The organism is Variovorax sp. GW460-12-1-14-LB1, assembly GCF_059423605.1.
The window spans coordinates 1-54628 of record NZ_JBWKYF010000040.1 but is presented as its reverse complement, the minus strand read 5'-3'; the positions used below and the strand labels follow the sequence as shown (position 1 = coordinate 54628).

At 68.2% G+C, this 54628-nt stretch carries 53 protein-coding genes (1 of these 53 cut by a window edge); 27 read left to right on the top strand and 26 right to left on the bottom strand.

Going from position 1 to position 54628, the window contains the following annotated elements; genetic code table 11:
- Both AC07Y4_RS20100 and AC07Y4_RS20095 read right to left on the bottom strand, forming a co-directional pair.
- Positions 1-546 carry the beginning of a porin gene (locus AC07Y4_RS20100; protein WP_095949392.1) on the bottom strand. It extends 615 nt beyond the left edge of the window, so 546 of the gene's 1161 nt are visible here — the first part of the coding sequence; its start codon is at positions 544-546; its stop codon lies beyond the left edge, outside the window.
- Positions 547-704: 158 nt separating this feature from the next.
- On the bottom strand, positions 705-1712 hold the full coding sequence (locus tag AC07Y4_RS20095) for a bile acid:sodium symporter family protein (RefSeq protein WP_495274953.1): 1008 nt from the start codon (positions 1710-1712) through the stop codon (positions 705-707).
- Between the two features lie 70 nt (positions 1713-1782).
- On the opposite strand from AC07Y4_RS20095, the gene AC07Y4_RS20090 reads away from it, so the two are divergent.
- Entirely contained in the window at positions 1783-2709 is a 927-nt protein-coding gene (locus AC07Y4_RS20090) for a LysR family transcriptional regulator (protein WP_495274952.1), read from the top strand.
- Here the strand turns inward: AC07Y4_RS20090 and AC07Y4_RS20085 are convergent.
- Both AC07Y4_RS20085 and AC07Y4_RS20080 read right to left on the bottom strand, forming a co-directional pair.
- Positions 2669-3091, bottom strand: a complete 423-nt coding sequence (locus AC07Y4_RS20085) for a response regulator (RefSeq protein ID WP_495274951.1) — start codon at positions 3089-3091, stop codon at positions 2669-2671. The genes AC07Y4_RS20090 and AC07Y4_RS20085 overlap by 41 nt on opposite strands.
- Before the next feature lie 102 nt (positions 3092-3193).
- Complete coding sequence (locus AC07Y4_RS20080) at positions 3194-4180, bottom strand: quinone oxidoreductase family protein (protein ID WP_495260851.1); 987 nt, start codon at positions 4178-4180, stop codon at positions 3194-3196.
- A 110-nt stretch (positions 4181-4290) separates the two neighbouring features.
- Here AC07Y4_RS20080 and AC07Y4_RS20075 point away from each other — a divergent pair, with 110 nt between their 5' ends.
- Positions 4291-5202 (top strand): DMT family transporter, encoded by a 912-nt coding sequence (locus tag AC07Y4_RS20075; RefSeq protein WP_495274950.1) that lies wholly within the window; start codon positions 4291-4293, stop codon positions 5200-5202.
- Positions 5203-5221: 19 nt separating this feature from the next.
- On the opposite strand, the gene AC07Y4_RS20070 is transcribed toward AC07Y4_RS20075, so the two are convergent.
- The 11 genes from AC07Y4_RS20070 to AC07Y4_RS20020 form a co-directional block, all read right to left on the bottom strand.
- The gene (locus AC07Y4_RS20070) at positions 5222-6013 is read right to left on the bottom strand and encodes an SDR family oxidoreductase (RefSeq protein ID WP_062479426.1); all 792 of its coding nucleotides are present in this window, start codon (positions 6011-6013) and stop codon (positions 5222-5224) included.
- A 43-nt stretch (positions 6014-6056) separates the two neighbouring features.
- Entirely contained in the window at positions 6057-7010 is a 954-nt protein-coding gene (locus AC07Y4_RS20065; RefSeq protein WP_070063637.1) for a DMT family transporter, read from the bottom strand.
- Between the two features lie 21 nt (positions 7011-7031).
- The gene (locus tag AC07Y4_RS20060; protein WP_495274949.1) at positions 7032-8645 is read right to left on the bottom strand and encodes a gamma-glutamyltransferase family protein; all 1614 of its coding nucleotides are present in this window, start codon (positions 8643-8645) and stop codon (positions 7032-7034) included.
- A gap of 15 nt (positions 8646-8660) precedes the next feature.
- On the bottom strand, positions 8661-9632 hold the full coding sequence (locus tag AC07Y4_RS20055; RefSeq protein WP_495274948.1) for a tripartite tricarboxylate transporter substrate binding protein: 972 nt from the start codon (positions 9630-9632) through the stop codon (positions 8661-8663).
- A gap of 202 nt (positions 9633-9834) precedes the next feature.
- The gene (locus AC07Y4_RS20050; protein WP_095743889.1) at positions 9835-11346 is read right to left on the bottom strand and encodes a tripartite tricarboxylate transporter permease; all 1512 of its coding nucleotides are present in this window, start codon (positions 11344-11346) and stop codon (positions 9835-9837) included.
- Positions 11347-11365: 19 nt separating this feature from the next.
- On the bottom strand, positions 11366-11854 hold the full coding sequence (locus AC07Y4_RS20045; protein WP_095949399.1) for a tripartite tricarboxylate transporter TctB family protein: 489 nt from the start codon (positions 11852-11854) through the stop codon (positions 11366-11368).
- A 135-nt stretch (positions 11855-11989) separates the two neighbouring features.
- On the bottom strand, positions 11990-13780 hold the full coding sequence (gene tfpB, locus AC07Y4_RS20040) for a type IV pilus assembly ATPase TfpB (RefSeq protein WP_495274947.1): 1791 nt from the start codon (positions 13778-13780) through the stop codon (positions 11990-11992).
- Between the two features lie 18 nt (positions 13781-13798).
- The gene (locus AC07Y4_RS20035) at positions 13799-14581 is read right to left on the bottom strand and encodes a class I SAM-dependent methyltransferase (protein ID WP_495274946.1); all 783 of its coding nucleotides are present in this window, start codon (positions 14579-14581) and stop codon (positions 13799-13801) included.
- On the bottom strand, positions 14581-15123 hold the full coding sequence (locus AC07Y4_RS20030; RefSeq protein ID WP_495274945.1) for a DNA-deoxyinosine glycosylase: 543 nt from the start codon (positions 15121-15123) through the stop codon (positions 14581-14583). The genes AC07Y4_RS20035 and AC07Y4_RS20030 overlap by 1 nt, the downstream gene beginning before the upstream one ends.
- A gap of 105 nt (positions 15124-15228) precedes the next feature.
- Entirely contained in the window at positions 15229-15714 is a 486-nt protein-coding gene (locus AC07Y4_RS20025; protein WP_062479399.1) for a hypothetical protein, read from the bottom strand.
- A gap of 130 nt (positions 15715-15844) precedes the next feature.
- A complete protein-coding gene (locus AC07Y4_RS20020) occupies positions 15845-16705 on the bottom strand; it encodes a TatD family hydrolase (RefSeq protein ID WP_495274944.1) in 861 nt (286 codons plus the stop codon).
- Between the two features lie 89 nt (positions 16706-16794).
- Here AC07Y4_RS20020 and AC07Y4_RS20015 point away from each other — a divergent pair, with 89 nt between their 5' ends.
- From AC07Y4_RS20015 to AC07Y4_RS20000, 4 genes are read left to right on the top strand one after another with little or no spacing between them, the layout of a single operon-like run.
- Positions 16795-17793, top strand: coding sequence for a S1C family serine protease (locus tag AC07Y4_RS20015; protein WP_495274943.1), 999 nt, complete (start codon positions 16795-16797; stop codon positions 17791-17793).
- Between the two features lie 20 nt (positions 17794-17813).
- Positions 17814-18839: an AAA family ATPase gene (locus tag AC07Y4_RS20010; protein ID WP_095949404.1), complete on the top strand. Its 1026-nt coding sequence runs from the start codon at positions 17814-17816 to the stop codon at positions 18837-18839.
- Positions 18820-19815 (top strand): DUF58 domain-containing protein, encoded by a 996-nt coding sequence (locus AC07Y4_RS20005; protein WP_159278217.1) that lies wholly within the window; start codon positions 18820-18822, stop codon positions 19813-19815. The genes AC07Y4_RS20010 and AC07Y4_RS20005 overlap by 20 nt, the downstream gene beginning before the upstream one ends.
- Positions 19812-20849: a VWA domain-containing protein gene (locus AC07Y4_RS20000; protein WP_062478619.1), complete on the top strand. Its 1038-nt coding sequence runs from the start codon at positions 19812-19814 to the stop codon at positions 20847-20849. The genes AC07Y4_RS20005 and AC07Y4_RS20000 overlap by 4 nt, the downstream gene beginning before the upstream one ends.
- On the opposite strand, the gene AC07Y4_RS19995 is transcribed toward AC07Y4_RS20000, so the two are convergent.
- Together AC07Y4_RS19995 and AC07Y4_RS19990 are read right to left on the bottom strand one after the other, a co-directional pair.
- The gene (locus AC07Y4_RS19995) at positions 20833-21468 is read right to left on the bottom strand and encodes a TetR/AcrR family transcriptional regulator (protein WP_095743882.1); all 636 of its coding nucleotides are present in this window, start codon (positions 21466-21468) and stop codon (positions 20833-20835) included. The genes AC07Y4_RS20000 and AC07Y4_RS19995 overlap by 17 nt on opposite strands.
- Positions 21469-21539: 71 nt before the next feature.
- Complete coding sequence (locus AC07Y4_RS19990) at positions 21540-22142, bottom strand: phenylacetic acid degradation protein PaaY (RefSeq protein ID WP_159278218.1); 603 nt, start codon at positions 22140-22142, stop codon at positions 21540-21542.
- 149 nt (positions 22143-22291) lie between these two features.
- Here AC07Y4_RS19990 and AC07Y4_RS19985 point away from each other — a divergent pair, with 149 nt between their 5' ends.
- The 15 genes from AC07Y4_RS19985 to AC07Y4_RS19915 all read left to right on the top strand — a co-directional run bounded on the left by AC07Y4_RS19985 (position 22292) and on the right by AC07Y4_RS19915 (position 37141).
- On the top strand, positions 22292-23095 hold the full coding sequence (locus tag AC07Y4_RS19985) for an enoyl-CoA hydratase-related protein (RefSeq protein ID WP_495274942.1): 804 nt from the start codon (positions 22292-22294) through the stop codon (positions 23093-23095).
- A 1-nt stretch (position 23096) separates the two neighbouring features.
- Complete coding sequence (paaI, locus tag AC07Y4_RS19980; RefSeq protein ID WP_062478628.1) at positions 23097-23543, top strand: hydroxyphenylacetyl-CoA thioesterase PaaI; 447 nt, start codon at positions 23097-23099, stop codon at positions 23541-23543.
- Between the two features lie 14 nt (positions 23544-23557).
- The gene (gene paaK / locus AC07Y4_RS19975) at positions 23558-24868 is read left to right on the top strand and encodes a phenylacetate--CoA ligase PaaK (protein ID WP_495274941.1); all 1311 of its coding nucleotides are present in this window, start codon (positions 23558-23560) and stop codon (positions 24866-24868) included.
- A 41-nt stretch (positions 24869-24909) separates the two neighbouring features.
- Entirely contained in the window at positions 24910-25920 is a 1011-nt protein-coding gene (gene paaA, locus AC07Y4_RS19970) for a 1,2-phenylacetyl-CoA epoxidase subunit PaaA (RefSeq protein ID WP_487847867.1), read from the top strand.
- Positions 25917-26213, top strand: a complete 297-nt coding sequence (gene paaB / locus AC07Y4_RS19965; protein WP_159275003.1) for a 1,2-phenylacetyl-CoA epoxidase subunit PaaB — start codon at positions 25917-25919, stop codon at positions 26211-26213. The genes paaA and paaB overlap by 4 nt, the downstream gene beginning before the upstream one ends.
- A gap of 17 nt (positions 26214-26230) precedes the next feature.
- The gene (paaC, locus tag AC07Y4_RS19960; RefSeq protein ID WP_095949436.1) at positions 26231-27010 is read left to right on the top strand and encodes a 1,2-phenylacetyl-CoA epoxidase subunit PaaC; all 780 of its coding nucleotides are present in this window, start codon (positions 26231-26233) and stop codon (positions 27008-27010) included.
- Positions 27004-27534 carry a 1,2-phenylacetyl-CoA epoxidase subunit PaaD gene (gene paaD, locus AC07Y4_RS19955; protein ID WP_487847868.1) on the top strand — a complete coding sequence of 177 codons (531 nt, stop codon included), beginning with the start codon at positions 27004-27006 and terminating at the stop codon, positions 27532-27534. Before paaC ends, paaD begins: the two co-directional genes overlap by 7 nt.
- 12 nt (positions 27535-27546) lie before the next feature.
- Complete coding sequence (gene paaE / locus AC07Y4_RS19950) at positions 27547-28632, top strand: 1,2-phenylacetyl-CoA epoxidase subunit PaaE (RefSeq protein WP_062478643.1); 1086 nt, start codon at positions 27547-27549, stop codon at positions 28630-28632.
- Between the two features lie 53 nt (positions 28633-28685).
- Entirely contained in the window at positions 28686-29831 is a 1146-nt protein-coding gene (locus AC07Y4_RS19945; protein WP_487847869.1) for an ABC transporter substrate-binding protein, read from the top strand.
- Between the two features lie 188 nt (positions 29832-30019).
- Positions 30020-31048, top strand: a complete 1029-nt coding sequence (locus AC07Y4_RS19940) for a branched-chain amino acid ABC transporter permease (protein WP_062478648.1) — start codon at positions 30020-30022, stop codon at positions 31046-31048.
- Entirely contained in the window at positions 31045-32946 is a 1902-nt protein-coding gene (locus AC07Y4_RS19935; protein WP_495274940.1) for a branched-chain amino acid ABC transporter ATP-binding protein/permease, read from the top strand. Before AC07Y4_RS19940 ends, AC07Y4_RS19935 begins: the two co-directional genes overlap by 4 nt.
- Positions 32943-33674: an ABC transporter ATP-binding protein gene (locus tag AC07Y4_RS19930; RefSeq protein WP_487847872.1), complete on the top strand. Its 732-nt coding sequence runs from the start codon at positions 32943-32945 to the stop codon at positions 33672-33674. Before AC07Y4_RS19935 ends, AC07Y4_RS19930 begins: the two co-directional genes overlap by 4 nt.
- 58 nt (positions 33675-33732) lie before the next feature.
- Complete coding sequence (gene paaZ, locus AC07Y4_RS19925) at positions 33733-35793, top strand: phenylacetic acid degradation bifunctional protein PaaZ (RefSeq protein ID WP_495274939.1); 2061 nt, start codon at positions 33733-33735, stop codon at positions 35791-35793.
- Complete coding sequence (locus tag AC07Y4_RS19920) at positions 35793-36551, top strand: SDR family NAD(P)-dependent oxidoreductase (protein ID WP_307584170.1); 759 nt, start codon at positions 35793-35795, stop codon at positions 36549-36551. Before paaZ ends, AC07Y4_RS19920 begins: the two co-directional genes overlap by 1 nt.
- 29 nt (positions 36552-36580) lie before the next feature.
- Positions 36581-37141 carry a methyltransferase family protein gene (locus tag AC07Y4_RS19915; protein WP_307584171.1) on the top strand — a complete coding sequence of 187 codons (561 nt, stop codon included), beginning with the start codon at positions 36581-36583 and terminating at the stop codon, positions 37139-37141.
- Here the strand turns inward: AC07Y4_RS19915 and AC07Y4_RS19910 are convergent.
- The 5 genes from AC07Y4_RS19910 to AC07Y4_RS19890 all read right to left on the bottom strand — a co-directional run bounded on the left by AC07Y4_RS19910 (position 37122) and on the right by AC07Y4_RS19890 (position 40716).
- Positions 37122-37541 (bottom strand): hypothetical protein, encoded by a 420-nt coding sequence (locus AC07Y4_RS19910; RefSeq protein WP_495274938.1) that lies wholly within the window; start codon positions 37539-37541, stop codon positions 37122-37124. The two genes, AC07Y4_RS19915 and AC07Y4_RS19910, sit on opposite strands and share 20 nt — an antisense overlap.
- Positions 37542-37546: 5 nt before the next feature.
- Positions 37547-38155 carry a flavin reductase family protein gene (locus AC07Y4_RS19905; protein ID WP_307584173.1) on the bottom strand — a complete coding sequence of 203 codons (609 nt, stop codon included), beginning with the start codon at positions 38153-38155 and terminating at the stop codon, positions 37547-37549.
- A 92-nt stretch (positions 38156-38247) separates the two neighbouring features.
- Complete coding sequence (locus AC07Y4_RS19900) at positions 38248-38724, bottom strand: hypothetical protein (protein WP_062478668.1); 477 nt, start codon at positions 38722-38724, stop codon at positions 38248-38250.
- A 49-nt stretch (positions 38725-38773) separates the two neighbouring features.
- Positions 38774-39499: a hypothetical protein gene (locus AC07Y4_RS19895; protein ID WP_159275013.1), complete on the bottom strand. Its 726-nt coding sequence runs from the start codon at positions 39497-39499 to the stop codon at positions 38774-38776.
- A 257-nt stretch (positions 39500-39756) separates the two neighbouring features.
- Entirely contained in the window at positions 39757-40716 is a 960-nt protein-coding gene (locus AC07Y4_RS19890; RefSeq protein WP_139700034.1) for an AraC-like ligand-binding domain-containing protein, read from the bottom strand.
- A 212-nt stretch (positions 40717-40928) separates the two neighbouring features.
- On the opposite strand from AC07Y4_RS19890, the gene AC07Y4_RS19885 reads away from it, so the two are divergent.
- The 6 genes from AC07Y4_RS19885 to AC07Y4_RS19860 are packed head-to-tail and all read left to right on the top strand — an operon-like array spanning position 40929 to position 46874.
- Entirely contained in the window at positions 40929-42119 is a 1191-nt protein-coding gene (locus AC07Y4_RS19885; protein ID WP_159275014.1) for an amino acid ABC transporter substrate-binding protein, read from the top strand.
- Positions 42120-42123: 4 nt separating this feature from the next.
- A complete protein-coding gene (locus tag AC07Y4_RS19880) occupies positions 42124-43002 on the top strand; it encodes a branched-chain amino acid ABC transporter permease (protein ID WP_495274937.1) in 879 nt (292 codons plus the stop codon).
- On the top strand, positions 42999-43931 hold the full coding sequence (locus tag AC07Y4_RS19875) for a branched-chain amino acid ABC transporter permease (RefSeq protein ID WP_495274936.1): 933 nt from the start codon (positions 42999-43001) through the stop codon (positions 43929-43931). The genes AC07Y4_RS19880 and AC07Y4_RS19875 overlap by 4 nt, the downstream gene beginning before the upstream one ends.
- Positions 43928-44677: an ABC transporter ATP-binding protein gene (locus AC07Y4_RS19870; protein ID WP_495274935.1), complete on the top strand. Its 750-nt coding sequence runs from the start codon at positions 43928-43930 to the stop codon at positions 44675-44677. The genes AC07Y4_RS19875 and AC07Y4_RS19870 overlap by 4 nt, the downstream gene beginning before the upstream one ends.
- Positions 44674-45384, top strand: coding sequence for an ABC transporter ATP-binding protein (locus AC07Y4_RS19865; protein WP_492693961.1), 711 nt, complete (start codon positions 44674-44676; stop codon positions 45382-45384). Before AC07Y4_RS19870 ends, AC07Y4_RS19865 begins: the two co-directional genes overlap by 4 nt.
- Positions 45385-45422: 38 nt before the next feature.
- Positions 45423-46874 (top strand): aldehyde dehydrogenase, encoded by a 1452-nt coding sequence (locus tag AC07Y4_RS19860; protein WP_495274934.1) that lies wholly within the window; start codon positions 45423-45425, stop codon positions 46872-46874.
- Between the two features lie 49 nt (positions 46875-46923).
- Here AC07Y4_RS19860 and AC07Y4_RS19855 read toward each other — a convergent pair whose 3' ends face one another.
- The 4 genes from AC07Y4_RS19855 to AC07Y4_RS19840 all read right to left on the bottom strand — a co-directional run bounded on the left by AC07Y4_RS19855 (position 46924) and on the right by AC07Y4_RS19840 (position 54506).
- A complete protein-coding gene (locus AC07Y4_RS19855) occupies positions 46924-48171 on the bottom strand; it encodes a hypothetical protein (protein ID WP_495274933.1) in 1248 nt (415 codons plus the stop codon).
- Positions 48172-48180: 9 nt separating this feature from the next.
- Positions 48181-50319, bottom strand: a complete 2139-nt coding sequence (locus tag AC07Y4_RS19850) for a T6SS effector phospholipase Tle3 domain-containing protein (RefSeq protein WP_495274932.1) — start codon at positions 50317-50319, stop codon at positions 48181-48183.
- The gene (locus AC07Y4_RS19845; protein WP_495274931.1) at positions 50316-53495 is read right to left on the bottom strand and encodes a type VI secretion system Vgr family protein; all 3180 of its coding nucleotides are present in this window, start codon (positions 53493-53495) and stop codon (positions 50316-50318) included. The genes AC07Y4_RS19850 and AC07Y4_RS19845 overlap by 4 nt, the downstream gene beginning before the upstream one ends.
- A gap of 123 nt (positions 53496-53618) precedes the next feature.
- Positions 53619-54506 carry a LysR family transcriptional regulator gene (locus tag AC07Y4_RS19840; protein ID WP_495274930.1) on the bottom strand — a complete coding sequence of 296 codons (888 nt, stop codon included), beginning with the start codon at positions 54504-54506 and terminating at the stop codon, positions 53619-53621.
- Positions 54507-54628: the final 122 nt, after the last annotated feature.

Below are 54628 nucleotides of genomic sequence, written 5' to 3'. Positions count from 1 at the left end.
GTACTGCAGCTGGCCGTAGAAGCCGCCGAGGTTGGGCGGCAGGAAGTAGCCGACCATGTTGCTGGCGCGCACGTAGTTCGTGTTGCCCAGCGCGGTGCTGCCGCTCACCGTGTTGATCACGCTCGAGCCCGAGCCGTTGGTGCCGAACGGGTCGAACACCGTGTCGTTCCAGAACGTGGCCGTGTAGTCGCGGCCCAGCCGCACTTCGCCGAAGCCGCCCGACAGGCTGACGGTGGAACGGCGGTTGAAGTTGGCGATGCCGGTGGCGCCGTCGTCGTTGCTGATCGGCGCTTCGAGCCAGAAGCTGGCGGCGAGCCCGCCGCCCAGGTCTTCCGTGCCGCGAAAGCCGATGCGGCTGGAGTTGTAGCCCGAGTTGGCCAGGCTCCATTGGCTCTGCTTGCTGGTGGTGCCCGTGACGGGGTTGCGCGAGGTGGCGCTCTGGTAGCTCACGCCGGCATCGACGACGCCGAACAGGGTGACCGACGATTGGGCAGAGGCCAGGCCGGTGACGGCCAGCGCGGCGAGTGCCGTGAGGGATTTCTTCATTCAGGTTTCTCCGGGGTTTTCAGCTGCTCTTCATCGAGCCGCTGACCGGATGGTCCTGTTCAAAATTGGAGGAATCTGGTGGACGCCAGCCCTCCCCTCGCGGGTGTTGTTTTGCGTTCACGCGCCGGCCGGTGCGCGAACGCTCGGCGCCGGGCAGGCTACTCGGCCGTACGCAGCGCAGGCGCCGGGGACGTCGCCGCGCGCCGCGCATAACGCTGCGCCAGCACCGCACACACCATGAGCTGCATCTGGTGGAACAGCATCAGCGGCAGCACGATCGCGCCGACGGCGTGCGAGGCGAACAGCACCTTGGCCATCGGAATCCCGCTCGCCAGGCTCTTCTTCGAGCCGCAGAAGACGATGGTGATCTCGTCCTCGATGTTGAAGCCGAAGCGCCGCGCCATGAAGGTCGTCAGGCCCAGCGCCAGCGCCAGCAGCACGCCGCACACCAGCAGCAGGCCCAGCAGCGCGCTCACGGGAATCTGCTTCCAGAGCCCTTCGATCACTGCCGCGCTGAAGGCCGTGTAGACCACCAGCAGGATCGAGCCCTGGTCCACGAACTTCAGCACCGCGGCGCGCTTCTGGATCCACTTGCCGATCAACGGACGCGACAGGTGACCGATGACGAACGGCACCAGCAGCTGCAGCAGGATGCGCCCGATCGCGTCGAGCGACGACGACGACGCCACCGCGCCGCCTTCAGGCAGCACCACCAGGCTCACCAGCACCGGCGTGATGAACACGCCCAGCAGCGTCGAGGCCGAGGCGCTGCAGATGGCGGCCGGCATGTTCCCCCGCGCCATCGCAGTGAAAGCAATCGCCGACTGCACCGTGGCCGGTAGCACGCACAGGAACAGCACGCCCGTGTACAGCTGCGGCGTCACCAGCGGCCCCAGCACAGGCCGCAGCGCGAGCCCGAGCACCGGGAACAGGATGAAGGTGCAGGCGAACACCAGCAGGTGCAGCCGCCAATGCATGATGCCCGCGAGGATCGCCTCGCGCGACAGCTTGGCGCCGTGCAGGAAGAACAGCAGCCCGATCGCGACCGTGGTCAGGCCTTCGAAGAAATGCGCCACGCGGCCGCTGGCGGGCAGCAGGCTGGCCAGGGTGACGACCGCGACGAGCGTGAGCGTGAAGTTGTCGGGGAGAAAGCGTGAACGTGCCATGCCCTGCATTGGACCTTCCGGCCATTCAAAAGAGAAATGGATTTATCGGATGGATATATGATTTGAGCGCATGAACGTCACGCTGCGCCAACTCCGCGTCTTCCGCTCGGTGGCCGAGGGCCGCAACTTCAGCCGTGCCGGCGACCAGGTGGGCCTGAGCCAGCCGGCGGTGAGCCGGTCGATCTCGGAGCTCGAAGCCCAGCTCGGCCTCAAGCTGCTGGACCGCACCACGCGCGAGGTGGTGCTGACCGAAGCCGGCCACTCGTTCGCGGCCCGGCTCGACCGCGTGCTCGACGAACTCGACCAGACCCTGCAGGACGTGGCCGGCCTGGCCAGCGCGCGCGGCGGCAAGGTGCGCGTGGCCAGCAGCCCCACGCTCTCGGCCAACCTCATGCCCGACTGCATCGCGGCCTGCGCGGTGCAGGCGCCGGGCATCCAGTTCCTGCTGCTCGACCGCATCCAGCAGGACGTGCTGGACAGCGTGCGCAGCGGCGAAGTCGATTTCGGCGTGGTGATCGAGCCCTCCGAGGCCGACGACCTGCACTGCGAGTCGATCCTCAACGACCCCTTCATGGTGGTCACGCTGCCCGGCCACCGGCTGACGGAAAAAAAGGCCTCGGTGAACTGGTCGGCGCTCGACGGCCAGCCGCTGGTGCTGCTCGACCACGCCTCGGGCAGCCGTCGCCTCATCGACCAGGCGCTGGAGCGGCACGGCGCGCGCTGCGACGTGAAGCAGCAGCTGGGCCATGCGACCACCGTGTTCCGCATGGTCGAGGCCGGCATCGGCATCAGCGTGATGCCGGGCCTGTCGTTGCCGCCCGAGGGGCTGGCGCGGCTGGTGGTGCGCCCGCTGGTGCCCAACGTGCAGCGCGCGATCATGCTGATCCGGCGCCGCAACCGCGAGCTGTCGCCGCTGGCGCAGCGGGTCTGGCGCATGGTGCGCGAGACGGCGGCGCTCAGTGAGGCGACAGCGGCCCCGCCGACGAAGGCGCGCTGAAGAAGCGCTCCTGCCGCTGGCGCACACAGAAGTCGATCAGCTCCTCGACCTCGGTGGCCTTGTCGAACACGGCGTCGGCGCCGAGCTGCGCGCACTTGCGGCGCGTCTCGGGCGTGGCGTGGTTGCTCAGCACCACCATCTTCTGCCTCGGGTCGCGGTTGCGGCAGGCCTCGAGCACGCTGAAGCCCGTGCCGTCGCCCAAAAACAGATCGACGATGGCCAGGTCCCACAGCGCCGGGTTGCGCGTGAGCCAGCGCGTGCCCTCCGCCTCCGATTCGGCCTGGCCGACCGGATCGATGCGCGCCATTTCGCGCAGCGTGCCCGCCAGGCTGGCGCGCTGCGCGGGGTTGTCTTCGACGATGAAGGCGCGGACGGTGGTCATGGCGGGCTCTGCGGAAGGGACAAATGCAGGCTACAAATTGCGCCCGCCACAAGTCGAAGGTGTGACACCCCACCACGCGTAGGACATCACCCGCCGCCAGCCTCAGAGCGTGAGGATGGTGCAGCCCGTGGTCTTGCGCGCCTCGAGGTCGCGGTGCGCCTGCTGCACGTCGGCCAGGGCGTAGCGCTGGTCGATCGGGATCTTCACCGCGCCGCTTTGCACCACGGCGAACAGGTCGTCGGCCATGGCCTGCGTGCGCTCGCGCGTGGCGATGTGCGTGAACAGCGTCGGGCGCGTCACGTAGAGCGAGCCCTTCGAGGCCAGCAGGCCGAGGTTGACCGGCGGCACCGGGCCCGAGCCGTTGCCGAAGATCGCCAGCAGGCCGAAGGGGCGCAGGCTGTCGACGGAGCCTTCGAAGGTGTCCTTGCCCACCGAGTCGTACACCACCTTCACGCCCTGGCCGCCGGTGATCTCCTTCACGCGCGCCGCGAAGTTCTCGGTGCTGTAGTTGATGGCGTGCGCCGCGCCGTGCGCCAGCGCGAGCTTGCACTTGGCATCGCTGCCGGCCGTGCCGATGAGCTGCAGGCCGAGCGCCTTGGCCCACTGGCAGGCGATGAGGCCGACACCGCCGGCCGCCGCATGGAACAGCACGAAGTCGCCGGGCTGCAGGCCTTCGGCGGGCAGCGTCTTCTTCAGCAGGTACTGCGCGGTGAGGCCCTTGAGCATCATGGCCGCGCCGGTCTCGAAGGAGATGTCGTCGGGCAGCTTGCACACGCACTTGGCAGGCATCACGCGCAGCTCGCAATAGGCGCCGGGCGGTTGGCTCGCGTAGGCGGCGCGGTCGCCGGCCTTCAGGTGCGTCACGCCCTCGCCCACCGCCTCGACGATGCCCGAGGCTTCCATGCCCAGCTGCAGCGGCATCTGGAACGGGTACAGGCCCGTGCGCTGGTAGGTGTCGATGAAGTTCAGGCCCACGGCCTTGTGGCGGATGCGGATCTCGCCGGGGCCGGGCTCGCCCACCTCGACCTCGACGACCTTCAGTTCCTCGGGACCGCCATGGCGGTCGATACGGACGGCTTTGCTCAACATCGTTGCTGTCTCCACGCAGGGGGAAAAAAGAATGGGACGGGCATCGTGCCACGTTTGCCTTTTTCTCGACGCGGCACGGTCTCCGTGCGGGCCCGGTAGAGTCGGCGGCCATGTCGTCCGCATCGCACCACCGCCTCACGCCCCTCACCGCCCTGCTCCTCACCGTGCCGCCGCTGCTGTGGGCCGGCAACGCGGTGGTCGGCCGGCTGGTGCGTGCACTGGTGTCGCCGCTGACGCTGAACTTCGTGCGCTGGGTGATCGCGTTCGTGCTGCTGCTGCCGCTGGCGGCCTGGGTGCTGCGCCGCGACAGCCCGCTGTGGGCGCACTGGCAGCGCTACGCACTGCTGGGCCTGCTGGGCATCGGCCTGTACAACGCCTTCCAGTACCTGGCGCTGCAGACCTCCACGCCGATCAACGTCACGCTGGTGGGCTCCAGCCTGCCGCTGTGGATGCTGGCCGTGGGCACGCTGTGCTTCGGCGCGCGCGTCAGCCGGCGCGCGCTGGGCGGCGCGCTGCTGTCGATGCTGGGCGTGCTGCTGGTCTTGAGCCGCGGCGAGTGGCAGCAGCTGCTCGCGCTGCGGCTGGTGCCGGGCGACCTGTACATGATCGCGGGCACCATCGCCTGGGCCTTCTACAGCTGGCTGCTGGCGCGCACGCACGAGCCCACCAACGTGCGCAGCGACTGGGCTGCCTTCCTGATGGCACAGCTGGTGTTCGGTGTCGCGTGGTCGGGCGCGCTGGCCACCGGCGAATGGACACTGACCGACGCCCACATCGACCTGGGCTGGCCGCTCATTGCGGCGATGCTGTTCATCGGCATCGGCCCCGCCGTGCTGGCCTACCGCTGCTGGGGCACCGGCGTGCAACGCGCGGGCCCGCAGGCGGCGAGCATCTTCATGAACCTCACGCCGCTGTTCGCGGCCGTGCTGTCAGCGGCCTTCCTCGGCGAGGCGCCGTACTGGTACCACGGCGCCGCCTTCGTGCTGATCGTGGGCGGAATCGTGGTGTCGTCGCGGCGCTGAGCGCGCGCCGCTGCGTCGATCAGTAAGTGCCCGGGTAGGCGCCGCCGTCTGCCAGCACGTTCTGGCCGGTCATGTAGCCGGCCTGCATGCTGCACAGGAACGCGCAGATCGCGCCAAATTCCGCCGGGTTGCCGAAGCGCTTGGCCGGAATGTTCTTCTTGCGCGCTTCCCACACGGTGTCGAAGTCCTGGCCCGACTTCTGCGCCGCGCCGGCCATCGTGCCCTTGAGGCGGTCGGTCTCGAAGGAGCCCGGCAGCAGGTTGTTGATGGTCACGCCCTGCGCCGCCACCGACGTGCGCGCCACGCCGGCCACGAAGCCCGTGAGGCCGCTGCGCGCGCCGTTCGACAGGCCCAGGATGTCGATCGGCGACTTCACCGAGCTCGACGTGATGTTCACGATGCGACCGAAGCCGCGCTTGGCCATGCCGTCCACCGTGGCCTTGATGAGCTCGATGGGCGTGAGCATGTTGGCATCGACCGCCTTGATCCACGCCTCGCGGTCCCAGTTGCGGAAGTCGCCGGGCGGCGGGCCGCCGGCGTTGGTGACGACGATGTCGAAGTCGTGGCCCAGCGCGAACACGGCCGCGCGGCCGGCTTCGGTGGTGATGTCGGCCGCCACGTGCTTGACGAAGGGGCCCGAGGGTCCGGCCACCGCCACCAGCTGCTTCGCAGCCGCGTCGAGCGCCTCGGCACCGCGCGCCACGATCACCACGTTGACGCCCTCGCGCACCAGCGCCTCGGCGCAGCCGTAGCCCAACCCCTTGCTCGCGCCGCACACCAGTGCGGTCCTGCCTGCAATGCCCAGATCCATGTGTTTGCTCCAGTCGATCGATCGATCGATGTTGCAAGGACGGCTAACGCCCCTTGCGTGTGAAAACGAAGATGCCCGCGATGACGAGCACCGTGCCGGCCGCGATCCACGCGGTGAACGGCTCACCCAGTATGACCACCCCCATGAGGATGGTCGACAGGGGCCCGATCATGCCGGTTTGCGCCGCAATGGCGGGGCCGATGCGTTCGATGGCCATCATCACCATGAGGACAGGCACCGCGGTGCAGAGCGTGGCGTTGAGCACCGACAGCCAGATCACCTCGGGCGCCACCGCCATCGCCGCGCTCATCGGCCGCGTGAGCACGAACTGCAGGATGCACAGCACACAGGCGACGGTGGTCGCCAGCCCCACGAGCCGCAGCGACCCCAGCCGCTTGACGAACTCGCCGCTGTACACGAGGTAGCCCGCATAGCTCACCGCGCTCAGGAACACGAGGAACGCGCCCCACGCGGCCGCGCCGCCGCCCTTGCCGTCGCCGCCGGTCCACAGCTCGTGGCCGAACACCAGCAGCACGCCGGCATAACTCACGACCATGCCGAACACCTGCGGGCGCGTCGGGCGGCGCCGGTACAGCAGCCAGCCGAAGAACAGCACCAGCGTGGGGTTGAGGTACAGGATCAGCCGCTCGAAGCTGGCCGAGATGTAAGCCAGCCCGGCAAAGTCGAGAAAGCTCGCGAGGTAGTAGCCCGAGAAGCCGAGCCCCAAGATGCCGAGCCAGTCGCGCGTCGTGAGCGCGGGCTTGCCGCGCCCGGCCCACCACGCCATCAGCGCGAACAACGGCAGCGCGAAGAGCATGCGCAGCATGATGAGCGTGATGGCGTCGACGCCGTAGCGGTACGCCAGCTTGACGATGATGGCCTTGCCGCTGAACGCGATGGCGCCCAGCGTGGCAAGGACGAGGCCGGTGGCGTAGCCCTTGCGGGCGGCCTCGTGTCCGTGCGGGGGAATGCCGACCGATGCGGCTGTCTTGTTCATCCCCCGATCATCCCTTGATCCTCAGTAGCCTGCAGCGAGGCCGTCGCGGCGCGGGTCGCTCGCGGCCACGTAGCCTTCGACCGAAGGCTCGCCCGCGCGCCAGATGAACTGGCCGGCGCCGAAGTCCTGGTAGGAGTCGTTGATCACCTCGAGGTGGTGACCCAGGTCGCGCAGCCCTTGCAACGTATTGGCATTCATCGCGGCCTCGACGTTGATCTCGAGCCCCGCGTTGAAGCGCCAGCGCGGCGCATCGCACGCGGCCTGCGGGTTCTGGCCGTAGTCGAGCATGCGCACCAGCGTCTGCATGTGGCCCTGCGGCTGCATGTTGCCGCCCATCACGCCGAAGCTCATCACCGGCTGGCCGTCCTTGGTGAGGAAGGCCGGGATGATGGTGTGGAACGGGCGCTTGCCCGGTGCCACCACGTTCGGGCTCTCGGCCTTGAGACTGAAGCCGTGGCCGCGGTTCTGCAGGCTGATGCCGAACTCGGGTTCCACGCAGCCCGAGCCGAAGCCCATGTAGTTGCTCTGGATGAAGCTCACCATCATGCCGCGCTCGTCCGCGGCCGTGAGGTAGATGGTGCCGCCCTTGACGGGGTTGCCGGCCTTGAAGTCCTGCGCCTTGTTCACGTCGATGAGTCTCGCACGCGAAGCCAGGTAGGCGTCATCGAGCATTTGCGCGGGGGTCACCGTCATCGACGATGGCTCCGACACGTAGCGGTACACGTCGGCGAAGGCCAGCTTCATGGCTTCGATCTGCAGGTGCTGCGACTGCACCGAGTCGACCGGCAGCGAAGCGATGTCGAACTTCTCGAGGATGCCCAGCGCGATCAGCGCCGCGATGCCCTGGCCGTTCGGCGGGATCTCGTGCAGCGTGTGGCCGCGGTAGTCGCGCGAGATGGGCTTGACCCACTCGGGCTGGTAGGCCGCCATGTCGGCCACGGTGAGCGCGCCGCCCTGTTCTTGCGAGAACTTGGCGATGGCCTCGGCGATCTCGCCGTTGTAGTAGGCCTCGCCCTTGGTGCGGGCGATGGCCTTGAGCGCGCGGGCCGCCGCGGTGAAGCGGAACAACTCGCCGACCTCGGGCGCGCGGCCCCAGGGCAGGAAGGCCTGCGCGAAGCCGGGCTGCGACTGCAGGATCGGCGTGGCCGCCGCCCACTTGCCCTGCACCACCGGCGGCACGAGGTAGCCGCGCTCGGCGATGTCGATGGCGGGTGCCATCAGGTCGGCGAAAGGCAGCTTGCCGAAACGGTCGCTCATCGCGACCCAGCCGCGCACCGCGCCCGGCACCGTGACCGAGTCGATGCCGCGCATCGGCGGCGTGGCAGCGTCGGCGCCGTACTTGGCCTTGAAGTACTCGGGCGTCCATGCCTTCGGCGCGGGGCCCGAGGCGTTCAGGCCGTGCAGCTCCTTGCCGTCCCACAGGATGCAGAAGGCGTCGCTGCCCAGGCCGTTGCTCACGGGCTCGACCAGCGTCATCACGGCGGCCGTGGCAATGGCCGCATCGACCGCGTTGCCGCCCTGCTGCAGGATGCGCAGGCCGGCCTGCGCGGCCAGCGGGTGCGAGGTCGCGACCACGTTGCGTGCGAAGACCGGGAGGCGGGTCGAGAGGTAGGGATTGTTGAAGTCGAAGTTCATGTCGGCGTGCTCTCGTTAGTCATTCGTGATCTTGCGATCGACGACGATCTTTTTCCACTTGGCGGCGTCAACGGCCACCATCTTTGCGAACTGCTCGGGCGTGCCCGCGTTCGCCGGCTCGATGCCCAGGCGGGCGAGCTTGTCCTTCAGTTCCGGATCGGCCAGCGCCTCGTTGGCGGCCTTGTTCACGCGCGCCACGATGTCGGCCGGCAGCCCCTTCGGGCCGTAGAAGCCGAACCAGGTGGTCGACTCGAAGCCGGGCAGCGTGTCGGCGATGGGCGGCAACTCGGGCGCGAGCGGGCTGCGCTTGAGCGAGGTCACGCCCAGCGCGCGCAGCCGGCCGTCGCGCACGTGCGGCATGCCGGTGGGCAGCGAGTCGAACAGCACGTCGACCTTGCCGCTGATGAGGTCGGGCACCGCCAGCGCCGTGCCGCGGTAGGGAATGTGCGTGACGAACACGCCGGCCTGCGCCTTGAACAGCTCCGCCGTGAGCTGCACGATGGTGCCGTTGCCGCTCGATGCGTAGTTGAGCTTGCCGGGGTTCTTCCTGGCGTTGTCGATCCATTCGCGCACCGTCTTGGCGGGCGTGTTGACCGGCACCAGCATGATGCTCGGCGCGTCGCCCACGTGGGCGATGGGCGTGAAGTCGCGCACCGTGTCGTAGGGCAGCTTGGGCGTGATGGCCGGGCCGATGGCGTGCGTGCTCGTGGTCGCGAGCAGCAGCGTGTAGCCGTCGGGCGGCGCCTTGGCCGCGAGATCGGAACCGATCGCACCGCCCGCGCCGGGCTTGTTGTCGACCACCAGCGTGGCGCCGAGTTTCTCGCCCATCTTCTGGCCCAGCGTGCGGGCGAAGAGGTCGGTGGCGCCGGCCGCCGGGAACGGCACGATCAGGCGGATGGGCCGGTTCGGGTAGTTCTGGGCCAGTGCGGGCACCGCGGCCAGCACCAGCGCAGCCGCGGCAAGCGCGGCGCGGGTGGTTCGTTTCATGGAATTCATTGTGTCCGAGGTGGTGTGTCGGGAGCGCGCCTTGTCCGACGTGGCCGCAGGATTGGACACGCGGGGCATTGAAAAGGGAAATGGATTTATCGGATAGATATATGAATCCGGCGCATCAATCGTGCCACTGCGAAGCCCCAACGAAAAACGGCGCCCGAGGGCGCCGTTTGTGCGTTCAGAGAAAGCCCGTCGATCAGTCTTCGACGAAAGCCTCTTCGCGCTTCGATTTCACCGCGGGCAGCAGCACGATGATCAGCAGCAGCGCCGCGGCGATCAGCAGCCCGGCCGAGATCGGGCGCGTGACGAACACGCTCCAGTCGCCGCGCGACAGCAGCAGCGAACGGCGCAGGTTCTCTTCCATCATCGGGCCCAGGATAAAGCCCAGCAGCAAGGGTGCGGGTTCGCAGCCGAGCTTGAAGAAGGCGTAGCCGATGAAGCCGAACACGCCCACCATCCAGATATCCCAGGTGTTGTTGTTGGTCGAGTACACGCCGATGGCGCAGAACAGCACGATCGCCGGGAACAGGAACTTGTAGGGCACCGACAGCAGCTTGATCCACATGCCGATCAGCGGCAGGTTCAGGATCACCAGCATCGCATTGCCGAGCCACATCGAGGCGATCAGGCCCCAGAACAGCTCGGGGTTGCTGGTCATGACCTGCGGACCCGGCTGGATGTTGTGGATCGTCATCGCACCGACCATCAGCGCCATCACGGCGTTGGGCGGAATGCCCAGCGTCAGCAGCGGAATGAAGGAGGTCTGCGCGCCGGCGTTGTTGGCGGCTTCAGGCGCGGCCACGCCGCGGATGTTGCCCTTGCCGAAGGGCACTTCGCCCGGATGCAGCTTGGTCTTCTTCTCGATGGTGTAGGCCGCGAAAGCCGACAGCAGCGCACCGCCACCGGGCAGGATGCCCAGCGACGAACCCAGCGCGGTGCCGCGCAGCACGGCGGGCAGCATGCGCTTGAAGTCTTCCTTGGTCGGGAACAGGCCCGAGACCTTGGCGGTGAACACTTCGCGCTCTTCGTCCGGACGCGACAGGTTGGCGATGATTTCGCCGTAACCGAACACGCCCATGGCGATGGCCACGAAGCCGATGCCGTCGGTGAGTTCAGGCACGTCGAAGCTGAAGCGCGCGACACCCGAGTTCACGTCGGTACCGACCAGGCCCAGCAGCAGGCCCAGCACGATCATCGCGATCGCCTTGAGCAGCGAACCCGATGCCAGCACCACGGCACCGATCAGGCCCAGGATCATCAGCGAGAAGTATTCGGCTGGGCCGAACTTGAAGGCCAGCTCGGTCAGCGGCGGTGCGAAGGCGGCAAGAATGAGCGTGCCGACGCAACCTGCGAAGAACGAGCCCAGGCCGGCCGCGGCGAGCGCCGGACCTGCACGGCCCTTGCGTGCCATCTGGTAGCCGTCGATCACGGTCACCACCGACGACGATTCGCCCGGCAGGTTCACCAGAATCGCGGTGGTCGAGCCACCGTATTGCGCGCCGTAGTAGATACCAGCCAGCATGATCAGCGCCGACACGGGCGGCAGCGCGTACGTGGCGGGCAGCAGCATCGCGATGGTCGCGACCGGGCCGATGCCCGGCAGCACGCCGATCAGCGTGCCCAGAATACAGCCGACGAGGCAGTACAGCAGATTCGTGAAGGTGAAGGCAACGCCAAAACCCAGCGAGAGGTGTTCAAACAGTTCCATGTGAGCAGCTTTCTTCGTCTCAACCGGTGATGAAGGTCGGCCAGACCTGGATCTGCAGCTTGAGCGCCCAGATGAAGGCCACATAGCTGCCAACGGCCAGGATGGTGGCCAGGATCAGCACGGTCGGCAGCTTGAACTCGTGGCCGGCGAGGCTGGCGATGATCACGAGCGCGTAGATCGCGATGATCATGCCCATGGCCGGCACGCCGATGCTCGGCAGGCCGCCGAGCAGCACGCCGAAGGCGAGGTTGGCGCCCAGGATGAACACCACTTGCTTCCAGGCCCACTTGCCGATTTTTTCGCCATCGGTCGTTTCAACGGTGAGCCCGCTGAACATGATGCCCAGGCCGATCAGCGCCATCAGGATGCCCAGCATGAGCGGGAAGTAACCCGGACCCATGCGGGCGCCGCTGCCCACGCTGTAGGTGGTGGCGCCCCATGCGAACGCCACGCCCACGACGGTGAACATCAGTCCCGAGAAAAAGTCTTTCTGACTTTTGATTTTCACGAACAGTCTCCTCGAACAATTTCGATGCGGGATTGTCGAGTCAGCCTCCGGTCAGGCCGATGTGGATTCCACTAACCGAAGGGGTAGGGATAACCCGAAATGACTCATGCCTCGTCAGACCCGAGGCACCTGTTTCTACTCGAGAGGAGGCGTTGCGCTGAGCACTTCCTCGATGGTCGTCACGCCTTCGGCCACGCGCAGCGCACCGGCCAGGCGCAGCGGCCGCATGCCGTCGATCACGGCCTGGCGCCGCAGGCCCGTGAGGTTGGGTTCCTTGGTGACCTGGTCCTTGAACGGCTCGGTCACGCTCAGCAGTTCGTACAGGCCCATGCGGCCCATGTAGCCGGTCATGCGGCAATCGACGCAGCCCACGGGCTTGTAGGCACGCACCGGACCGGTGATCTGCCACGGCTTGACGATGGCCTCGAGGCTCTCGCGCGTGACTGCGTCGTCGGGCTGCTTGCAATGCGGGCACAGCGTGCGCACGAGGCGCTGCGCGAGCACGCCCAGCATCACGGCGGTGATGAGGTACGAGGGCACGCCCAGTTCCATCATCCGCGTGATGGCGCTGGGCGCATCGTTGGTGTGCAGCGTGCTGAACACGAGGTGGCCGGTGAGCGCGGCCTGCACCGCCATCTCGGCGGTGGCGAGGTCGCGGATTTCGCCGACCATGATGATGTCCGGGTCCTGCCGCATGAGCGCGCGCAGGCCCTCGGTGAAACCGAAGTCGAGCTGCGGCTGCACCTGCGTCTGGTTGAACGAGGGCTCGATCATTTCGATCGGGTCTTCGACCGTGCTCACGTTGACCTCTTCGGTCGCCACGCGCTTGAGCGTGGAGTACAGCGTGGTGGTCTTGCCCGAGCCCGTGGGCCCGGTCACCAGGATGATGCCGTTGGGCCGCGTGACCAGCTGCTCCCAGCGCTGCGCGTCGTGCTGCGCGAAGCCCAGCGCGTCGAGGTCCTTCACCGCGGTGTCAGGGTCGAAGATGCGCATCACCATCTTCTCGCCGAAGGCGGTCGGCAAGGTCGACAGGCGCATTTCGATTTCGTCGCCGCGCATGTTGCGGGTCTTGATGCGGCCGTCGAGCGGGCGGCGCTTTTCGACCACGTCCATGCGGCCCAGCAGCTTGATGCGCGCGACCATCGCGTTCATCACGCCCATGGGCATCTGGTAGGCGGGGTGCAGGATGCCGTCGATGCGAAAACGGATCACGCCCTGCTCGCGGCGCGGCTCCAGGTGGATGTCGCTGGCGCGCTGGTCGAAGGCGTACTGCCACAGCCAGTCGACCACCTGCACCACGCTCTGGTCGTTGGCGTCGAGCTGCTTGTTGCTCTTGCCCAGCTCGACCAGCTGCTCGAAGCTCGCGCCGCCGGTGTTGCCGCCGGCCTTCTGCGCGGCGCGCACCGACTTGGCGAGCGCGAAGAACTCGGCCGTGTAGCGCTGGATGTCCGACGGGTTGGCCACCACGCGGCGCACGGTGCGCTTGGACTGGCGCTCGACCTCGGCGATCCAGTCGGTGAGAAAGGGCTCGGCCGTGGCCACCACCACCTCGTTCGGCAGCACCTGCACGGGCAGCACCTTGTGGCGCTCGGCGTAGCCGGCGCTCATGGTGTCGGCCACCTTGCCCACGTCGACCTTGAGCGGATCGATGCGCAGGTAGGCCAGGCCGGCGCGGCCGGCGAGCCACTGCGTGAGCGCCTCGAGGTCGAGCGGCTTGCCGTCGGCCTCGCGCGTCATGGCCACGTTGGCCAGACGCACCAGCGGCGCCTGCCGGCTCTCGGCCTGGGCGCAGCGCGCGATGGTTCGCTTGGCCTCCATCGGCGAGATCACGCCGTCGGTGGCGAGCCATTCGATCAGGCGACGCAGGTCGAGCGGACCTTCGTGGCGGGCAGCGGAGGCGGAAGCGGCGGCGGGTACAGCGCTCATGAACCGGAGGTCAGGTGATCAGGTGGTGAGGGAAAGCGTCATCGGCTTGAACACCCGCAGCCATTTCGGCGCGGGCAGGCCCCAGCGAGTCTGGATGGTTTGGGCGCGCTCGGCAAGCACCTCGCGCTTCGGGCGCGACGCCGTGCGCTGGGCCAGCACCACCGTGTTGCCTTCGCGCGTCGGCTTGAAGGCCCAGACCGCGTCGGCGCCGAAAGCGGCGGCGATTTTCTCGAGGCTGCGCTCGTAGCTCGACGAGCGGCCGAAGAGGTTGACCGTCATGCAGCCGTCTTCGGTGAGCAGCGCGCGGCAGTCGGCATAGAAGTCCTCGCTGTCGAGCACCGGCGCGGCGGCCTCGTGGTCGTACAGGTCGACCTGCAGCGCGTCGACCGTGCCCTGCCATTCGGGCTTGCGGATTTCCTCGGCCGCATCGGCGATCACCACGCGCAGCTTCAGGTCGTCGGCCGGCAGCTTGAACCAGCCGCGGCAGGCCGACACCACCTGCGGGTTCAGCTCGATCGCGGTGGTGCGCATGCGCAGCGTCTTGCGGCTGAACTTGGTGAGCGTGGCCGCGCCCAGGCCCAGCTGCATCGCGTGGCGGTTGCCCACGCCCTTGCTGTCGACGAACAGCAGCCAGGCCATCATGCGCTGCACGTACTCGAGCTCGATCTCGAAGGGGGCGTCGAGCTTCATCGAGCCCTGGACCCATTCGGTGCCCAGGTGCAGGTAGCGGATGTCGCCCCAGTCGGAAAAATTGACTTCGGGCAGGACGAGGGTTTTCTTGGAAGAAGCGGAAGAAGCCATCAGAGAAGGTTGTGGGCAACGAAGACCTCGCGCCAGGCCGCGAGCTTGCGCTCGAAGGACCACGACGCGTTGGCGGGGCTGGTGGAGGGCAGCGAATACACCGGCACCCCGAGGGTGCGCGTGTGGCGTGCGTGCTTGAAGCTCTCGCCGCCGTTGTGGGCGATGGCGGCGAGCTTCGGCAGTTGCAGGCCGGCGATGTCGTTCACGACCGGCGAGCGGATCGCGGTGTCGAGGCTGCCCTCGCGCTCGCAGGCGCCGTACACGTCCCACACGCCGAGGCCGCGATCGAGCAGCCAGTCGCAGCGCGCGCGGTAGCTGTCTGCGCCCGTCGGAAGCAGGGGGTCGGGCCAGAGGGCTTGCAAGATCTTCCAGAACTGATTTTGGGGATGCGCATAGTACTGCTGCCGCTCGAGCGACTTGACGCCCGGAAAGCTGCCGAGGATGAGCACACGTGTGTTCGGCGAGACGATGGGCGCAAGGCCGGTCAGCACCGCGGCGGCGCTGGCGGCGACGGTCGGGGACGGGACGGCGGTCGGTTTCATGGGCGGTATCTTGGCATTGCCACGCGGCGTGCCTGAACGCCCATGAAAAAACCCGCCGAAGCGGGTTCTTTCGTCAAGCACGGGCCGAAGCCCGGTGCATGGAAGTTATGGCTTCTTGGCCGCTTCGTTCTCGGCCGTGCCCGGCACCTTCTCGCCGATCGCCTTGCCGGCGCTGCGCATGCCGTCGGCCGTCTTGTGGCCGGCCGTTTCCACTGCGTCGCCGGTCTTCACGGCTGCCTTCTTGGTGGCGGTGGTGGCCTTCTTGGTGGTGTTCTTGGTCGCGTTCCAGGCCTTCTTGGTGCCGCGCTCGGTGGCGTTGGCTGCCTTCTTGGTGCCGCTCTTGGTGGCATCCCAGGCCTTCTCGGCGCCGCTTTCGGTGGCGTTCACGGCCTTCTTGGTCGTGCTCTTGGTGGCGTCCCAGGCCTTTTCGGTGCCGCGTGCGGTCGCATCGACGGCGTCCTTGCCGGCTTCCTTCACCTTCTCGGTGGTCGTGGGCTCGGCCGCGGTGGTCTGCGCGATGGCCGACACACCGATGGAGGCCAGCGCCAGTGCGAGCGCGACGGGCAGGGTACGAACAAAAGATGTGGTCATGAAAGACTCCTTTTTTGAGTGAAGTGCGGAGTGACGACAGTGCCACTGGACAACCAACGTCACTTCGAACTTCAAGGATGACAGCAAAAAGGGCCCGATGACCTGCGCTGGCGCAACTCGGGAACTTGGCCTACGCGGCGGGCGGACACCCCTCCGACACAGCCAGCAGACTTTGGAGCTTCGGCAGGGCTGCCACCGCATTGCGCGTGGTGTTTTCGGCCAGCGACGCGATGTCGATGCCCCGCAGCTGCGCGACCACTTCGGCGATGCGCGGCAGCTCGCCGGGCTCGTTGCGGCCCTGCGCCTGGCCCGCGTCGCGTTGCGCCTGCGTGCGGTACAGCCAGTGCGGCTGGATGTCGGGCGCGTCGGTTTCCATCACCAATGCGTCCATCGGCAGGGTGGCCGCGAGGCGGCGCAGCTGCAGCGCGCGCTCGAAGGTCACGGCGCCGCCGAAGCCCAGCTTCAGGCCGATCTCGATGCAGGCCTGCGCCTGCTGCTCGCTGCCGTTGAACGCGTGGGCGATGCCGTGCCACGGCCGCCCTCCCGCGGTCTGGCGCAGATGCTTGAGCACCTTGTCGACCGAGCGCCGCACATGGATGAGCACCGGCAGCCCGTGCTTGCGCGCCAGTTGCAACTGAGTGTGAAAGAAGCGTTCCTGTCTATCGGCGTCCAGGCCTTCGACGAAGTAGTCGAGCCCGATCTCGCCGACCGCCACCAGGCGCGGGTCGTCGCGGCGCGCATGCAGTTCGGCATCGAGCGTCTGCAGGTCGGCATCGCTCGCCTGCCCCGTGCACAGCGGGTGGATGCCCAGCGCGTAGGCGTCGCCCTGCGCGTGCGCCAGCTCGCGCACGGTGGCGAAGTTGAAGGCCGCCACCGCCGGAATGACGCACAGCACCACGCCCTGCGCCGCCGCGCGGGCGCGGATGACGGGCATCTCGGCACCGAATTCGGGCGCATCGAGGTGACAGTGGGTATCGACAAACGCAGCCATCGCGCGATGATGCCCGAAGGGATGCACAGGCGCGGAAAGCGTGCTACTGTGAACTCCTTCACGCGTCCTTTTTTGCCGGAGGTGCTCCGATGCGCAGGCCCGCTTTCTACAGCCGCTCGCCCCGCACGCTGCCGCCGGCCGCAGCACCGGCGGCCGGGTCGCCGGCGGATGCCGCGGCTGTGGCCGAGGCCGACGCCGTGCAAGCCCCACCCCCTCGCGCACGCTGGCAGCCCGGGCGCCGCGCCTTCGCACTGCTCACCGTCGGCTGCATCGCCATCGCCGCCGGCGGCGCCTTCTGGGCACCGCGCCCGGGCGCCAAGGCGCTCACGCAGAAAGACATCGACGCCGCCGTGCTGCGCACGCTGCAGACGGCCACCCTGCCCTCGCCCGCGGCCAAGGCCGCCGACATCGTGCGGCCCTCGGTGGTGCGCGTGGTCGGCTACGGCCCCGAGAAGGCCACGCCCGAAGCCAAGACCCAGAAGCGCGGCCGCAACATGGCCAAGGGCAAGCCGCCCGAGGCGCCCGCCGACGGCGGCACGCCGGGCGAGGTCGAGCGCGGCGTGGGCACGGGCGTGGTGATCGTCGACAAGGGCGTGATCCTCACCAACCTGCACGTGGTCGCCGGCGCCGAGAAGATCAAGGTCACCTTCGCCGACGGCCTGGAGGCCATCGCCGTCATCACCGGCGTGCAGCCCGAGAACGACCTGGCCGTGCTGCAGGCGCAGAAGATCCCCGACGACCTGATCCCCGCCGTGATGCGCTCCACCGCCGACCTGCGCTCCGGCGACCAGGTGGCGGCCGTTGGCTTTCCGTTCGGCATCGGGCCGTCGGTGTCGGCCGGCGTGGTGTCGGGCCTGAAGCGCTCCTTCCGTTCGCCCGAGGGCAAGCAGGAGCTGGGTAACCTGATCCAGTTCGACGCCGCCGCCAACCCCGGCAATTCGGGCGGCCCGCTCATCAACATGGACGGCGAGGTGCTGGGCATCGTCACCGCCATCCTCAACCCGACGCAGCAGCGCACCTTCATCGGCATCGGCTTCGCGGTGCCGATCGAGAACGCCGCCTCGGCGGCCGGCTCGCCGCCTTTCTGATTTCTTCGAAAGCCCTTCGCATGAGCACAGAAAACCCGACCTCGTCGACCTTTGCAACAGCCCCCGCCACCGCCGAGCTGATGGAGCAGATCCTCTACGAGGTGAAGCGCGTGGTCGTGGGGCAGGACCGCTTTCTCGAGCGCGTGATGGTCGCGATGCTCGCGGGCGGCCACCTGCTGGTCGAAGGCGTGCCGGGGCTGGCCAAGACGCTCACCATCAAGACGCTGGCCGACACCGTGCGCGGCCAGTTCAAGCGCATCCAGTTCACGCCCGACCTGGTGCCGGCCGACCTGGTGGGCACGCGCATCTACAACCAGAAGACGGGCGAGTTCAGCACCTCGCTGGGGCCGGTGTTCGCCAACCTGCTCCTAGCCGACGAAATCAACCGCGCGCCGGCCAAGGTGCAAAGCGCGCTGCTCGAGGTGATGCAGGAGCGCCAGGTCACCATCGCCGGCGAGACGCACAAGGTGCCGCGCCCCTTTCTCGTGATGGCCACGCAGAACCCCATCGAGACCGAGGGCACCTACCCGCTGCCCGAAGCGCAGGTCGACCGCTTCATGATGAAGGTGATGGTCGACTACCCGAGCGACGAGGAAGAGTTCGTGATCGTGCAGCGCGTGATCGGCCCGGTGGTCACGGCCACGCCGGTCGCCACCACCGAACAGCTGGCCGAGCTGCAGGCCGAGGCGCGGCGCGTGTACGTCGACCCCTCGCTGATCCAGTACGCCGTCAAACTCGTGTCGGCCACGCGCACGCCCGAGAAGCATGGCCTGAAGGACCTGCGCCGCTTCATCACCTTCGGCGCCAGCCCGCGTGCCAGCATCAGCCTCACCGAAGGCGCGCGCGCCCTGGCGCTGCTGCGCGGTCGCAGCTACGCGCTGCCCGAAGACATGAGCGCGCTGGTGCCCGACGTGCTGCGCCACCGCGTGACGCTGTCCTACGAAGGCCTGTCCGAAGGGCTCACGCCCGACGGGCTGATCGAGAAGATCATGAAGGCCGTCCCCGCTCCTCCCAAGCCCCTCGAACATGAAAAGCTGGTGGCGTAAGGCCCCCGAGGCCGCGAACGACGACCGGCTCGCGATCGAAGCCGGCGGGGCCGAACGCGCGCTGCGCCGGCTCGAATGGACCGTGATCCGCCGCCTCGACGGCCTGCTGCAGGGCGACTACCGCACGCTGATGCGCGGCACCGGCCTGGACCTGGCCGACCTGCGCGAGTACCAGCACCATGACGACGTGCGCCACATCGACTGGAACGTCACCGCGCGGCTGCAGACGCCGCACGTGCGCGTGTTCACCGAAGACCGAGAGATGGCCGCATGGTTCGTGCTCGACCTGAGCCGCTCGGTCGATTTCGGCTCCGGCCTGAAGGCCAAGCGCGAGATCTCGGCCGGCTTCGTCGGCGTGCTCGCGCGGCTGCTCACGCGGCACGGCAACCGGGTCGGCGCGCTGGTCTACGGCCGCGACCTCGAGGCCGTGATCCCGCCGCGCACCGGCCGCCGCCATGTGCTGCACCTGCTGCACGCGATGGAAAAGCGCGCGAACCAGGCCGAGGCCGCGCCCGCGCAGAAGGGCATGACGCGCCTGGCCGACCTGCTGACCTCCGCCGCCGCGCTCATGCCGCGCCGCTCCACCGTGTTCGTGGTGTCCGACTTTCTCAGCGAGCCCGGCTGGGAGCGCCCGCTGGGCCAGCTGGTGCAGCGGCATGAAGTGATTGCCGTGCGCCTGTTCGATCCGCTCGAGCTCGAGCTGCCCGACCTCGGCCTGGTGCCGCTGCGCGACGCCGAGACCGGCGAGCAGCTGTGGGTCGACACCCATGACGCGGGGTTCCGCAAACGCTTCGCGCGGCTGGCCGCCGAACGCGAGACCACCCTGCGCGAGTCGCTGGCCCGGGCCGGCGTCGACGCCCTCGAACTCTCGACCAACGACGATCTGGTCGAAGCCATCGTGCGATTCGCGGACCTGCGCAAGCGCCGGGTCCGCGGCGTCGCAGCGGGTGGCGGGAAGGCGGTGGTGGCGGCATGACATTCCTCTGGCCTCAATTCCTCTGGCTGCTGGCGGCCTTGCCGCTGCTGGTGCTCCTGTATGTCTGGCTGATCCGCCGCAAGAAGAAGATGGCGGTGCGCTACGCCAGCCTGTCGATCGTGCGCGAGGCCATGGGCCCGGGCCAGAGCCTGCGGCGGCACATCCCGCCGCTGCTGTTCCTGGTGGCCATCACCGCGATGCTCGTGGCGGCGGCGCGGCCGATGGCGGTGGTGGTGCTGCCGTCGAACCAGCAGACCATCATCCTGGCGATGGACGTGTCGGGCAGCATGCGTGCGGCCGACGTGCAGCCCAACCGGCTGGTGGCCGCGCAGGAGGCGGCCAAGAGCTTCATCAAGGACCTGCCGCGCCACGTGAAGGTGGGCATCGTCGCCTTCGCGGGCAGCGCGCAGGTGGCGCAGCTTCCCACCACCAACCACGACGACCTCGTGACGGCCATCGACAGCTTCCAGTTGCAGCGCGCCACGGCCACGGGCAACGCCATCGTGGTGTCGCTGGCCACGCTGTTCCCCGACGCGGGCATCGACATCTCGCAGTTCAGCGCGCCCAGCCGCCAGCGCGGCATCCCGATCGACCAGAACGAGAAGCAGCTCAAGGAGTTCACGCCCGTGGCGCCCGGCTCGTTCACCTCGGCCGCGATCATCATGCTGACCGATGGCCAGCGCACCACCGGCGTCGACCCGCTGGACGCCGCCAAGGCCGCGGCCGACCGCGGCGTGCGCATCTACACGGTGGGCGTGGGCACGGTCGACGGCGAGACCATCGGCTTCGAAGGCTGGTCGATGCGCGTGCGCTTGGACGAAGAAACGCTCAAGGCCATCGCCAACAAGACCAGCGCCGAGTACTTCTACGCCGGCACCGCGAGCGACCTGAAGAAGGTCTACGAGACGCTGAGCTCCAAGCTCACCGTCGAGAAGAAGGAAACCGAGATCTCCGCGCTGTTCGCGCTGGGCGCGGCGGTGCTCACGCTGCTGTCGGCGGGGCTGTCGCTGCTCTGGTTCAACCGGATTCTTTAGCGCTGTTTTCTGCCACGGCGGGCGGCAGCTTCACCGCCCCCACGCCGCCCAGGAACAAGTCGGCCACGATCGGCGCGATGGCCGCGTGGTCGAGCCGGCCGCCGGGCTTCATCCAGGTGAACATCCAGTTGATCATGCCGAACAGCAGCATGGTCAGCGGCTTGGCGAGCTCGTCGCTCGGTGCGCCGGGGCGCAGCGCCGACACGGCGCGCGCAAAGCCGGCGACCACGGCGCGCTCCTGGTCGAGCACGCGCTCGCGGTCTTCGTCCTCGAGAAAGCGCACGTCGTCGGTCAACACGCGGTGCGCGTCCTGCGCGCCGGCGTACTCCTCGACGATGCGGTAGATGAAGCGGCGCAGGCGCTCCTCGTCGGTGGACGGCTGGGCCTCTTCCTCGGCCACCAGCGCCGCCAGCTTCGAGACGTGCGTCTCGGCGATGCTGATGAGCAGGCTGCTCTTGTCCTTGTAGTAGTGGTAGAGCGTGGCCTTCGACAGGTTGCAGGCCTCGGCGACCTGGTTCATCGAGGTCGCGGGGTAGCCGCGGCGGGCGAACAGCTGGGCGGCCTGCGCGAGGATCAGTTCGCGCTGGTCGTCGTAGGTGGCGGATCTTCCACGCGGCATCGGGTCTTCTTCCTGGGTTGTCTGTCGGTTGCTGGCGTGCAGCAGGCTCGATCTTGCATGAAGCCGCAGGGCTAGCCGCGGCGGGTGGCGATCAGGGATTTCACGTCGGTGGCGGGCAGGCGCGGCCTGTCTTTTTCCACCTCGGCGAGCGGCGCCACCTCGTGCAGGCTGGCCAGACTGCGCACCGTCAGCGCCTGGTAGGTCTGCGTGCCTTCGAGCTTCCAGGCGATCTCTTCGTCGCTGAGCTCGCGCCGCACCTTGGCCGGGATGCCCGCCGCGAGCGAGCGCGCGGGCACCTTCATGCCGGCGGGCACGAAGGCGCAGGCCGCGACGATGGCTTTCTCGCCCACCTCGGCCTCGTCCATCACCACCGCGTTCATGCCCACCAGCGCATCGCGCCGCACGATGCAGCTGTGCAGGATCGCGCCGTGGCCGATGTGGCCGTTGACCTCCACCACAGTGTCGTTGTCGGGAAAGCCGTGGATGCAGCAGTGGTCCTGCACGTTGGAGCCCTCCTGCAGCACGATGCGGCCGAAGTCGCCGCGCAGGCTGGCGCAGGGGCCGACGTAGCAGTGCGGGCCGACGATCACGTCGCCGATCAGCACGGCCGTGGGATGCACGTAGGCGCTCGGGTCGACGACAGGAATCACGCCGTCGATGGAATAGCTGGGCATTCGGTCTCCTTGTTTTCTGCAGGCCTCAGGGTTTGCCCTGAATGCACCCCGCTTGTGCCGGAATCGAGGTCGATCCTAAAATCAACCGAACGGTCGGTCAATAGTGTTTACGCACCGAGCCGTCCCCACAAAGGATGAAAGAGACACGCATGACCGAGCCTTTGGTACTCATCAGCGACAGCGGCGCCGTCCGCACGCTGAGCCTGAACCGCCCCGCGGCGCTCAACAGCTTCACGACCGGGCTGCACGCCGAGCTGCTGGCCGCGCTGGAAGCCGCGGCCGCCGACAGCAGCGTGCGCTGCGTGGTGCTCACCGGTGCCGGCCGCGCCTTCTGCGCGGGGCAGGACCTGGCCGACCCATCGGTCGCGCCCGACCCCACGCCGGGCGCCGCGCCCAAGGACTTGGGCCACGTCATCTCCACTTACTACGGCCCGCTGGTCGCACGCCTGCGCTCGATGCCGGTGCCGGTGGTTGCCGCCGTCAACGGCGTGGCCGCTGGTGCGGGCGCCAACCTCGCGCTGTGCTGCGACCTCGTCGTGGCCGGCCGCTCGGCCAGCTTTATCCAGGCCTTCACCAAAATCGGCCTCGTGCCCGACACCGGCGGCACCTGGCTGCTGCCGCGCCTCGTGGGCCCGGCGCGCGCGCTGGGCATCGCGATGCTGGGCGACAAGCTGCCCGCCGAGGAAGCCGCGCGCATCGGCCTGATCTGGCAGTGCGTGGACGACGCGGCCCTGGCCGACACCGCCGCCGCGCTGGCGGCGCGCCTGGCCGGCATGCCCACGCGCGCACTCGTCGCCATCCGCGAAGCGATGGCCGCCGCGCAAAACCTCGACCTGGGCGCGGCACTTGCCGAAGAAGCGCGCATCCAACGCGAGATGGGCAACGCCGACGACTACCGCGAAGGTGTCGAGGCTTTCCGCGCCAAGCGCGCCCCGGTGTTCAAGGACCGCTGAGATGACCGACGCTTCCCGCACCCCGCAACAGACCGCCGAGTACGTGCGCGACGGCATGTTCGCGAACGACAACGCCAGCAAGGGCCTGGGCATGCGCATCGTGGAGGTCGGCCCCGGCCAGGCCACGCTCGAGATGCGCGTGCGCCCCGACATGCTCAACGGCCACGCCATCTGCCACGGCGGCTTCATGGCCACGCTGGCCGACTCCACCTTCGCCTTCGCCTGCAACTCGTACAACGAGCTGACCGTGGCCTCGGGCTTCGCCATCGACTTCCTCGCGCCGGCGCGCGAGGGCGACGTGCTCACCGCGCGCTGCTTCGAAGTCTCCAAGGCCGGGCGCACCGGCGTGTACGACACCGAAATCACCAACCAGCGCGGCGAGCGCATCGCGATGTTCCGCGGACGCTCGTACACCGCCAAGGGCCGGCCGGCCGTCCCGGCCGCTTGAGGAGACACCCCACCATGACCGTGAAACGCCCCGCCCCCGGCGACCTCGAGCCGATCGAAACCGCCAGCCGCGACGAAATCGCCGCCCTGCAGCTCACGCGCCTGCGCGCCACGCTGCGCAACGCCTACGACCACGTGCCGCACTACCGCCAGGCCTTCGATGCCAAGGGCGTGCACCCCGACGACCTGAAGTCGCTGGCCGACCTGTCGAAATTCCCGTTCACGGTGAAGACCGACCTGCGCGACAACTACCCCTTCGGCATGTTCGCCGTGCCGCGCACGCAGGTGGCGCGCATCCACGCCTCGTCGGGCACCACCGGCAAGCCGACCGTGGTGGGCTACACGAAGAAAGACATCGACACCTGGGCCGACCTCGTTGCGCGCTCGATCCGCGCAGCGGGCGGACGGCCCGGCGACATGATCCACGTCGCCTACGGCTACGGCCTCTTCACCGGCGGCCTGGGCGCGCACTACGGCGCCGAGCGCGCCGGCTGTACCGTCATCCCGATGTCGGGCGGCCAGACCGAGAAGCAGGTCCAGCTGATTCAGGACTTCAAGCCCGACATCATCATGGTCACGCCCAGCTACATGCAGGTGATCATCGAGCAGTTCGAGCGCCAGGGCCTCGATGCCAAAGACAGCTCGCTCAAGGTCGGCATCTTCGGCGCCGAGCCGTGGACCGAGGCCATGCGCCGCGACATCGAGACCCGCGCCGGCATCGACGCCGTCGACATCTACGGCCTGAGTGAAGTGATGGGCCCGGGCGTGGCCAGCGAATGCGTCGAGAGCAAGGACGGCCCGGTGATCTGGGAAGACCACTTCTACCCCGAGATCATCGACCCCGAAACCGGTGAGCTGAAGGCCGACGGCGAAGAAGGCGAACTGGTCTTCACCTCGCTGAGCAAGGAAGCGATGCCCATCGTGCGCTACCGCACGCGCGACCTCACGCGCCTGCTGCCGCCCACCTCGCGGTCGTTCCGCCGCATGGGCAAGATCGTCGGGCGCAGCGACGACATGATGATCATCCGCGGCGTGAACGTCTTCCCCACGCAGGTGGAAGAGATCGTGCTCGCGCACAGCGCCCTCACCGGCCTGTACCAGGTGCGCGTGAGCCGTGAAGGCCTGCTCGACCAGGTCGAGGTGCACTGCGAACTCACGCCGCACGAAGCCGCCGCGGCCGACCGCAACGCGATTTCCGAGTGGGTGCAGCACCGCGTGAAGACGCTCATCGGCATCTCCACCCGCGTGGTCGTGCACGGCCCCGACGAAATGGAACGCACGCAGACCGGCAAGGCCCGGCGCGTCGTCGACACGCGCCCGCGCTGAGCGCCCGCGCGCCCCACACACCGCACCGAAAGGACACGCACATGTACACCCAGGCCATGGACACGATGGGCAAGGACGCAGGCGACGGCAAGCAAAAGGCCGTGCGCTCCGCCGACGAGATGCGTCTCGAGGAACGCTTCGACGCGCGCATCGACGCCGGCGACTTCATCGAGGCGAAAGACTGGATGCCCGAGCACTACCGCAAGACGCTGGTGCGCCAGATCAGCCAGCACGCGCACTCCGAAATCGTCGGCATGCTGCCCGAGGGCAACTGGATCAGCCGCGCGCCCACGCTCAAGCGCAAGGCCATCCTGCTGGCCAAGGTGCAGGACGAAGGCGGCCACGGCCTGTACCTGTACGCCGCCGCCGAAACACTGGGCACCTCGCGCGACCAGATGTTCGACGCGCTGCACACAGGCAAGGCCAAGTACAGCTCGATCTTCAACTACCCCACGCTCAGCTGGGCCGACATGGGCACCATCGGCTGGCTGGTCGACGGCGCGGCCATCATGAACCAGGTGCCGATCTGCCGCTGCTCGTACGCACCGTATGCGCGCGCCATGATCCGCATCTGCCGCGAAGAGAGCTTTCACCAGCGCCAAGGCTACGAGTCGCTGCTGACCATGATGACCCACGGCACCGACGCGCAAAAGGCGATGGTGCAGGACGCGGTCAACCGCTGGTGGTGGCCCTCGATCATGATGTTCGGACCGCCCGACGATCAGTCGCCCAACTCGGCGCAGTCGATGCGCTGGGGCATCAAGCGCTTCAGCAACGACGAGCTGCGCCAGAAGTTCATCGACGCCACCGTCGAGCAGGCCGCGATCCTCGGCGTGACCCTGCCCGACCCTGACCTCAAGTGGAACGAAGAGCGCCAGTCGCACGACTTCGGCGTCATCGACTGGAGCGAATTCTGGCGCGTGATCGCCGGTGACGGCCCCTGCAACCGGGAACGCCTGCAGGCCCGCGTCGACGCCTGGGACGACGGCGCCTGGGTGCGCGAAGCCGCGATGGCCCACGCCAACAAACAACCTCTGAAGGAAGCAGCATGAGCACCGAAATGAAGCAAGAGTGGCCCCTGTGGGAAGTGTTCGTGCGCAGCAAAGCCGGCCTCGACCACAAGCACTGCGGCAGCCTGCACGCGGCCGACCCCAAGATGGCGATCCAGATGGCGCGCGACGTCTACACGCGCCGCCAGGAAGGCAGCAGCATCTGGGTGGTGCGCTCCGACCAGATCGTGGCCAGCGACCCGGGCGACAAGGACATGTTCTTCGACCCGGCCGAAGACAAGGTGTACCGCCACCCCACCTTCTACGCGCTGCCCAAGTCCGTGGACCACATGTGAGCCAGGAACGGCACGCCATGCAAGCCTCGATCGAACTAAACCGCACGCCCGCCGTGCACTACCTGCTGCGCATCGGCGACACCTGCCTGGTGCTCGCGCAGCGCCTGGGCGAATGGTGCGGCCACGCACCGGTGCTCGAAGAAGACATCGCGATGGCCAACATCGCGCTCGACCTCGTCGGCCAGGCCCGCGCGGTGCTCACGCACGCCGGCCAGCTCGAAGGCGCCGGCCGCGCGCACGACGAAGACCAGCTCGCCTACCTGCGCGACGAGCGCGACTACTTCAACCTCACGCTGGTCGAGCTGCCGCGCGGCGACTTCGCCTTTGCCGTGCTGCGCAACACCATGGTCGCCACGCTGCTCAAGCTGCTGTGGCAACGCCTGGCCGCATCGAGCGACGCCGAGGTGGCCGCCATCGCCGGCAAGGCGCTGAAGGAAGCGCGCTACCACCAGCAGCACTCGGCCGACTGGGTCGTGCGCCTGGGCGACGGGACCGACGAGTCGCGCCGCCGCACCGAGAAGGCGCTCAAGCAGCTGTGGCTCTACGTGCCCGAGCTGTTCGACAGCGACGACGTCGATGCGCAGGCCAGCGCCAGCGGCCTCGGCCCGGCATGGAGCGAACTGCGCGAGCCGTGGCTGGCCGAGATGCAGCAGGTGCTCGACGCCGCCGGCTTGGCCATGCCGAAGGAAGCCGCCTTCCGCAGCACCGGCAAGCACGGCGTGCACAGCGAGCACATGGGCTACATCCTGGCCGAGATGCAGCACCTGCAGCGCAGCTTCCCTGGAGGCGTGTGGTGACGAACGCCCTGGCGTCGCGTGTCGATGCGGCGTGGGCCGTGCTGCACACCGTGCCCGACCCCGAGGTGCCGGCCGTGTCGGTCTGCGACCTGGGCATCGTGCGCGAGGTGATCGAACACGACGACGGCCTCGAGATCGTGCTCACGCCAACGTACTCCGGCTGCCCCGCGACGGAAGCCATCGAGCACGACGTGCTGGCCGCCATCGAGAACGCGGGCCTGGGCCGCGCGCGCGCCACGCTGCGCCGCGCACCCGCCTGGACCAGCGACTGGATCAGCGACGAAGGCCGCGACAAGCTCAAGGCCTACGGCATCGCGCCGCCCGCGCACCTAACGCCCGAGCAGGCCTCCAACACCGCCATGCCGATCAAGCTCTTCGGCCGCATGGCCGGCGAGCGCATCGCCTGCCCGCGCTGCGCCAGCGAGCGCACCGAGCGCCTCTCGGCCTTCGGCTCCACCGCCTGCAAGGCCCTGTACCGCTGCATGGCCTGCCGCGAACCCTTCGAACATTTCAAGCCTATCTGAGGCACGCCCACGATGAGCACCCTCTTCCACCCCCTGCGCGTGAAGGCCATCGAGCCCGACACGCACGAGGCCGTCATCGTCTCGTTCGAGGTGCCGCCGGCGCTGCGCGAAGTCTTCGGCTTCACGCAGGGCCAGTACCTCACGCTGCGCCATGACATCGACGGCCAGGACCTGCGCCGTTCCTATTCGATCTGCGCCGGCCTCGACGACGGCGAGCTGCGCGTCGGCGTGCGCAAGGTGCGCGGCGGCGTGTTCTCCAACTGGATCAACGCCCACCTGCAACCCGGCGACAGCCTGCAGGTGATGGCACCGCAAGGCCGCTTCTTCGTGCCCATCGAGCCCGAGGCCGCGCGCCACCACGTGGGCATCGCCGGCGGCAGCGGCATCACGCCGATCCTGTCGATCATGAAGACCGTGCTGGCGCGCGAGCCCAAGAGCCGCTTCACGCTGATCTACGGCAACCGCCAGCTGCAGTCCACGATGTTCAAGGAAGAGATCGAGGACCTGAAGAACCGCTACATGACGCGGCTCGTGCTGCAGCACGTGTTCTCCGACGAGCACACCGATTCGCCACTGGGCTTCGGCGTGATGAACCGCGAGAAGATCGGCGAGTTCCTGGCCTCGGTCGTGCCCGCCGCGCAGATCGACCACGTGTACGTGTGCGGCCCCTTCCAGATGAACGACGAGGCCGAGGCCGCGCTGCTCGCCGCGGGCGTGCCCGAGGACCGCATCCACATCGAGCGCTTCGGCGTCGCGCTGCCTTCGGCCAGCCAGGTCGGCGCGGTGGTGCACGAGGCGCAGCCGGGCGACGCCAAGCAGGCGCGCGTGACCATCGTGCGCGACGGCCTGCAGCGCGAGATCACCTACACCGAGGGCCAGCCCAGCATCCTCGATGCGGCGTCGGCGGCCGGGCTTGAGGTGCCGTTCTCGTGCACCTCGGGCGTGTGCGGCACCTGCCGCGCGAAGTGCGTGGACGGGGAAGTCCGCATGGAAAGAAACTTCGCGCTCGACAAGAATGAGGTGGCCGCGGGATTCGTGCTGACCTGCCAGGCCCACCCCCTGACCGAACGCGTCACGCTGTCCTTCGACGAGCGTTGAACGCACGGCTTTTCCCTCGGCCTTTCCCCTTTCAACCCGGAGACAAACCAACCATGAAATTCTTCAAGCCCCTGCTGATCGCCGCCCTGTGCGCCACGGCCCTCTCGGCCTGGGCCGACGTCAACGTCGGCGTGACCATCTCGGCCACCGGGCCGGCGGCGTCGCTCGGCATCCCCGAGAAGAACACCATCGCGCTGATGCCCAAGACGATCGGCGGGCAGAAGATCAACTACATCGTGCTGGACGATGCCTCCGACACCACGGCCGCCGTGAACAACACGCGCAAGCTGATCGCCGAGAACAAGGTCGACGTGATCCTGGGCTCGACCACCACGCCGGCCTCGCTCGCGATGATCGACGTGGCCAGCGAGGCGCAGACGCCGATGATCTCGGTGGCCGCCTCGGCCCGCATCATCGAGCCGATGGACGCCAAGAAGAAGTGGGTCTTCAAGACGCCGCAGAACGACATCATGATGTCGCTGGCCATCGCCGAGCACATGGCCGCCAACGGCGTGAAGACGGTCGGCTTCATCGGTTTCTCCGACGCCTACGGCGAAGGCTGGGCGCAGGAATTCGCGAAGGCCGCCGACCTGAAGAAGATCAAGATCGTGGCCAACGAACGCTATGCACGCTCCGACACCTCGGTCACCGGCCAGGCGCTGAAGCTCATGTCGGCCAAGCCCGACGCGGTGCTGGTCGCCGGCTCCGGCACGCCGGCCGCGCTGCCGCAGAAGACGCTCAAGGAGCGCGGCTACACCGGCAAGATGTACCAGACGCACGGCGTGGCCAACGCCGACTTCCTGCGCGTGGGCGGCAAGGACGTCGACGGCACCTTCCTGCCGGCCGGCCCGGTGCTCGTGGCCGACCAGCTGCCCGCCAGCAACCCGGTGAAGAAGTCTGCGCTCGCCTACGTCGCCGCCTATGAAGCCGCCTACGGCAAGGGCACGGTCTCGACCTTCGGCGCACACGCCTGGGACGCGGGCCTCCTGATGAGCTCGGCCGTGCCGGTCGCGCTGAAGAAGGCCCAGCCGGGCACGCCCGAGTTCCGCGCTGCCCTGCGCGATGCGCTCGAGCAGACCAAGGACGTGTCGGGCGCGCACGGCGTGTTCAACATGACGGCTGCTGACCACCTGGGCTTGGACCAGCGCGCCCGCGTGATGGTCAAGATCGAAAACGGCGCCTGGAAATACCAACCCTGAGCTCGCCCCCAGGCTCCGCGCACTTCGTGTCGTTTCTCCTACCCCCTACCGGGGGCAACACCAGAGGCCCGGCAAAGCCGGTTCCTCGGTGTTCCTGGAACAGGTTGCGATGGTGTTTGTGGCAACGACCGCAATGACGGTCGCTCTTGATCTGATCTGACGCACGGGCTCCGCCCGAAGGTTTTCATATGGACTTGCAGATTGCCCTGTTGCTGGGGCAGGACGGCATCGTGAACGGCGCGGTCTACGGACTGATGGCGCTCGCGCTGGTGCTGGTGTTTTCGGTCACGCGCGTGATCTTCATTCCGCAGGGCGAGTTCGTCGCCTTCGGTGCGCTTTCCATGGCGGCGCTGCAGGGCGGGCGCACGCCGGCCACGCTGTGGCTGCTGGTGGCGTTGGGCGTCATGGCGCTGGCCGTGGAGGTGTGGCGCTGGAAGCGCGGCGCGACCATCGACTGGCGCTCGGCCTTCACCTGGTGCGTCGCCTTCCCGGCGATCGCCGCGGTGCTGGTGCTGGGCCTCAAACCCACGTCGATGACGATGCAGGCGGTGACCACGCTGGTGCTGATCGCGCCGCTGGGGCCGTTGCTCTATCGCCTGGCGTACCGCCCGTTGGCCGACGCCACGGTGCTGATGCTGCTGATCGTCTCGGTCGCGCTGCACGGCGTGCTGGTCGGCCTGGGCCTGTTCTTCTTCGGTGCCGAAGGTTCGCGCACCACGCCGTTCTCCGACGTGCGCTTCGACATCGGCGGCATCCCCGTGAGCGGGCAGTCGCTCGTGGTGGTGGGCGTCACGCTGCTCTTGGTGATTGCGATGTTCTGGTTCTTCGGCCGCTCCATGGTCGGCAAGGCGCTGCGCGCCACCGCCATCAACCGCGTGGGCGCGCGGCTCTCGGGCATTCCCACCGAGCTGTCGGGCGACCTGAGCTTTGCGCTTGCGGCACTCATCGGCGCGGTGTCGGGCCTGCTGATCGCACCGATCACCACGGTCTACTACGACACCGGTTTTCTCATCGGCCTGAAGGGCTTCGTGGCCGCCATCGTCGGCGGGCTCGCGAGCTACCCGCTGGCGCTCGCGGGCGCGCTGCTGGTCGGCCTGCTGGAGGCTTTCTCTTCGTTCTGGGCCAGCGCGTACAAGGAAGTGCTGGTGTTCACTTTGATCATTCCGGTGCTGTGGTGGCGTTCGCTGCGCAGCCACCATGTGGAGGACGAGGAATGAGCGCGCCGTCGACTTCATCTTCGCCCGCCACCGCCGCGCACGCGGGCCGTCCGCTGGTCACGCCGCGCACCCTCACGCTGGTGTGCATCGTGGCACTCGCGCTGGCCTGGGGCTGGCTGCCCGACTTCACGGTCGCGGTGCTCAGCAACATCGGCCTGTACGCACTGGTGGCCGCCGGACTGGTCATGCTGACCGGCGTGGGCGGCATGACCTCCTTCGGCCAGGCCGCGTTCGTCGGCATGGGCGCCTATGCCACCGCGTGGATCTGCACCTCGCCCACGGCCGCGGGCTGGCTCGGCGGCATCGCCGGTTCGGCGCTGGTGCCGTGGCTGGGCCTGCTGCTCGGGCTGGTGCTGACCTTCGCGCTGGCCTGGGCGCTCGGCGCGGTCACGCTCAAGCTGTCGGGCCACTACCTGCCGCTGTGCACCATCGCCTGGGGCCTGAGCCTGTACTTCCTGCTCGGCAACATGGAGTTCCTGGGTGGCCAGACCGGCATCACGGGCGTGCCGCCGCTCGTGGTCGCAGGCATCTCGCTGGCCACGCCGCGCGCGCTCGGCGTGGTGATCTGGACCGTGCTGCTGCTGGCGCTGTGGGCGCTGCACAACCTGCTCGACTCGCGCGAAGGCCGCGCCATCCGCGCGCTCAAGGGCGGCCGGCTCATGGCCGAGTCGATGGGCGTCGATACGGCGCGTCACCGCATCAAGCTGTTCGTGCTGGCCGCGCTGCTGGCGGCCGTGTCGGGCTGGCTCTACGCGCACATGCAGCGCTTCGTGAACCCGACGCCGTTCAACCTCAACATCGGCATCGAGATGCTGTTCATGGCGGTGGTCGGCGGCGCGGGCCACCTGTGGGGCGCGGTGCTCGGCGCCACGCTGATCACGCTGCTCAAAGAGAAGCTGCAGGACATCCTGCCCGCGCTGCTGGGCACCAGCGGCAACTTCGAAGTGGTGGTGTTCGGCCTGCTGATGCTGTTCGTGCTGCAGCGCTTTGCCGACGGCCTGTGGCCCACGCTGGCGCGGCTCGTGAGCCGCTGGGTGCGGCCGGTGGCCAAGGCGCCCGCAGCCAACGCAGCCGCACCGGCGGCGCAGCTCGCGCAGCGCGTGCTGCCGGCGGCGGGCACGATGCTGTTGCAGGCCGATGCGGTCAGCAAGCGCTTCGGTGGCCTCATCGCCAACAACGACATCTCGATGACGCTGAAGGCCGGCGAGATCCACGCGCTGATCGGACCGAACGGCGCGGGCAAGAGCACCTTCTTCAACATGATCTCGGGCGTGGACGACCCCAGTTCGGGTGAAGTGCGGCTCGAAGGCGATGCCATGTCGGGCCGCCCCTCGCGTGCCTTCGCGGCGCGCGGCCTGGGCCGCACCTTCCAGCACGTGCGCCTGCTGGGCCAGCGCAGCGTGGTCGAGAACGTGGCGCTCGGTGCGCACCTGCGCGCGAAACGCGGCTGGCTCGCGGCGATGCTGCGGCTGGACCGCGCCGATGAGGCTGCGCTGATGGCCGAAGCCCGCAAGCAGATCGAGCGCTGCGGCCTGGGCGCGCACGCCGACACGCCGGCCGCCTCGCTCTCTCTGGGGCAGCAGCGCGTGGTCGAGATCGCACGCGCGCTCGCCGGCCAGCCCTCAGTGCTGCTGCTGGACGAACCCGCCGCCGGCCTGCGCCACCTGGAAAAGCGCGCGCTCTCCGAGCTGCTGGGCCAGCTGCGCGCCGAAGGCCTGGGCATCCTCGTGGTGGAGCACGACATGGAGTTCGTGATGAACCTCGCCGACCGCATCACCGTGCTCGAGTTCGGCACCGTGATCGCCACCGGCACGCCGGCCGAAGTGCAGGCCAACCCGCGCGTGCTCGAGGCCTACCTCGGTGGCGCCGACGACGAACTGCTGGAAGACGCCCGATGAGCCACCCTATTCTTCAACTCGAAGATTTCTGCGTCGCCTACCGCACCGTCGAGGCGGTGCACAGCGTGCGACTGCACGTGAACGAAGGCGAGATCGTCACCGTGATCGGCCCCAACGGCGCCGGCAAGACCACGCTGCTGTGCGCGGCCATGGGCCTGCTGCCCTCGACCGGCAAGCTGTCGCTCGACGGCGAGCGCATCGCACGCCCGGGCGTCGAGACCATGGTGGCGCGCGGCGTGGCGCTGGTGCCCGAGCGGCGCGAGCTGTTCGGCGAAATGTCGGTCGAAGACAACCTGCTGCTCGGCGGCTTCTACCAGTGGCGCAAGGGCCAGCGCGACCAGCGCGCGCGCATGGACGAGATCTTCGAGATCTTCCCGCGCCTGAAGGAGCGCCGTCCGCAGATGGCCTCCACGCTCTCCGGCGGCGAGCGCCAGATGCTGGCCATCGGCCGTGCGCTCATGGCGCGCCCGCGCCTGCTGATGCTCGACGAACCGTCGCTGGGCCTGGCCCCGCTGGTGGTGCGCGAGGTGCTGCGCGTGGTGTCGCAGCTGCGCAAGCACGGCGTGTCGGTGCTGCTGGTGGAACAGAACGCCCGCGCCGCGCTGCAGGTGGCCGACCGCGCCTACGTGCTCGAGATGGGCGCCGTGGCGCTCGAAGGCAATGCCGGCGATCTGCTGCACGACCAGCGAATCATCGATACCTACCTGGGCATCGGCAACAAGAAATAACCCCCGCGCAGCGCGCGCTCCGCGCCGCTGCGCCTTCCCTCTTCAAAGGACACGCGCCATGACCACCCTTCAAAGCTACATCGCCGGCCGCTGGATCGGCCAGGAAGCCGCGCAATCGCTGCGCAGCGCCGTCAACGGGCAGGCCGTTGCGAGCACGCACGCCGAGGCCATCGACTTCGCCGAGGCGCTGGCGCACGCGCGCGGCGTCGGCATCCCCGCGCTCATGAAGCTCGACTTCCAGCAGCGCGCCGAACGCCTGAAGGCGCTGGCCAAATACCTGGCCGCGAACAAGGAAGCGCTGTATGCCGTGTCGGCCCACACGGGCGCCACGCGCGCCGACGGCTGGATCGACATCGAGGGCGGCGCCGGCACGCTCAGCGCCTACGCCAGCATCGGCACCAACGAGCTGCCCTCGGGCAACCTCGTGCACGAAGGCCCGGCCTTCCCGCTGGGCAAGAAGGGCGGCTTCGCGGGCACGCACATCCTGGTGCCGCGCGGCGGCGTGGCGGTGCACATCAACGCCTTCAACTTCCCGGTGTGGGGACTGCTCGAGAAATTCGCGCCCAGCTTCCTGGCGGGCATGCCCTGCATCGGCAAGCCGGCCACGGCCACCAGCTACCTCACCGAGGCGCTGATGAAGCTCATCGTGCAGTCGGGCATCCTGCCCGAGGGCAGCCTGCAACTCGTGATCGGCAGCACGGGCGACCTGCTCGACCGCCTCGAAGGGCCCGACGTGGTCACCTTCACCGGCTCGGCCGACACCGCCGCCAAGCTGCGCGTGAACGCGAACCTGGTGCGCCAGTCGATCCCGTTCAACGCCGAAGCCGACTCGCTCAACTGCGCGATCCTCGCGCCCGACGTGACGCCCGACGACGAGGAGTTCGATCTCTTCGTGAAGGAAGTGGCGCGCGAGATGACCATCAAGGCCGGCCAGAAGTGCACCGCCATCCGCCGTGCGATCGTGCCGCGCCAGCACCTCGATGCGGTGGCCGAGAAGCTGCGCGCGCGCCTGGCCAAGACCGTCATCGGCGACCCGTCGCGCGAAGACGTGCGCATGGGCGCCCTCGCCTCGCGCGACCAGCAGGCCGACGTGGCCGAGCGCGTCGCCACGCTGCTGCAGGGCGCGGAGCTGGTGTACGGCGAACGCGACGGCTTCTCGCCCGTGGGCGACGGCGTGAGCGAAGGCGCGTTCTTCGCGCCCACGCTGCTCTTGAGCCGCAAGCCGCTCGAACACGACGCCGCGCACGACGTCGAGGCCTTCGGCCCCGTCAGCACGCTCATGCCCTACGACGGCATCGACGAAGCGTTGGCGCTGGCCGCGCGCGGCAAGGGCAGCCTCGTGGGCACGCTGGTCACGCGCGACCCGGCCATCGCCGCCAAGGCCATTCCGGTCGCTGCCGCCTGGCACGGCCGCCTGCTGGTGCTCGATCGCGAGGCCGCCGCCGAATCGACCGGCCACGGCTCGCCGCTGCCGGTGCTCAAGCACGGCGGCCCGGGCCGCGCGGGCGGTGGCGAAGAACTCGGGGGCCTGCGCGCCGTGAAGCACTACCTGCAGCGCGCCGCGCTGCAGGGCTCGCCCACCATGCTCGCGGCCGTGACCGGCGAGCACGTGCGCGGCGCCGCGCTGCGCGAGAGCGAGGTGCACCCCTTCCGCCGCTACTTCGAAGAACTGCGCATCGGCGACTCGCTGCTCACGCACCGCCGCACCGTGGGCGAGGCCGACATCGTCGCCTTCGGCGGCATCTCGGGCGACTACTTCTACATGCACTTCGACGAAGAGGCGGCCAAGGCCTCGCCCTTCGGCAAGCGCATCGCGCACGGCTACTTCGTGCTGTCGGCGGCCGCGGGCTTGTTCGTGTCGCCCTCGCCCGGCCCGGTGCTGGCCAACTACGGCCTGGACACGCTGCGCTTCGTCAAGCCCGTGGGCATCGGCGACACAATCCAGGCGCGCCTGACCTGCAAGCGCAAGATCGACCGCAACAAGAAGGACGCGAGCGGCCAGGGCCAGGGCGTGGTGGCCTGGGACGTGGAGGTGACCAACCAGCTCGGCGAACTGGTCGCGAGCTACGATATCCTGACGCTCGTCTCCAAGAAACCCACCACCCCAAGCTCCACCTGATGTTCGATCTCACAGGAAAAGTCGCGCTCGTCACCGGCGGCAACGGCGGCATCGGCCTCGGCATGGCGCAGGGCCTCGCCAAGGCCGGCGCCCGCGTCATCATCGCGGCGCGCAATGCGCAGAAGTCGGCCGCCGCGGTCGAATCGCTGAAGGCATTGGGCAGCGACAGCTTCGCGCTCGCGCTCGACGTGACCGACGAAGCCTCGGTGCAGAAGGCCTTCGACGAGGTCGCCGCGCGCTGCGGCCGGCTCGACATCCTCGTCAACAACGCCGGCACCACGGTGCGCAAGCCCGTCGACCAGCTCGCGCTGGCCGAGTGGCACCAGGTGATGGACACCAACCTCACCAGCGCCTTCCTGTGCAGCCGCGCCGCGCACCCGCACCTGAAGGCCGCGGGCGGCGGCAAGATCATCAACATCGGCTCGATGATGTCGATCTTCGGCGCGCCCTACGCGCCGGCCTACGCCGCGAGCAAAGCCGGCATCGTGCAGCTCACCAAGTCGACCGCGCTCTCGTGGGCGGCCGACCAGATCCAGGTCAACGCCATCCTGCCGGGCTGGTTCGAGACCGAGCTGACCGACGGTGCGCGCACCCAGATCCCGGGCCTGTACGAGCGCGTGAAGGCGCGCGCCGCGGCCGGCCGCTGGGGCCAGCCTTCGGACATCGCAGGCACCGCCGTGTTCCTGGCCAGCGCCGCCTCCGACTACGTGACCGGCACCGCCATCCCGGTCGACGGCGGGTTTTCGATCTCCGGCTGAGTCTTGCGGGCCGTGTAAATTCGGCCGCCATGCTCCTCTGGTTCCAGCTTTTCCTTTTCGTCGCCGGCACGGCCGCGCTGCTGTACGTGTCGCGCGGGCCGCTGAGCCAGCCCGGCTCGCACGGCTTCTACCGCTTCTTCGCGTGGGAATGCATGCTGGTGCTGATCGTGCTGAACCTGCCGGTGTGGCATGTCGATCCGCTCTCGTTCACGCAGCTGCTCTCGTGCGTGCTGCTGGCGCTGTCGATCTGGCTGCCGATCCACGCGGTGCGGCTGCTCAAGGCGCAGGGCAAGCCGAGCGAGGCGCGCAACGACGACCCGGCCCTGTACGGCTTTGAAAAGACCTCGGCGCTGGTGACCACCGGCGCCTTCCGCTACATCCGCCACCCGATGTACACGGCGCTGATGCTGCTGGCCTGGGGCGCGTTCCTCAAGCAGTTCACCTGGCTCACGCTGGCGCTCGTGCTGATGGCCACGCTGTTCCTCTTCCTGACGGCGCTGCGCGACGAGAAGGAATGCCTCGCGCATTTCGGCGACACCTACCGCGACTACATGCGCGGCACGCGGCGCTTCATTCCTTTCGTGCTGTAGCGCCGGGCGCTTCGGACGCGCCCTCTTCTTTCCTCGCGCCCCACCAGGCCACGAGCACCAGCCCGCCCTTGCGCACCAGCAGCACCGCCATGACCACGAGCACGGCCCGCGACGCCACGTAGCCCGCGATACCGAGCACCGTGGACGGCAGCGGCTTGGACGCCCAGAAGATGACCCAGGCCGCCAGCCCGGCCATCGCCAGCCCGCCGACGACCAGCATCACGCCACCCACCATCCACGTGAGGATCGCGAGCCGCGCGGCCAGGCCGGTCAGGCGGTCGGCGCCGGGCCAGTCGCGCCAGGTCCACAGCGCGGCCAGGCCCAGCGACCCCATCATGGCCGCCAGCAGGCCCATGAGGCTGTAGCCGACCACGGTGATGATCTGGTTCAGGTCCGGCATGCAGGCTACGGTGTCAAACGCGGCAGCGTCTTCGCATCGACCGCCTCCCCGTCCACGATGAAGTGCCCGCCCGCCACATGGTGCAGCGTGCGCAGGTCGTCGTGGCCCTCGAAATGCCAGCGCCCTTCGGAGAACACGCGCGCGTCGGCCTGCGCCGCGATCACCTCGCCCAGGAACAGGTCGTAGCGCTGCTGGATCGGCGGCTCGGGCAACAGCCGGCATTCGAGCCAGGCCGCGCAGCCCTCGAGCAGCGGCGTGCCGGTGGCGTCGCCCGCGAAGGTCGCGAGGCCGTAGGCGGCGAACTTGTCGCTGCCGTCGCGCTCGGCGATCTCGCGGCCCGAGCTGTTGCCCAGCGCCTCGGTCAAGTCGAGCTGCGCGCGCGTGGGCACCTGCAGCGCGAAGGTGCCCGCGCCTTCGAGCAGCACGCGCGTCCAGGTGCTCTTGTCGAGCACGACCGCCACCTTGGGCGGATCGAAGTCCAGCGGCATCGCCCACGCCGCGGCCATGATGTTGCGCCGGCCGTCGTGCGCGGCGCTCACGAGGACGGTCGGGCCGTGGTTCAGGAGACGGTAGGCCTTGTTCAGCGGAACCGGCCGGCGATAAGAGGCATTCATGCGCGGGAGGCTCGCGAAAGCGAGCCCGGAGGATGGCGGCCCGCCAGCCTACCAGCAGGCGCCGGGCTGCTCAAACGCCCGGTTGTTGCCCGTCACGCCGCATAGGCGTCGCACAGGGCGAGGTACTCGTCGCCCGAAATCTCCAGCGCCGTCGCGCGGCGCAGCACGCGGGCCTTCGGCTTGGGCAGGTCGGTCTTGATCTGGATCTGCTTGCCGATGGGAATGCCCATGTAGTCCTGGTTGACCCAGGTGTTCTCGACGATGTTGTGCCACGGCAGCAGCAGGCCGTTCTCGAAGGTCAGGCCCTGGCGGCCGATGACGAAGGCAGGCGTCGCGATGTTGGCCAGCGTGCGGATGCACTTGACGGCCAGCCACGCGGCCAGCAGGCCGAAGCCCGCCGCGATGAGGATGCCGATGTTCTTGTCCTGCGCGCGGATGCACAGCACGGCGAGCACGACCGCCACCACCACCCAGAGCGTGGCACCGGCGATCAGCCGCGTGCGGGAGTAGAAGACGGGGCGGTCCTGGCGGGTTTTTTCCTGTTGGCTGGCGGAGCTGTAGATTTCCATTTTGGAGTCGCTGTACTTTGGAGATTGAAGAAAGAAAAAGAAGAGGGAGTCACGCCGACGGCAGGCGTTGCATGAGGCAGCTCATCAGCACCGGCTCGTTGTCGATCTTCGAGCGATCGATCTTGCGGGTCTTGCCGTTGGCGACGATGAGCAGGTGCTCGTCGACGTCCATCGCTTCGGCGTCCGACTGCGTGCGGATCGTGTCGATGCTCGACCACGCGATGAGTTGGCCCTTGTGCACCAGCCCTTCCGCATTGAGCGCCAGCGCGCCGAAGGGCACGGTGTCGCCCGCATGCAGGCGCCGCTCGACGTCGTGCCGCAGCACTTCGCCCACGGCCTCTTCCACTTCGGCGACGAGCGCATACGGGTCGTCCCACAGGTCGAGCCGCAGGCGCAGCGTCTGGCCATCGCGGGTGGTGAGCAGCAGGTGGTTGCGGTTGTGGCGATGGCGCAGCCGCGTCACGTCGGCAAAGGCGATGGTCTGCGTGCCCAGCTGCAGGCCGTGCGCGGTCAGCGTCAGCACCTGCGGGGTGCGCAGCCACGCGAAGAAGTCGCTGCCCTTCCAGCAGATCAGGTAGATCGCCGCCGGGATCGCCAGCACCAGCACGAAGAAGGCGCCCTTGTAGCGCACGAAGTCCGGCGTGATGAGGTACGGAAGGATGTAGATCTTGGCCGGCACCAACACCATGGCGCAGAAGACATAGATCGCGGCCAGGCCGGCCAGCACACAGTAGAACGCGTAGCGCGGAAAGATGCGGTCGTGACGAAGGGGCATGTGAAGCAAATACCCAATGCGTCGACAACGGGCGTGGTGGCGTGGAGCTGAATTGCGCGCACGACCATACCAGCGGGAAGCGTCGCTCTCGAGGCTTCGCATGCGTTAACGCATCTTTTTTTTGAGCCGAGAACGCCCGCCGAGCAACCGGTTAACCGAGAAGCTTTAAGTTTGATGCCCGCTTCGACACAAGCGCTGCTTAAGCATTCATGGCAACTCTGCAAGCAACGCGCGGTGTGCGATGCGCACCCGCGCAATCAGCGCGGCAACGTCGCCTGCCGCCTGAACTCGCTCGGGCTGCCGCCCGTGTGCGCGCGGAACACGCGGCTGAAGTGCGAGAGGTTGCCGAAGCCCGCGCCCAGCGCGATGTCGGTGATGGAGCGCGCGGCGTTCGCGGGGTCGATCAGGTCGCGGATGCTGGCCGCCAGCCGCTGGTGCTGGATGTAGCCGGTGAGCGTGTCGTCGTCGCCCGCGAAGGCCTGGTGCAGCAGGCGCTTGCTGCAACGCAGGGCCAGCGCCATGCCGTCAATGGACAGCGCCGGGTCGCGCAGGTTCTGCGCCACGTGGCGGTGGATGCGGTCTTTCAGCGCCTCGCGCTGGGTCTGGGCGGTGCTGCGGCCCGCCAGCTCCATGAGCGACAGGCGCACCAGCTGGATCAGCAGCTCGCCCGCGCCGCGCGCGGCGGCCTCGCTCATGTGGGGCAGCTCCAGGTAGGTGTTGCGCATGGTCTCCAGCGCCACGCGCGAGATGCCGCTGTCGCCGCCGATGCGCCGCGCCACGAGGTCGCCCAGCGGCAACGCGGGCGAGGCGATCTGGTCTTTCGGCAGCATCACGATGAGGTGATCGCTGCGCTCGGGATTGGCCACGGTGTAGTCGAGCGTGGTGTCGTACAGCGTCCAGCCGCCCGCGCGCACCGCCGCCGCGCGCCCGCGCTGCGTGACCTCGGCCGAGCCCTGCCAGGGCGCGACGATCTTCAGGTAGGGCGCATCGCTCAGGCGCGCCATCTGCGGCGTGCGCAAGACGCGATGCCGGTTGGCCTCGAGCCGCGTGAGGATCACGTCGCCCGCGTGCGAGGACGCCAGGTGGCCGTCGAAATCGCTGTCGCCATACAGGTCGGAGCCGAGGCCGCCGAAGTGGCGCCACACCCACTCGCACCACAGCGGCCCGCGTTCCTTCGGCGGGATGGCGTCGGTGGACAGGAGCAGGGACGCGGTCATGGGGCGAAAGCAGTGAAGACGAAAGATTGCAACACGGCAGCAGGATGCCGCGCATTGTGGAGTGCCCGCAAAGCCCTCGCCTTTGCGGGTTAACCACTAGACGCCTGCACGCTGCGTCAAGTGCTTTGTGCGCGGCAGGCACAGCGGCAAAGGGCGTGCGTTTCTACGATCCCGGTCAGCGGGCGCATACCGACGCCCGGAAGGAGACCTCCATGCTTCACCCCACCCGCCGCCACTGGATCCAGGGCACGGCCACCGCGCTGGGCGCGGCCGCCGTCGCGCCACAGCTGTTCGCGCAAAGCGCCCCCGTTCGCATCGGCTACGCCATCGCCCGCACCGGCCCCTGGGCCGCGGGCGCGCAGGTGAGCCAGGAACCCAACTACCTGCTGTGGGCCGAGCAGGTCAACGCCGCGGGCGGCCTGTCGGTGAAGGGCACCAAGCGGCCCATCGAGCTGATCGGCTACGACGACCGCAGCGAGACCGAGACCTGCGTGCGCACGTTTGAAAAGCTCATGGGCAGCGACAAGGTCGACCTCGTGCTGCCGCCCTGGGGGTCGGGCGCCAACTTCGCGGTCGCGCCGCTGGCCAACCGCTTCGGCTACCCGCTGCTCGCGCCCACCGCCCTGTCGCGCAAGCTCATCGACATGCGCCTGCCCTTCTTCTTCTCGCTCTTGCAGCAGCCCGACAAGATGATGGGCGCGCTGGTCGACATGCTGGTGGCGCAGAACGTGAAGACCATCACCATCGTCTACATGGACGACCTGTTCGGCCTGGAGAACTTCGCGGCGCTGAACAACGCGCTGAAGAAGACGCAGATCCAGGTGCTCGACCGCAAGAGCTACCCGCTGGGCGTGAAAGACCTCGCGCCCGTGCTGCGCACCATGAAGGACCTGAACCCCGATGCCTTCATCGGCATCACCTACCCGCCGGACACCATCCTCGCGAGCCGGCAGGCGCGCGAGGTGGGCTTCAACCCGAAGTACTTCTACGCCTCGGTGGGCACCGCCTTCCAGCTCTACAAGAACGTGATGGCCGCCAACACCGAGGGCGTGATCGGCATGGGCTCGTGGAACGGCAAGACCAGCCCCGAGGCCAAGGCCTACTTCGATGCGCACACCAAGAAGTTCGGCAAGGAGCCTGACCGCTGGGCCAGCGGCCACGCGTGGGCCGGCCTGCAGATCCTGCAGCAGGCGGTGGAGAAAGTGGGCCTCGATCGCAAGGCGCTGCGCGAGCAGATCGCGAAGAACGAGTTCAAGACCATCCTCGGGCCGATCCGCTTCGAGGGCAGCGAGAACGCGTCGATCCCCGGCACCGTGTCGCAGTGGCAGGGCAGCGACTTCGAAGTGGTGTGGCCGAAAGACCGCGCCACCGCCCAACTGATGCCGAAGCCGGCCTGGAAATAACAGCGTGTCGTTCTCTGGATGGGCCGAGCTCCTGGCCGGCGGATTGATCACGGGCGGCATCTATGCGCTGGTGGCCATCGGACTGAACCTGCAGTACGGGCTGATGCGCATCATGAACATCTCGCACGGCGAGTTTTTGATGCTCGGCGCCTTTCTCACCTGGTGGGCGCACACGGCGCTGGGCATTTCGCCGCTGGTGTTCATGCCGGTGGCTTTCGTGCTGCTGATGGCGCTGGGCATGGCGGTGCACTGGCTGTGCTTCCGGCAGGTGGCGGCGCGCGCGCCGAACGTCGACGTGTTCGAGGCGCGCAGCCTGATGGTCGGCTTCGGCCTCATGTTCTTCGTGCAGAACACCGCCCTGCTCGTGTGGGGCGGCGACCTGCGCGGCTACGACTACCTGGCCGAGCCGGTGCAGCTGGGCGAGATGCGCTTCACCGCCAACAAGCTGGTGCTGTTCGGCGTGGCGCTGGCGCTGAGCCTCGTGCTCATCGCGCTGCTCAAGCTCACGCTGCTGGGCAAGGCGGTGCGCGCGCTGATGCAGTCGCCCACCGGCGCGCAGCTCGTGGGCATCAACACCAGGCGGCTGCACCCGCTGATGCTCGGCATCGGCCTGGGCCTGTCGGGGGTGGCCGGTGCCCTGCTGTCGATGACCTACGAGATCTCGCCCTCGATGGGCGAGCCCTACACCGTGACGGCGCTGATCGTCATCACCCTCGGCGGCTTCGGCAGCATCGCGGGCAGCCTCGTCGGCGGCCTGCTGCTGGGCGTGGTCGAAGCGCTGGGCATGCACTACACGAGCCCCTCGCTCAAGATGCTGCTGTCGTATGCCGTGTTCATCGGCGTGCTGATCTGGCGGCCCAACGGACTGTTCTCCAGAAGATGAATTCCCTCTTTCAAAACAAACCGTGGTGGGTGCTTTGCATCGGCCTCGTGCTGGCGGCCGCCGTGCCGTGGGTCGCGAGCGAGTTCATCGCCTCGGTGGCGCTCGGCTGCCTGATGTACATCGCGCTGGCCACGAGCTGGTCGCTGTTCTGCGGTGCCACGCGCTACCTGTCGCTGGCCACCTCGGCCTTCTTCGGCCTGGGCGCGTATGCGAGCGCCACGCTGCTCGAGGTGCTGCCCTGGCCATTGGTGATCCTGAGCGGCGCGGCCATCGCGAGCGCGGTGGCGGTGCTGATGGGCGCGGCCGTGCTGCACCTGCGCGGCACCTACTTCGCGGTGCTGACCTTCGGCATGACCGAGCTGATCCGCCATGCCGTCACCTTCGTGGAGAAGCAGGTCTCGGGCACCGTGGGTCGCGTGCTCACGGTGGTGCCATCGAACGAGACGGTGTACCTCACGGTGCTGGCGATTGCGGGCACGGCCATTGCCACCGCACTGCTCGTGAAGCGCAGCCGCTTCGGCCTGGCGCTGGCCGGCATCGGCGCCGACGAGCAGCGCGCGCAGACGCTGGGCGTGGACACGCGCCGCGTGAAGATCGCCGGCTTCGCACTCACCGCCGCCTTCGCCGGTGCGGTGGGCGCGGCGATGGCTGTGCGCTGGACCTACATCGAGCCGGCCGCCGTGTTCAGCCCCTTCATCGGCTTCCAGACCGTGCTGATCGCGATGATCGGCGGGGCCGCCAGCATCGGCGGGCCGGTGGCCGCGGCCATCGTGTTCAGCCTGCTGTCGGAGACGCTGCGGCTGCAGCTGCCCTACGGCTACATGATGGTGCTGGGGCTGCTGCTCATCCTGTGCGTGATGTACCTGCCCAACGGCCTCGCGTCGCTGTGGCAGCGCAAGGCGGCCGCGTTGCGGAGGCACGCACCATGAAGGCCACGCCGCTTCTCGAAGCCCGCGACCTCACGGTGCGCTTCGGTGGCCTCACCGCCGTCGACGCGGTGAACGCCACGCTGCATGCGGGCGAGCTGGTCGGCATCATCGGCCCCAACGGCGCGGGCAAGACGACCTTCTTCAACGCGATCTCGGGCGTGGTCATGCCCACGTCGGGCCGGCTGCTGGTGGAAGGCGATGTCGACCTCACGCGGCGCGGCCCGCACCTGTACGCCGCCCACGGCATCGCACGCACCTTCCAGACGCCGCGCGTGATGGCCGACATGACGCTCGAGGACAACGTGCGCTTCGGCATGCAGTTCGCGGGGCGCCGCCGCGCGCCCATCGCGGGCCTGGGCAGCACCGGCGAGATCCTCGACATGCTGGGCCTGGGCGGCCTTGCCACGCAGATCGCGGCCGACGTCACGCCCTCGCAGCAGCGGCTGCTCGAGATCGGCATGGCGCTGGGCACGCGACCGCGCGTGCTGCTGCTGGACGAGGTGGCGGCCGGCCTCACCGAGGCCGAGGTCGATGCCATGGCGCGGCGCATCCGCCGCCTGCGCGACGACCACGGCCTCGCCGTCGTGTGGATCGAGCATGCCGTGACCACGCTGTTGAAGTACGTCGAGCGCGTGCTGGTGCTGCACCAGGGCCGCAAGATCGCCGACGGCACGCCGGCCGAGGTCGTGCGCAATGCCGAGGTGGTCGAGGCCTACCTGGGCGACGAGATGGAGGCCACGGCATGAGCACCACCCAGATGACCGTGCGCGGTCTTGCGGCCGGCTACCACGGCTTCCAGGTCATCCAGGGCCTGGACCTCGACGTGACGCCCGGCGTCACCGTCGTGCTCGGGCCCAACGGCGCGGGCAAGACCACGCTGCTCAAGGCGCTGGCGGGGCTCCTGCCGCGCACGGGCGACGCGGTGCTCGACGGTGCGGCGCTGCCGTCCGCCGATGCCACCGCCTGCGTGCGGCGCGGCCTGGCGCTGGTGGCCGAGGGCCGCCAGCTGTTCCCGCAGATGACCGTCACCGAGAACCTCGAACTCGGCGGCTGGCTCATTCCCGCGCGCCTGCGCGCCGAGCGCCTCGCGCGCGCCTTCGACGACTTTCCGCGTTTGAAGGAACGCGCCACGCAGCTCGCCGGCACCATGAGCGGCGGCGAGCAGCAGATGGTCGCCGTGGCGCGCGCCCTGATGAGCGGGCCGCGCCTGCTGATGCTCGACGAGCCCTCGCTCGGCCTGGCGCCGCGCATGGTCGACGAGCTGCTCGCCATCGTGCGCCGCATCGCCGACCAGGGCGTGACCGTACTCATGGTCGAGCAGAACGTGCGCAAGGCTTTGCAGGCCGCCGACCGCGGCTACGTGCTCGAGCGCGGCCGCGTCGTCGCCTCAGGCGAAGCGCAGGCGCTGCTGCATTCCGACGCCGTGCGCCAGGCCTACCTGGGCGTGGCCTGAACACCCCTCTTCCTCTTTCTTTCTTGCAAAGGACACCCATGACCGACATCTCCATGCTCATCGACGGCGAACGCCGCGCGGCCACCGGCGGCGCCACCTTCGAGCGCCGCAACCCGCTGGACGGCGGCATCGCCACGCGCGCCCCCGCCGCCACACCCGCCGACGCCGTGGCCGCCGTCGACGCCGCGCAGCGCGCCTTCGCCACCTGGTCGCAGACCGGCCCCAACGAACGCCGCGCCCTGCTGCTCAAGGCCGCGCACGCGCTCGAAGCGCGTGCCGACGCCTTCGTGCAAGCCATGGCGCGCGAGACCGGCGCCTCGGCGCTGTGGGCGGGCTTCAACGTGCATCTGGCGGCCGGCATCCTCACCGAGGCCGCGTCGCTCACCACGCAGATCGCGGGCGAAGTCATTCCGTCCGACGTGCCCGGCAGCCTCGCGATGGGCGTGCGGCAGGCCGCCGGCGTGGTGCTGGGCATCGCGCCATGGAACGCCCCCGTGATCCTGGCCACACGCGCCATCGCCACGCCGCTGGCCTGCGGCAACACCGTCGTGCTCAAAGGCTCCGAGCTGTGCCCCGAGACGCATGCGCTCATCATTGAAGCGCTGGCCGAGGCCGGCCTGCCCAAGGGCACCGTCAACTTCGTGACCAACGCGCCCGCCGACGCGGGCGCCGTGGTCGAGGCCATGGTCGCGCACCCGGCCGTGCGGCGCGTCAACTTCACCGGCTCCACGCGCGTGGGCCGCCTCATCGCGCAGACCTGCGCCACGTACCTGAAGCCTGCCGTGCTCGAACTCGGCGGCAAGGCGCCCTTCGTGGTGCTCGACGACGCCGACATCGACGCGGCCGTGAACGGCGCGATCTTCGGCGCCTTCGCCAACTCGGGGCAGATCTGCATGTCGACCGAACGCCTCGTGGTCGACAACGCCGTCGCCGACGAATTCGTCTCGAAGTTCGCCGCCCGCGCAAAGGCCTTGCCGCTCGGCGACCCGCGCGAAGGCCCCGTCGTTCTGGGCTCGGTCGTCGACATGAGCACCGTGACCCGCTGCAACGCCCTGATCGACGACGCCCTCGCCAAGGGCGCCGTGCTCGTGTGCGGCGGCAAGGCGCAGAACACGCTGATGCCCGCCACCGTGCTCGACCACGTCACGCCCGCGATGACCATCTACCGCGAGGAATCGTTCGGGCCGGTGAAGGCGGTCGTGCGGGTGAACGGGGTGGAAGAGGCGGTGGCGGTGGCGAACGACAACGAGTTCGGCCTGTCGTCAGCGGTGTTCGGCCGCGATGTGGCGCGTGCGTGGAACGTGGCGCAGCGCATCGAGGCGGGGATCTGCCATGTGAACGGGCCGACGGTGCATGACGAGGCGCAGATGCCGTTCGGGGGTGTCAAGTCGTCAGGGTACGGGCGGTTCGGTGGGCGATCCGGCGTCGAAGCGTTTACGGAGCTGCGGTGGATTACGGTACAGACGACGCCTCGGCACTATCCATTCTGACAAGGGCAACAGCGTCTGTCAGAACCGAGAAAGTGCCCCGCCGGAAGACTCAGATGTCTTTCTTCCCATCCAACCGCTTGCCCCACCACGGTCGATTGAATTGGCTGAACGTGGTCGCATAGCGGAACTCCTGGCGCTCCGGCGGTGGCGTGTGATTGGGCGGCGGAAGCACCACGATCGCGCGCGCCGAGCCAGGGTCTTGCGTGCTCACGTACATCACGGGGTGGTTGCGCCGATGGGCCGCATAGCTGGCCATCAGCAAAGAGAAACTGACGGTGTTGGCGCCCAGGTCGCCCAGCAGCGACACCATGTCAACGTTCTGTTCAACATCGTCGAAGTCATCGATATCGATCTTCAGGTCATGAAGGGCACGGGTGAGCAGAACCAGTCGTGCCGTCGCGTCCTTGGTGCCGCGTCCCGCGTCGCGCACCCAGGTTCCGATCTGCTTGGGTGCGATACCTGCATTGGCAGCGGCTTGCTCGATCGCCGCGCGATAGGCCACGGATGTCTTGGTGTCGCCCTTGGCTTCAGGCTTCATGTCGTCGATCGACACTTGAGCGGGTGCATACCAGTTAACCAACGGCGTGCGACCCGTAGCGAAACCCGGATTGGCCAGCATCAGGAGGACCGCGGCTTCGTTGGGTTGCTCGTCCTTCGGCGCATTCGGTGCGTCGGCCGAGGTCATCCACATCCCTTTGTTGGGAGTTTGGCGAACGTAGTCGAGAGAAGCAAGAAGGCCGGACCAACCATCGGTACTTGGGACCAAAGCCAAGTCGGGGCGGGACTCCCCGCCGTACGAGTGATAGCCCGACTTCCAGATGCCCTGCGCCAGCGTCTCGTCAACGTAGTTCGGTTCGAAGGTTGACACGACCTTGAGACCGTTCATTCGGATTCCATTCCACAGGAAAAAGTGGAATCCCTCGTAGGTCGTTCGGTTGTAGTTGCTGATTGGTAGAGAGAAGGCGGCACAGGTTTCTTTGGTCAGAACCTCTGCGAAATGTGAACGTCTTGTCTTGCCGCCTGTCCCGTCCACGGGTGCCCAGATTTTCTTGGGTGGCAATCCGCGTGGCCCGGGGTTCAAAAATCCCGGCAGGTTGAACTCCAACGGATAGCCACGTTGAGTCAGTGGCGAGATCAGGTTTGCTCCGATCAACTGTGCTACTGGCTGAGCGCTCATGGTCGCACGAGCGACCTCAGGCGCGGTGGCGGCAGCCACTCCCTGACTTTTCCCCCATCCCAATGCGGAAAGTAGTCCCATCACTGCTCCCTTGGCCAGAAGTTCTCGGCGTTGTTGCATTTCATTTCCTCAGTACAGAAAACCCAGAGGAGGGCCTTCGCGCGCGTCTTCAATACCTTTGGCTTGATCGCGCATGTGCTCTAAGTTGTAGTACTCATGAAGCCTGTGTTGCATTCGATCCGGTGTCTCATATGTCCCATCTCTGTAATACGTATAGAACCTGTTTGATTCTTCTTCGGGCTTGTCTGAAATAAACCGCCAATGCGCAATCTTCCGGAACCTCACCCAATCCTCCGGGCTCAACCAACAGTTCCCCACCGCCACGTCATACGCAAGCACACACCGCGCATGCTCGGCATTGGTGAGGATGGTCGAGTGGTCCGTTGCGTTGGGGTTCTCGTTGATCATCCTCTGACGGTCTTTGTGTTCGTCTTCGTCTGTCTTGATATCGCCTTGCGCGCGGTGCATGCGAACGCGCGCATTGTGTTCATAGATCAGCTCACCCTGGCTTTGTGCATCGCCCTTGCCCTGCCCGCCATACAGCGTTCCAGTTTCGGGGTTCGCAGCATTCAGGGCATCGCGCGAACCGTCCTTGCCTTGGTCGAAGTCTCCGACGGTTCCATAGCGAACGCTTTGCGGCATGACGGGCTTGCGCAAGTAAGGCGCAGAGACCGGCACGGCATAGCCCTTGTCCGGCATGGCGCTGGCACTGATGCCGCCCATGGCGCGGGTGATCACATAGAACAGCGGTGACGCCAGCCACGACACCACCCGGCTCGGCAAAGTCTGCGAGGGATTGAAGTCCAGTGAGTACTTCACATGCTCGGGCTCCGGCACCCAGAACTTCTTGGGGTCGTGGTTGTCCTCGTGATACCGGTAGGTGCGCCCCCAGGCCTTGTCGCCGACCTGCAGCGGCTTGCCATCGCGCCGGGCCTGGGCCCACACCCGCTGGAACATGGTGCCCGCCGGGCTCGGCTCCTTCGCACCTTCGGGCATGACTGTCACGTCGACCTTCTTGAGGGTCGCCAGATCGAGGCCCTTCCAGCCGATGCCCTGAACCGGACTTGCCGAGATGACCTGGTCGTGCGGGTTGCAATAGAGAAAGATCTTGCCTCGGTTGTCCCGGTCCTTGGATGGGTCTTCCGGCGGGTCGACCCAGAAGGCGCCCAACTCCCACAGAGGCTTTCCGCTTTCCTTGTCCTTCAGGCCGAGCCAGGCATTGATCTCTTCGCGCTTCTGTTCCGCCGCGGCCCGGGCCTCGACCAACGCGATGAAATTCTTCAGGGTCGCGACGCGCGCCTCGGGCGTCACGGCGCCCTTCTTCCCGGCGTGGCTGCGTTGGCTCCGGTTCACGACCTTGTCCATGAAATTGATCCCGGTCGAATAGGGCGGGTTGCACATGACATAGGTGTCGGCAATGGCCTTGCCGCCCGATTCCTTGTCGTTGCTCCCCAGGAATGCAGCGCCCAGCGACACCATGTTGCCCTGGCTGTGGCAGACCACGGTGATCGGGCAGTCGGGTTGTGCCTTGCGAATGGCCTTGATGAGTTCCTTCAACCGGTGCGCCGCATGTGCGAAGTAGGCACGCGGAGGCGACGCGTAGATCTCGCGCCCTTCGACAGGCAGCATGTTGGTGTAGATCCACCAGAACGCGCGGTCGTTCAGCCCCAGCCCCCACATGTCGGCCAAGGTGGCCGTGCCGTTCTGAAACGGGCCACCGCCCCAGGCGTCGAACTCGTCGAGAAAGATGCGCTCCTGCCAATACTCGGCGTTGTCCTGTTCGTTGGTGCCGTCTTTCGCCGCAGCCTTGAAGCCCCAGCGAAAACGGATCACCGGCGAGCGTGCCTCGCTGCTTTCGTCGATGTACGACTTCGTGCTGAGACTCTGGTCCAGCCTGCCATCGGGTTGAACCTCGGGCTTGTAACGCACGGCCGCCAGCGTCGAGCCGGCAGCCGCGCCCTCGACCCAACCCAGGCGCTCCATCAGGCCCTGGCACAACCCCGCCTCGGTCTGCTCGTACCACTCGCCCGTGGAATTCACGCCGTGCACGAGGATGATCACGCCCGGAATCGGTGACTTGGCCAGCAACTCCTGTCGCGGGTCGAAGCTCTTTCCGGTCGACACGCGATCGTCGTTGGCGAGCACGTAGTTCTCTGCACTGACCGGCGCTCCCTGTGCAGGCGCTGCGTTTGTCGATTCGTCTGTCATGCGTGTCGTGTCCGGAGGAATTCGATCTTCATCGTCTCGAAGCCATCGAAATCGGTGATCGCGGTTTCGCCCTTGTCGTTGGAGATCCCTTCAATGACCTGGCCGTTGGCACGGGTGATGCGGTACCTTTGCTTCGGTATGGGATGACCATCGATCTCGCGCACGAGAACAAAGGAGCGATGGCTGCCGCCCGACTTCGGAAAAGCTGGCAGGTCTGCCCCCAGGCTCGTCGGCCCGGCCAACTTCCGCTGCACCGAGTGATAAGTGATCTTCCCCGGACACTCGAAAGTGATGTCCCCATCCTGCAGCGTGATCGACGCGCCCTGCGCCGTCGCGATGCGGATCTTCTTCTTGGCCGCGAACTCCACCGTCTGGTCGGTGCTGGCGATCTTCAGGGCCTCCTTGGCCTGCACGCGCAGTTCGTCGTGCTGCGCCTGGAAGTCCAGGTCGTCGTTGCCCGCGATGACCGACAGGCCCGCTTCGGCATCGGCCTTCTGCGCCCCGGCCAGCACCCCGATGGCCTGGCCGCTGTGCACGCGCAGCACGTCGGCCAGCGCCAGGTTGATGTCGCCGCCGCTGGCCAGCGTGGCGGTCTCGCCGCTGACGACCTGCAGCTGCTGGCCCGCCACCATCGCCAGGCCTCCGCGTGCGGCCAGTGCGATCACGGCGTCGCTGGTGTGCGGCACCTTGCCCTCGCCGGTGGCGATGGCCTTGTCTGCTGCATCGGTGTAGGCGGCATCGAGCGCATCGGCAGCGACCATGCCGCTGGCGGTGCGCTCCATGGCGGCGTACGGGTCGCGTTCCTTGTCGAGCTGGGATTCGTTGGCCTTGCTGGCCCCGATGTGCCCGGCCAGCTGCACGGTCTCGTGGGTCTTGGCCGCATCGCTCAGGGCCTGGCCCAGCTGCTGCACCTGCTTGAGCAGCGCCATGCCGGCGGCGAAGTCGCCCACGGGCTCCAGCTTCTGGCCGCCTGCGCCGTGGTAGGTGCTCAGCAGCACGCCCTTGCCGCCGCGCAGGGCCGCATAGCCGTCGGTGCGCAGCTCCAGGCCCTGGCCTCGGAAGCTGCCGCGGAAGTTGTCGGCCTGGTGGATCAGGTGGCCCAGGTTCAGTTGGCTGTGGGCGGTGCTGGCGTGCAGCTGCACGCGCAGCTGCTGGTTCGAATCGTCAAACACCAGCTGGCTGAAGCCCTCGCCGCCGAACTCCTTGGTCTTGAAGCCACTCAGGACGGCTGCATTGCGGTGGCCCTTGTCGTCGGCGCTGGCGCCGTGCCAGGGCGGGGCATGGCCCGCCGCCAGGTTGGCCTGGGCGCTGGGCGAGGCGTTGTTCGCTTGGGCGAAGACGTCGTTGCTGTCGGTGCTGCCCTGTTCGCTGTCGCGTGACGCACCGCCGGGCGTGGGGGCGATGCCGCCGTCGCCGCGGCCGTTGTACAGCGCGCCGACGATGACGGGTTGGTCCACATCCAGGTCGACGAACTTGACCAGCACTTCCTGCCCGATGCGCGGCAGCCACTGCCAGCCCATGCCGGGGCCGGCCTGGCGCTGGGCCACGCGGATCCAGCGGGTGCTGCGGTTGTCCTGGGCGTTGTCTCCATTGCTGCTGCTGTTGCCGTTGTCGCTCGATCCGTTCTGCCAGTGGAAGCGCACGCGCACGTCGCCACGGTCGTTGCAGTACAGCTCGTCGGCGCCATTGGGCGAGGTCTCGCCCGAAGGCCCGACCACGATGGCGCTGTGCACGCCGCTGGCCGTGGGCCTGGCGTGCAGGCGGGCACCGTCGGCCGCCGCCAGGGCCGAGCGCCAGGGGCGCGGGGCGTGCACGCCCGAGAAGCTGTTGGCGTAGCCCTGGGCCTGGGCGATTGCCAGGCTCTGGGGCTGCGGGTGGATGTCGCTGTCGTTGCTCGTTGCCACTGCTGTAGACACCAGCCCGAACACATCGGCCTCGGCCGTCACGGGAGCACACGGCTGGTCAAACACGAGGTGTTCCGTCAGCGCACCCAGCTGCGCCGCAATCGACGCGGCCGTGTCCTTGGGCAGGTTGTTGATGCCCACATGCTCGATGGTGTCCAGCAGCAGTGCCGGCTTGGCCTGCAGCCCGAGTGCAGGCGCGTCGTCGATCTCGAGGCGCGTGCCCGCGCGCAGGGTGCGCACGGTGCTGTGGCCCAGCATCAGGTCGGCGCGGCATTCGGCCGCTTCCATCATCAGGGCCGCATAGCGCTCGACGGTGCGGTTGGTGTCCCAGCCACGGCTGCGGTCGTTCAGGCCGAGCACGTCGTCGTATTCCAGGCGTGGGGCGTTCTTGCCGCCGACCGGAAAGCGCGCCGGGGCGCTGCCTGTGAGCTGGCGCTTGCCGTCGACGTTCCAGGCGCTCAGGTGCACCTGAGCCACCGACTGGCGCATGCGCCGCACCAGCGCCTGCACGGCGTCGCTGCGCTCCTGCGAGTTCTTGCGGTGAAAGCGAACGGGCGAGCCCGCATCGGCGGGCTGGGTGTCGTTCGACGCAAAGATCACGAGCTTGTGGCCGGTCGGGGCCTGGGCGTCTTCCTCGATGCGCCACGCCAGGCCTTCTTCGGCCAGCAGGCGCGAGAAGAAGTCGTAGTCGCTCTCGCGGTACTGGGTGCAGTAGGTGCGAACGGGGGCGTCGGCCAGGAAGCTGTTCACTTCGGAGGAGAAGGCCCAGCTGCCCGCTTCGGCGTACGGCGCCAGCACGCGTTCGATGATGTCTGCCACGCTGCGCTGCTGGAAGACTTGGCTGCGCCCTTGCTGGGTGGCCAGCCAGAGCCAGGGCACCAAGGTCAGGCGGTAGCGCGCCAGGCCGCCGTCGGCGCCGAGTGACTCGACGGCGCGGATCAGGCCGGTGCGTCGGCCCATGGAGCCGTCGGCCAGCACGGTGACCAGCGTCAGCGGTTGATCGATCAGCGATGAAAGCGCCAGGTCCGCGCGCAAGCTCAGGCACACGATGCGCAACTCGAACAGCTGTGACACCGCTTCGCGCTGCACCCAGCCTTCCACGCGCAACGCCTCGATGCTCTCGCGGGCGGCACTGTTGGAGGACGAGGAAGCACTCGGCGCTTCGAGGCGATACAGCCGCGCCGTCTGGCTCAGCTCGGCCCACAGGGCGCTGCGGTCAGCGGATGGTGACGACGAACGCATGCGCACAGGCACGCTGCCGTGGTTGGACATGAAACTCCCCGAACTTATTTTTCTTCCCCGCGTTGCGCGGGGTGGCATGCGTCCGATTGTCGGAGTCCCGGTGGCCCGAGCGTAAGTACCTGAAAGTAGCACCCGGCGATGCAGGACGGCGCCTCAAGCCGGCGAATGCACGCCGCTGCCCTGCCTCCCCTCTTCCGCTGCCGCCACCAGCCGCAACCCGGCGCGCACGCGCGCCAGCGTCTCGTTCTCGCGCTGCGGCGCATACACGGCGTGGGCCGAATGCGAGAACTCGGGCGCACCCTCCACCAGCCGCAACCGGCCGTCGGCCAGGAAGGGCCGCGCGACGCCGATGCGGAAGTAGCCCGCACCGCCCACGGCGAGCAGGTAGGTGAGCGCCAGCGGCCCGAGCGAGATCGACACGGGCGCATGGGCCAGCTCCGGAAACGCGGCCTCGTGGTTGGCCGCGAAGGCCGGGCCCCAGTCGACCGACACGTAGCGCGTGCGGTCGAGCCGGCCTTCGGGGTCGGTGGTGACCATCACCAGCCGCTCCTCGGCCAGCAATTCGGCGACGAGGCCGGCGCGCTGCGGCGGGTTGTAGAGCACGGCCAGGTCGAGCGCGCCGCCCTGCACGGCGTCGAGCAGGCGCTGCGCGCTGTCGACCTCGGCGCGCAGCGCGATCTCGGGGCAGACGCGGTGCATCCAGATCAGCCAGTCGGCCAGCAGCGGATGCCACAGGCTGGGCTCGCTGCCCACGCTCACGCCCTCTTCGATCCCCGGCGGCAGCGCCACATGCTGGCGCGCCCGCTCCCACACCTGCACCAGCGTGGTCGCGTGCGCCACGAAGCGCTCGCCCGAGGCGGTGAGCCGCGCGCCGGCCTTGTTGCGCACGAACAGGCGCCGTCCGAGCTGGTCTTCGAGCAGGCGGATGCGCGCGCTGACGGCGGTCTGCGTCAGGTGCAGCCGCTCGGCCGCGGCCACGAAGCTGCCGGTGGCCGCGACTTCGAGAAAGGTGCGGGCGAGGCCGATGTCCATCGGATTCATATTAGTTTTTTTGCACTCATTTGCAATGAACATTCATTGGCTTGGGGAGAAGCATCGGTTCACCATGGGCAGGCACACGTTTCCAGGAGCCTTGTCCCATGCGTCCCCTGCCGCCCATGCCC

What these genes read in the sequence shown, in the direction of transcription:
- AC07Y4_RS19870 (WP_495274935.1), top strand. Translation starts at nt 43,928, where the DNA reads ATGAAGGCCACGCCGCTTCTCGAAGCCCGCGACCTCACGGTGCGCTTC.
- AC07Y4_RS20065 (WP_070063637.1), bottom strand. Translation starts at nt 7,010, where the DNA reads ATGAACAAGACAGCCGCATCGGTCGGCATTCCCCCGCACGGACACGAG.
- AC07Y4_RS19845 (WP_495274931.1), bottom strand. Translation starts at nt 53,495, where the DNA reads ATGTCCAACCACGGCAGCGTGCCTGTGCGCATGCGTTCGTCGTCACCA.
- tfpB (WP_495274947.1), bottom strand. Translation starts at nt 13,780, where the DNA reads ATGAGCGCTGTACCCGCCGCCGCTTCCGCCTCCGCTGCCCGCCACGAA.
- AC07Y4_RS20035 (WP_495274946.1), bottom strand. Translation starts at nt 14,581, where the DNA reads ATGGCTTCTTCCGCTTCTTCCAAGAAAACCCTCGTCCTGCCCGAAGTC.
- AC07Y4_RS19885 (WP_159275014.1), top strand. Translation starts at nt 40,929, where the DNA reads ATGCTTCACCCCACCCGCCGCCACTGGATCCAGGGCACGGCCACCGCG.
- AC07Y4_RS20095 (WP_495274953.1), bottom strand. Translation starts at nt 1,712, where the DNA reads ATGGCACGTTCACGCTTTCTCCCCGACAACTTCACGCTCACGCTCGTC.
- AC07Y4_RS20070 (WP_062479426.1), bottom strand. Translation starts at nt 6,013, where the DNA reads ATGGATCTGGGCATTGCAGGCAGGACCGCACTGGTGTGCGGCGCGAGC.
- AC07Y4_RS19875 (WP_495274936.1), top strand. Translation starts at nt 42,999, where the DNA reads ATGAATTCCCTCTTTCAAAACAAACCGTGGTGGGTGCTTTGCATCGGC.
- AC07Y4_RS19985 (WP_495274942.1), top strand. Translation starts at nt 22,292, where the DNA reads ATGACCGAGCCTTTGGTACTCATCAGCGACAGCGGCGCCGTCCGCACG.
- paaE (WP_062478643.1), top strand. Translation starts at nt 27,547, where the DNA reads ATGAGCACCCTCTTCCACCCCCTGCGCGTGAAGGCCATCGAGCCCGAC.
- paaK (WP_495274941.1), top strand. Translation starts at nt 23,558, where the DNA reads ATGACCGTGAAACGCCCCGCCCCCGGCGACCTCGAGCCGATCGAAACC.
- AC07Y4_RS19995 (WP_095743882.1), bottom strand. Translation starts at nt 21,468, where the DNA reads ATGCCGCGTGGAAGATCCGCCACCTACGACGACCAGCGCGAACTGATC.
- AC07Y4_RS20050 (WP_095743889.1), bottom strand. Translation starts at nt 11,346, where the DNA reads ATGGAACTGTTTGAACACCTCTCGCTGGGTTTTGGCGTTGCCTTCACC.
- AC07Y4_RS20075 (WP_495274950.1), top strand. Translation starts at nt 4,291, where the DNA reads ATGTCGTCCGCATCGCACCACCGCCTCACGCCCCTCACCGCCCTGCTC.
- paaA (WP_487847867.1), top strand. Translation starts at nt 24,910, where the DNA reads ATGTACACCCAGGCCATGGACACGATGGGCAAGGACGCAGGCGACGGC.
- AC07Y4_RS19905 (WP_307584173.1), bottom strand. Translation starts at nt 38,155, where the DNA reads ATGAATGCCTCTTATCGCCGGCCGGTTCCGCTGAACAAGGCCTACCGT.
- AC07Y4_RS19915 (WP_307584171.1), top strand. Translation starts at nt 36,581, where the DNA reads ATGCTCCTCTGGTTCCAGCTTTTCCTTTTCGTCGCCGGCACGGCCGCG.
- AC07Y4_RS20015 (WP_495274943.1), top strand. Translation starts at nt 16,795, where the DNA reads ATGCGCAGGCCCGCTTTCTACAGCCGCTCGCCCCGCACGCTGCCGCCG.
- AC07Y4_RS20090 (WP_495274952.1), top strand. Translation starts at nt 1,783, where the DNA reads ATGAACGTCACGCTGCGCCAACTCCGCGTCTTCCGCTCGGTGGCCGAG.
- AC07Y4_RS19840 (WP_495274930.1), bottom strand. Translation starts at nt 54,506, where the DNA reads ATGAATCCGATGGACATCGGCCTCGCCCGCACCTTTCTCGAAGTCGCG.
- AC07Y4_RS19850 (WP_495274932.1), bottom strand. Translation starts at nt 50,319, where the DNA reads ATGACAGACGAATCGACAAACGCAGCGCCTGCACAGGGAGCGCCGGTC.
- AC07Y4_RS19910 (WP_495274938.1), bottom strand. Translation starts at nt 37,541, where the DNA reads ATGCCGGACCTGAACCAGATCATCACCGTGGTCGGCTACAGCCTCATG.
- paaC (WP_095949436.1), top strand. Translation starts at nt 26,231, where the DNA reads ATGCAAGCCTCGATCGAACTAAACCGCACGCCCGCCGTGCACTACCTG.
- AC07Y4_RS20060 (WP_495274949.1), bottom strand. Translation starts at nt 8,645, where the DNA reads ATGAACTTCGACTTCAACAATCCCTACCTCTCGACCCGCCTCCCGGTC.
- AC07Y4_RS19940 (WP_062478648.1), top strand. Translation starts at nt 30,020, where the DNA reads ATGGACTTGCAGATTGCCCTGTTGCTGGGGCAGGACGGCATCGTGAAC.
- AC07Y4_RS19930 (WP_487847872.1), top strand. Translation starts at nt 32,943, where the DNA reads ATGAGCCACCCTATTCTTCAACTCGAAGATTTCTGCGTCGCCTACCGC.
- AC07Y4_RS19865 (WP_492693961.1), top strand. Translation starts at nt 44,674, where the DNA reads ATGAGCACCACCCAGATGACCGTGCGCGGTCTTGCGGCCGGCTACCAC.
- AC07Y4_RS19895 (WP_159275013.1), bottom strand. Translation starts at nt 39,499, where the DNA reads ATGCCCCTTCGTCACGACCGCATCTTTCCGCGCTACGCGTTCTACTGT.
- paaZ (WP_495274939.1), top strand. Translation starts at nt 33,733, where the DNA reads ATGACCACCCTTCAAAGCTACATCGCCGGCCGCTGGATCGGCCAGGAA.
- AC07Y4_RS19945 (WP_487847869.1), top strand. Translation starts at nt 28,686, where the DNA reads ATGAAATTCTTCAAGCCCCTGCTGATCGCCGCCCTGTGCGCCACGGCC.
- AC07Y4_RS20020 (WP_495274944.1), bottom strand. Translation starts at nt 16,705, where the DNA reads ATGGCTGCGTTTGTCGATACCCACTGTCACCTCGATGCGCCCGAATTC.
- AC07Y4_RS20000 (WP_062478619.1), top strand. Translation starts at nt 19,812, where the DNA reads ATGACATTCCTCTGGCCTCAATTCCTCTGGCTGCTGGCGGCCTTGCCG.
- AC07Y4_RS19890 (WP_139700034.1), bottom strand. Translation starts at nt 40,716, where the DNA reads ATGACCGCGTCCCTGCTCCTGTCCACCGACGCCATCCCGCCGAAGGAA.
- AC07Y4_RS19900 (WP_062478668.1), bottom strand. Translation starts at nt 38,724, where the DNA reads ATGGAAATCTACAGCTCCGCCAGCCAACAGGAAAAAACCCGCCAGGAC.
- AC07Y4_RS20085 (WP_495274951.1), bottom strand. Translation starts at nt 3,091, where the DNA reads ATGACCACCGTCCGCGCCTTCATCGTCGAAGACAACCCCGCGCAGCGC.
- AC07Y4_RS20055 (WP_495274948.1), bottom strand. Translation starts at nt 9,632, where the DNA reads ATGAAACGAACCACCCGCGCCGCGCTTGCCGCGGCTGCGCTGGTGCTG.
- AC07Y4_RS20025 (WP_062479399.1), bottom strand. Translation starts at nt 15,714, where the DNA reads ATGACCACATCTTTTGTTCGTACCCTGCCCGTCGCGCTCGCACTGGCG.
- AC07Y4_RS19990 (WP_159278218.1), bottom strand. Translation starts at nt 22,142, where the DNA reads ATGCCCAGCTATTCCATCGACGGCGTGATTCCTGTCGTCGACCCGAGC.
- AC07Y4_RS19920 (WP_307584170.1), top strand. Translation starts at nt 35,793, where the DNA reads ATGTTCGATCTCACAGGAAAAGTCGCGCTCGTCACCGGCGGCAACGGC.
- AC07Y4_RS19855 (WP_495274933.1), bottom strand. Translation starts at nt 48,171, where the DNA reads ATGCAACAACGCCGAGAACTTCTGGCCAAGGGAGCAGTGATGGGACTA.
- AC07Y4_RS20005 (WP_159278217.1), top strand. Translation starts at nt 18,820, where the DNA reads ATGAAAAGCTGGTGGCGTAAGGCCCCCGAGGCCGCGAACGACGACCGG.
- AC07Y4_RS19860 (WP_495274934.1), top strand. Translation starts at nt 45,423, where the DNA reads ATGACCGACATCTCCATGCTCATCGACGGCGAACGCCGCGCGGCCACC.
- AC07Y4_RS20030 (WP_495274945.1), bottom strand. Translation starts at nt 15,123, where the DNA reads ATGAAACCGACCGCCGTCCCGTCCCCGACCGTCGCCGCCAGCGCCGCC.
- AC07Y4_RS19935 (WP_495274940.1), top strand. Translation starts at nt 31,045, where the DNA reads ATGAGCGCGCCGTCGACTTCATCTTCGCCCGCCACCGCCGCGCACGCG.
- paaB (WP_159275003.1), top strand. Translation starts at nt 25,917, where the DNA reads ATGAGCACCGAAATGAAGCAAGAGTGGCCCCTGTGGGAAGTGTTCGTG.
- AC07Y4_RS20010 (WP_095949404.1), top strand. Translation starts at nt 17,814, where the DNA reads ATGAGCACAGAAAACCCGACCTCGTCGACCTTTGCAACAGCCCCCGCC.
- paaI (WP_062478628.1), top strand. Translation starts at nt 23,097, where the DNA reads ATGACCGACGCTTCCCGCACCCCGCAACAGACCGCCGAGTACGTGCGC.
- AC07Y4_RS20080 (WP_495260851.1), bottom strand. Translation starts at nt 4,180, where the DNA reads ATGTTGAGCAAAGCCGTCCGTATCGACCGCCATGGCGGTCCCGAGGAA.